Genomic DNA, 44,154 nt, shown 5'->3' with positions numbered 1-44,154 from the left:
GGCCTCCCCCGCTCCCCCTCTCCCCGATGTGGTCAAACCGGTCGCGGCGATCGTCGCACCGCGTGACGGAGCGACCGTCGCGGGCAGCGCCACGCTCGTCGCCACCGCGACGGACGCGCACGGCGTGACCAACGTGTCCTTCTGGTCGGGCACCACCCGGCTCGGCAACGCCGTCATCGGCGGAGGTGGCGAATGGACGCTGGTCACGTCGGCCACGGCCCTCGCCCCCGGTCGCCATGTCCTCGTGGCCAAGGCGAGGGACGCCGCGGGCAACATCGGGAGCAGTCGCAGCATCACGATCGACGCGGTCGCCGTCGCAGCGACGCCCTCCCCGGCCCCCGGTCCCGAGGCCACCCCGACACCGACCACGTCGACTCCGACGCCCGACGCGACTCCGACTCCCACCACGAACCCCGACGCGACCCCGACTCCCACCCCGACGAGTGACGCGACTCCGACTCCCACTCCCGCCACGACGCCTGACGCGACTCCCACTCCCACCCCGACGCCGACGGCAGCGCCGACTCCGACCGCGACCGTGGCACCGAGCGAGACGCCTGCTCCGACCGCGACTCCGAGCGCCGCACCCACGCCCACCATCACACCGAGCGCCACACCCACGCCCACCATCACGTCGACCGCGACACCGACGCCGACCGCGACACCCGAGCCGACCGCGACACCGACGCCCGCCCCGACCCCCGCCGCTCCCGGCTCGCCTCCCCTCGCCACCTGGGACTTCACCGAGCCCTTCGCGCCGTACTACTCGACGAGCGGAGACCTGCCGCTCCTGCAGGCGGGGCGCACGTCGGCGACCCGGACCAGCACGCCCTGGGGCACCGGAGTGACGATGACAGGGACGAGCTACCTCCGCATCCCGGCCGCCCAGACCGGTCGGCTCACCATCGGAGCGACCGGGAACGCGGTCACGGTCGCGAGCTGGGTGCGGATGACGGACCTCGACACGGGCTTCATCGCCGGCGCATGGAAGGAGAACTCGGCCGGGCCGACGCGGTCCTACGGGCTCTTCTACGATCTGGGCACCTACGGCGGCAACGAGCGCGCCGCGTTCCACGTGTCGCGCACCGGTGGACCGACGCCCGGCTACCCGTACTCGCGCGACTACGCCGCGTCGGGGGACACCTTCAGCCGGGGTGTGTGGCAGTTGCACGTGGGCACCTACGACGGGGCCGCAGCCGTCTCCTACCTGAACGGCCGGGCGGTGGCCTACCCCGTGTTCACCGACGACAAGGGCGCCACCTACGCGAAGAACCCCTATCTGTTCGCGGACGGGCTGAATCCGCTGCCGGGCGACTTCACCGTCGGCGGTGTCGAGCTCACCAAGGGCCCCGGCAACTACGCGATCGGCAGCTTCGCGAAAGTCCGGGTCTGGGACCGCGCGCTCAGCGCGGACGAGGTGAGCGCGCTCTACACGGCGGAGCGGCCCACGAGCTTCCTCGGCTGACGCCGGGGAGTCAGCGACCGGCGCGCAGCCAGGCCAGCACGGCAAGGACCCGCCGGTGGTCCGACCCGGAGTCCTCCAGGCCGAGCTTCTGGAAGATCGCCGTGACGTTCTTCTCCACCGCGCCCACTCCGATGAAGAGCGAGGCGGCGATGCCCGCGTTCGTGCGGCCCTGGGCCATCGCCTCGAGCACCTCGCGCTCGCGCGGGGTCAGCGAGGCGAGGGGATCGCGCTGGCGCTGCAGGAGGGACGCGACGACGTGCGGGTCCAGGACCGTCCCTCCCGCCGCCACGCGCTCGACGGCGTCGCGCAGCTCGTCGACCGACGCGACCCTGTCCTTGAGGAGGTAGCCCAGGCCGCCCTCGCCGGATCCGAGCAGCTCGTGCGCGTAGGTCACCTCGACGTACTGGCTCAGGAGCAGGACGGCGACCGACGGATGAGCGCTTCGGATCCCGATCGCGGCGCGCACGCCCTCGTCGCGGAAGGCCGGCGGCATCCGCACGTCGAGGACCGCGACATCGATGGACGCGGGGTCCTCCGCGAGCCGGGCGACGAGGCCCTCCGCATCCCCGAACGAGCCGACGACGGAGAGCCCTGCGTCCTCGAAGAGGCGGACGAGCCCTTCGCGCAGGAGGACGGAGTCCTCGGCGACGGCGACGCGGATCACGGAGGAGGAGGGCACTCCCTCAGCCTAGAGCGGCGGATCCGTCAGCCCGGGTCGGCGACCTCGCGCGCTCGGAAGGGCACGTGGACGCCGACGGTCGTCCCTCCGCCGATCGGCGAGTCCACGCGCAGCACGCCGCGCAGTCCGCGCAGCCGCCCCTCGACGCCCTCGAGACCATGCCCCGGCACGGCACCCGCGCCTCCGACTCCGTCGTCGATCACCCACGCGTCGAGCCACCGCTCCCCGGTCGCGCCGGCCTCGCGCACGTCGAGGTGGACGCGCAACCGCTGAGCGGAGGAGTGCTTGGTCGCGTTGGCGAGCAGCTCGGCGACGACGAAGTAGACGCTGCGCTCGACCTCCGGCGGCACTCCCTCGACGGGGCGGTCGACGAGGACGTCCACCGGCACGGGGCTGAGCGCGGCGAGGGAGTGCACGGCGGCCTCGAAGCCTCGGTCCTGCAGGATCGGCGGCGCCACTCCCCGGGACAGAGCGCGCAGCTCGTCGAGCGCGGTGCGCACGTGCTCGCGGGCCTGCGCGAGGAGTGCGACCGCCGCCTCCGGGTCGGACACGACGCGCCGCTCGGCCGACGCCAGATCCATCTGCACCCGGATGAGGCGCTGCTGAGGCCCGTCGTGGATGTCGCGCTCGAGCCGCCGCAGCTCGCGGTCCTCCGCGGCGACCGCGGCGCCGCGCGAGGCGCTCAGCTCCTCGACCTCGCGCTGGAGCGCCTCCGATCCCCAGGGGCCGAGCAGGAGCCGGTCGACGAGGTACCGCGCGAGGGTGAGTCCGCGGGTGGCGAAGGGGAGCGTCGACACGAAGAGCACCACCACCGCGATCGCCGCGAGGGTGACGAGGACGGTCGGAGGCTCCGGCACCCCGAGCAGCGAGGCCGCTCGCGAGGCGATCCAGCGCGCAGCGGTCGCCGCACCTGCACCCGACCCGTCCAGCGCCGACACCAGCGTGCCGAGGCCGGCCCAGGTCCAGAGGGCGAGAACGGCGCCGAACACGACGGCCAGCAGAGGAGCGACGACCAGCGTGTGCAGCAGCGCGAGCCAGTAGTGGCCGTCGATGACCGGCCCGTAGAGGGCGTGGGTCGCGGGAGCGACACCGGGCGGGGCCCGGCGCGTGCGCGGCTCGGGGATGTCGGGCCGGCCGGCGATCCGGTTGATCCACCGGGTCCCGCGCGCGAAGAAGCGGGCGACGATCAGGGCGACCGGGAGGAAGACCAGCCCGATCAGCACGCCGATCAGCCCGAGCGCCGCGACCAGGGCGAGCCCGACCGCGAACGCTCCTGCGACGGTGAACGGCACGGCGACCACGAGCGCGAGGGCCTCCCGCGGCACGTCGCGCCACAGGCGGAGGTAGGCGCGGGTCGCCTCCGCGAGCGGTGTCGTCGCCGCGCTCATCCGGCCCTCCTCCGCGCCCGGCGTCGAAGCGGAGCGCGTCTTCGAGGGTATCGGCGCGGCGCTCGGCGCACCCGGGGGCGGACCCCCGTCCCGTCCCGAGGGACCGCCCTGTACGCCCAGGCCAGCCTGTCCTTCACCCGCGTTAGCGGAGCCTCCGCTTCCTTGCGGCGGCGCGGCTGCGGCGTACAGTTGACGAAAAGTCACCCCCTCTCGAAAGGACCCGATCGATGTCCACTGCATCCGTCACGTCGCTCACCTCGTCGAATCCGGATGTCGCATCCGGAGTCGCTCAGTTCCTCAGCCCCGTCGTCGTCGAGATGACCGCGCTGGCCGTCAACGGCAAGCAGGCTCACTGGCACGTCCGCGGCGCCAACTTCATCGGAGTCCACGAGCTCCTCGACACGATCGTCGCGCACTCGATCGAGTGGGCCGACCTCGCCGCCGAGCGCGTCGTCGCCCTCGGCCTCCCGGTCGACGCCCGCATCCAGACCGTCGCCTCGGCGACGAGGACGCAGCCGCTCACCCCGGGCTTCCAGCGCTCCGAGAACGCCATCGTCGAGATCATCACCCAGATGGACGTCGCGATCGCAACGGTCAACACCGCGATCGCCGAGCTCGCCGAGATCGACGCGAGCAGCCAGGACGTCGCCATCGAGATCGGGCGCGGCCTCGAGAAGGACCGCTGGTTCCTCTTCGCCCACGTCAGCGAGAGCTGAGCCCCGCTCCCTCACGGCTCCCACGGCCCGCTCGATCCTCGGATCGGCGGGCCGTCGGCGTTCGTGCGCTCAGCTCCGGTGCGTGAAGCGCCCGGCCAGGAGGGTGGCCGCGACGGGCATGGCGCGCAGCTGCTCGGCGGTGGCCGTGAGCGGATCGCGCTCGACGACGACCAGATCCGCGACATCGCCGGTCCGCGGCTGCAGCCGGCGCACCCGGGTGGAGGCGGTGATCGCCTCCTGCACGCTCACGCGCTGCTCGGGGTGCCAGGGCTCGTCGCCGGGCCGGGCCCTGGCCACCGCAGCCGCCATCGCGACCCACGGATCCAGCGGAGCGACCGGAGCGTCCGAGCCGAGCACGACGGTCGCTCCGGAGTCGATCAGCGATCGCAGCGCGAACGCGCGCCCGGTGCGCCCCGCCCAGTAGCGGTCGGCGACGTCGCGGTCGTCGAGAGCGTGCTCGGGCTGCACTCCGGCGACGACACCGAGGCGGGCGAACCGCGGAACGTCGGCGTCCGCCAGCAGCTGCGCGTGCTCGATCCGCCCGCCGCCGACCCGGCCGAGCGCGTCGAGTGCGACCGAGGCCGCCGCATCGCCGATGGCGTGCACGGTCGGGCGGATCCCCGCGGCGACCGCGCGGTGCAGGAGGTCGTCGAGCTCGTCGGGGTCGACGGTCAGGACCCCGCGGCCGCCGTCGGCACCGGAGTAGGGATGGTCGCAGTACGCCGTGCGGGTGTTGAGGGAGCCGTCGATCAGGACCTTCAGCGGACCCATCCGGAGAAGGCCCTCTCCCCCGGCGAGCTCGTCACCGGTCCGCAGGCCCGCCTCGATCGCCCGGTCGAGGTGGTCGCGATAGACGCCCGTCTCCACGCGGAGGGAGCGGATCCCCCGAGCGACGCGGCGCGGCCAGTCGCCGACGTTCCACCGCATCTCGAGGTCGACGACACCGACGACTCCGCGCGAGGCGGCCTGCCGAGCCGCCGCGTCGACCAGGTCGTCGAGCTCCGCGTCCGTCATCGCGCCGAGCGCTGCGACGAGCTCGAAGCACGCCTCCTCGCGCAGGAGGTCGTCGGTCCACGGCACCGAGTAGCGGCGGAGGGCGGCCGAGTTCGACCAGACGGAGTGGAGGTCGCCTCCCACGAGCACCACCGCGCGGTCGGGGGCGACCAGGTCGAGCAGGGCCGTCGAGGGGACGTCGGGCCACAGTCCGTCCCGGTAGCCGTACCCCACCAGGGTGGTCGCCGCACCGGCCGGCGACACGGCGAGACGATCGCGGACTGCCGCAGCGACGTCGGCCGCGGAGCCGGCGCTCGAGACGTCCAGCCGGGGCGCCGTCATGGACCACTGGGAGAAGTGGACGTGCTCGTCCCAGAGTCCCGGCAGGAGCCACCGGCCGTCGAGCTCGTGCACCTCGGCGGCGCGGTCGTCGACGGCACCGACCGCGTCGATCCGGCCCTCTCGCACCAGGACGTCGACGGGTTCGGCCGAGCCGAGCAGTCTCGCTCCGCGCAGGAGCAGTGGTGCGCTCATCGCGTGCCCGCCTCGCTCACGACTGGCACACCGGGCACCAGTACAGCTTGCGCGCGCCGATCTCCTCGAGCAGGACGTTCGTGCCGCAGACCCGGCAGGGCAGTCCCTCGCGCTTGTAGACGTAGTTCCGCTCGGCGCGGCTGCGGACGGCCTTCGAGCGCTCGGACGCGGTGAGACCGCGCCGGGTGATCATCATCCCGGTGCGGATCCCGTCCTCGAGCAGCAGCGCCCAGTCGGCCCAGAGCTCGTTCGCGAGCTCGAGCGGCACCTGCTTGCCGGGAGTGTGGGGGTCGAGGGCCGCGCGGTAGAGCAGCTCGGCCCGGTAGATGTTGCCGATGCCGCTGACCACCGACTGGTCCATCAGCACGAGGCCGACCGGAGTCGCGGTCTTGCGCAGCCTCGTCACGAAGCGGTCGCGGGCGGCGTCGGAGTCGTCCGCCGCCGGGTCGGGGCCCAGGCGGGCCAGCAGCGTCTCGACCTGGGAGGGATCCATGATCTCGCAGGCGGTCGGTCCGCGCAGATCCGCGACGGTCTCCTCCGTCTGCAGTCGCACCCGCACCGCGCCGACGGGCGGCGGGGGGAACTCGTCCAGATCCCCGTCGGTCTCGTGCTCCGTCTCGGAGAGCCGCACCGCCCGCCGCCGACGGGGCGCCCCGATGCTGCTGCCCGCCTTCCCGTCCGGGAACAGCGGCGAGACCCGGCCGAGGAAGTCCCACGCGCCGTAGAGGCCGAGGTGCACGTGCAGGAAGAGGTCCCCGTCGAAGCGCAGCAGCAGGTGCTTGCCGACCGCCGTGGACTCCAGGACCGTCCGTCCGTCGAGAACGGCTGCGCCCTCGGCGAAGCGGCCCTGCGGACTGCTCACCGCGACGGCGTGCCCGACCACGTCGCGCTCGAACTGCAGCGCGATGCGGTGGACGGAGTGGCCCTCCGGCACCTAGAGGCTCTTCGCGCTCGAGTCGACGACTCGGCCGACGATGTCGCCGGTCGCCTCGTACTCGGCGAGCTGGGCGATGCGGCGCACGTGGCGCTCCTCGAAGGTGAAGGGCTCGGCGACGAACGCGTCGATGAAGCCCGTGGCCTCGTCGACGGTGTGCTGGCGCGCACCGATCGAGATCACGTTGGCGTCGTTGTGCTGGCGGGCGAGCACGGCGGTGCTGAGGTTCCAGACCAGGGCGGCGCGGACGCCGGCGACCTTGTTCGCGGCGATCTGCTCGCCGTTGCCCGAGCCGCCGAAGACGACTCCGAGCGCCTGCACGCCCGCCTCCTGATCGCGCACGACCGCGGCGGCGGCGTTGATGCAGAACGAGGGGTAGTCGTCGAGCGGATCGTACGACGTCGGGCCGTGGTCGACGACCTCGTGCCCGGCGGCGCCGAGGTGCTCGATCAGGTGCCGGCTGAAGTCCAGCCCGGCGTGGTCCGTTGCGATGTGGATGCGCACGCGCTCGTCCTCCGGGAGTGCCGAATCGATGCCCGCTCGAGCGGGCCGGGAGTCAGAGTACCGCCCGCGGAGGGGCGGCGGGCCTCAGTCGAACTGCGGGTCGCGCGTCCGCGAGCGCTTGAGCTCGAAGAACCCGTCGTACGAGGCGGCGGCGACGATGCCGTCCCACAGGGACAGCGCCTGCTCGCCCCGCGGGGCGGGCGAGAGGACGGGCCCGAAGAACGCGACGTCGCCGATGGCGATGACGGGGGTCCCGACGTCCTGGCCGACACGGTCGATGCCCTCGAAGTGCGAGGCGCGCATCGGAGCGTCGTACTCGTCGGAGTCGGCGTAGGCGGCCAGCTCGGCCGGCAGACCGAGCTCCTCGAGCGACTCGGCGATGACCGCGTCGACGTCGGTACGGCCTCCGACGTGGATCCGGGTGCCCAGCGCGTCGTAGAGCGGCTTGACCTTCTCGCGGCCCTCGCGCTCGCCCACGGCGGCGACGAGGCGCGTGTAGCGCAGCGCCCGCGGGAGGAAGCCGCGGTACGAGTCGTCGACGTCCTTGTCCTCGTTCAGGACCGCGAGGCTCATGATGCGCCATGTGACGTCGAGATCCCGTGCCGGGGTCACCTCGTCGACGAAGCGGGAGGTCATCCAGGCCCAGGGGCAGGAGGGGTCGAACCAGAAATCCACGGAGGTCATGCCCTCACGTTACGCCGCCGCCCGCGCACTCGGTGCGCCTGAGCGCCGGTCGGGTGCGACCGGGCGGCGCGGCCCTAGGCTGGATCGTCGGCGCCCGCACCCCGGCGCCCACCGGCCGCGCCCGAGACGAACGGATGGAGCACCCCGTGCCAGGAGACAACCTCACCCGGACCGAAGCGCAGGAGCGCGCTTCGCTGATCCAGGTCATCGACTACGACGTCACCCTCGACCTCACCCGTGGGGCGGAGACGTTCCTCAGCACGACGACCGTGCGCTTCACGGCGAGCGAGGGCGCCTCGTCCTTCATCGACGCGATCACGAGCGCGGTCCACTCGGTGGTGCTCAACGGAGTCGATCTCGACCCCGCCGACGTGGCGGACGGCGTCCGCATCCGCCTCGACTCGCTCGCGGCCGAGAACGAGCTCACCGTCGTCGCCGACGCGCTGTACACGAACACCGGCGAGGGTCTGCACCGCTTCGTCGACCCCGTCGACGGCGAGGTGTACCTCTACTCGCAGTTCGAGGTGCCGGATTCGCGGCGCATGTTCGCCGTGTTCGAGCAGCCCGACCTCAAGGCCGCGTTCCGCTTCACGGTCACCGCTCCCGCCGACTGGCAGGTCGTCTCGAACCAGCCGACCCCCGAGCCGGTTCCGGCCGGCGAGGGGACCGCGACCTGGAGCTTCGAGCCCACTCCGCGCATCTCGTCCTACATCACCGCCCTGATCGCGGGGCCCTACGTCGTGGAGCGGGACTCGCTCGTCTCCTCCGACGGCCGCACGGTGCCGCTGGGCGTGTTCGCCCGCGCCTCGCTCGCGCCCCACCTGGACGCCGACTACGTCTTCGAGAAGACCAAGCAGGGCTTCGCCTTCTACGAGGAGAAGTTCGGGGTCCCGTACCCGTTCGACAAGTACGACCAGCTCTTCGTGCCCGAGTTCAACGCCGGGGCGATGGAGAACGCGGGAGCCGTCACGTTCACCGAGACGTACGTGTTCCGCTCGAAGGTCACCGACGCGATCAAGGAGCGCCGGGTCGTCACGATCCTGCACGAGCTCGCGCACATGTGGTTCGGCGACCTCGTCACGATGAAGTGGTGGAACGACCTCTGGCTGAACGAGTCGTTCGCCGAGTACGCCTCCACTCTCGCGACCGCCGAGGCGACCGAGTGGACCGAGGCGTGGACGACGTTCGCCGCCATGGAGAAGAGCTGGGCCTACCGGCAGGACCAGCTCCCCTCCACCCACCCGATCGTCGCGACCATCAACGACCTCGAGGACGTGCAGGTCAACTTCGACGGCATCACCTACGCCAAGGGCGCCTCGGTGCTCAAGCAGCTGGTGGCCTGGGTCGGCGAGAAGGAGTTCCTCGCGGGAGTGCACGAGTACTTCGTCAAGCACGCCTTCTCGAACACCGAGCTGAGCGACCTGCTGGTCGAGCTCGAGGCCACGAGCGGCCGCGACCTGTCGGAGTGGTCGGCGCAGTGGCTCGAGACGGCAGGAGTCAACACGCTCCGCCCCGAGATCGTCGTCGACGAGTCCGGCTCCATCGCCTCCTTCGCGATCCTGCAGAGCGCTGTCGAGGAGTACCCGACGATCCGCCCGCACCGCCTCGCGATCGGCCTCTACGACTTCGAGGGCGAGCGCCTGGTGCGGGTCGACCGCCTCGAGCTCGACGTCGACGGCGAGCGGACCGAGGTCCCGGAGCTCATCGGACGCACGCGTCCCGCTCTCGTGCTGCTGAACGACGACGACCTGGCCTACGCGAAGATCCGTCTCGACGACGCCTCGCTCGCCGTCGCGATCGAGCACCTCGCGAGCATCGAGAGCCCGCTCGCGCGCTCGCTGGTCTGGGGCTCCGCCTGGGACGCGACGCGCGACGCCGAGTCCGCTCCGCGCGACTTCGTGCGCCTGGTGCTGGGCAACATCGCCACCGAGACGGAGTCGACCACGCTGCGCACCGTGCTCGGCCAGCTGGTCACGACCGCCACGCAGTACGTGGCGCCCGAGCACCGCGAGGCGACCGTCGCGGAGGTCGGCGACCGGCTCTGGAGCCTGGCGCAGAGCGCCGCGGCCGGGAGCGACGCCCAGTTCCAGTTCGTCAAGTTCTTCGCGGCCGTGGCCTCGACGCCGACGCACCTCGACGCTGTCGATTCTCTCCGCAGCGGGGCCGCCGCGCTCGAGGGCCTCGAGATCGACACGGACCTCTCGTGGGAGCTCCTGATCGCGCTCGTCGCCGGTGGTCGCGCGGGCACCGACGAGATCGACTCCGCGCTGGCCGCCGACAACACGGCGACCGGACAGCAGTCGGCGGCGCACGCCCGCGCCGCCCTGCCCACGGCCGAGGCCAAGCGCGCGGCCTGGGAGTCGGTCACGACCGACGACTCCGCGCCGAACACGATCGTCCGGTCGACCGGCCTGGGCTTCCAGCGCACGGCCGACCCGCGTCTGCTCGACGCGATGGTGCCGGTCTACTTCGGAGCCCTCCGGTCGCTGTGGGAGGCGAAGAGCTACAAGATCGCCGAGTACCTCGTCGTCGGTTTCTACCCGGCCGCGGAGCCGTCTCAGGCGATCGTCGACGCCACCCGGGAGTGGCTCGACGCCAACCCCGAGGTCCCGGCGCTGCGCCGTCTGGTGATCGAGAACCTGGCGGGAGTCGAGCGGGCGCTGCGGGCCCAGGAGCGCGACGCGCGCTGATCCCTCCTCCACCACGCGAAGGGGGCGCCGGCTCGTCCGGCGCCCCCTTCGTCGTCCCTAGCGCTCGGGTACCGCTCGCCGGGGCTCGCCGTCGTACTGCGAGAGCGGTCGGATCAGCGCGTTGGCACCGCGCTGCTCGATCACGTGGGCGGTCCAGCCCACGACGCGGGCGGCGACGAACAGCGGGGTGAAGATCGGGGTGTCGAAGCCCATCAGCCGGTACGCGGGGCCCGAGGGGTAGTCGAGATTCGGCAGGATCCCGGTCCGCTCCGCCATCGCCTCGGCGAGCGCGTCGTACAGCTCCACCAGGTCGGCCCGGCCCTCGTACTCGGCGAGTCGGCGCATCGCCGCGTCCATGGTCGGCACGCGGGAGTCCCCCGACTTGTAGACCCGATGCCCGAAGCCCATCACCTTGCCCCGCGCGGCGAGCACCGTCGAGAGCCACTCCTCGGACCGGGCGCGGGCGTCCGGTCCGACTCCGATCTCGTCGAGGACGTGCAGCACCGCCTCGTTCGCACCGCCGTGCAGCGGGCCCTTCAGCGCCCCGACCGCCGCCGTCACCGCCGAGTACACGTCGGACAGCGTCGATGTCACGACCCGAGCGGTGAAGGTCGACGCGTTGAACGAGTGCTCGGCGTAGAGGATCAGCGACACGCGGAAGGCGTCGACCACGACGTCGTCCGGGATCTCGCCGAAGGTCGTCCAGAGGAAGTTCCGGCAGTAGTCGAGGTCGTCGCGCGGAGGGACGGGCTCCTCACCGCGCCGCCGCCGCTGCGCGTACGCGACGATCGCGGGCAGAGCGGCCCAGAGCCGCACCGACCGCTCCAGGACCTCCTCCGGGGCCGAGGCGTCCGGCTCCGGATCGAGCGCGCCGAGGACGCTCACGGCGGTGCGCACGACGTCCATCGGATGAGCGCCGAGCGGCAGCAGGTCGACGACCGACCGGACGGCCGGGTCCAGGGCGCGGTGGGAGCGCTCGATCGTCGAGAGCGCCGCCGACTCGTCCGGGGTGGGCAGCTCCCCGTGCCAGAGGAGCCAGGCGACGTCCTCGAACGACCGCGAGGAGGCGAGCTCCTGCACGGGGTATCCGCGGTAGAGCAGGGAGTTCGACTCCGGGTCCACCTTCGAGACCGCCGTGGTGTCGACCACGACCCCCGCGAGCCCCTTCCTGATGTCCTGACTCGTCGTGATCATGCGTCGCTCCTTCGCGAGACGGACCCGGCGCGGCGCTGCGCCGGGGAGTGCGGGCGCTCAGGCGCCGTAGTGGTCGGCCAGGCTGAAGTCGAAGACGCCGTCGTCGAACCGGCCGTAGGCCTCGTAGTCGAGCAGCTCGTAGAGCTCGGCGCGGGTCTGCATCCGCGGCACCTCGGAGCGGAGCGATCCCTCGGCCTTCAGCGCGTCGAGCGCCCTCATCGCCGCGCCCATCGCGATGCGCAGGAGCGAGACGGGGTAGATCACGATGCTCACCCCCACGTCCGCGAGCTGCTGCGTGGTGAACAGCTCGCTCTTGCCGAACTCGGTCATGTTCGCGAGCACGGGCACGTCGACGGCGGCGCGCACGGCCTCGAACTCGCTCAGGTCGCGCATGGCCTCGGGGAAGATCGCGTCCGCGCCCGCGTCGACCAGGCGCTTCGCCCGGTCGATCGCCGACTGCAGGCCCTCGAGCGCGCGGACGTCGGTCCGCGCCATGATGACGAGGTCCGGATCGCGGCGCGCATCGACCGCGGCCGCGATGCGGCGGACGGAGGTGCTCTCGTCGACGACCGCCTTGCCGTCGAGGTGCCCGCAGCGCTTCGGGTTGACCTGGTCCTCGATGTGCAGGCCGGCGACTCCGGCGTCCTCGAGCATCTGCACGGTCCGCGCGACGTTGAGTGGCTCGCCGAAGCCCGTATCGGCGTCGACCAGGACGGGCAGGTCGGTCATCCGGGCGATCTGCTGCCCGCGACCCGCCACCTCCGACAGGGTCGTGAGCCCGATGTCCGGCAGTCCGAGCTCGGCCGACAGCACCGCCCCGGAGACGTAGACGCCGTCGAAGCCCTTCTCCTGGATCAGGCGGGCGGACAGCGGGGTGAACGCGCCGGGCAGCTGGAGCAGCTCGCCCGTGGCGAGACGCTCGCGGAAGAGCCGGCGCTTGTCGGCGGGGGTCCGGGTCGAGTGCAGCAACGGAGGTCCTTCCCTCGGCGGGCCGTGCTCCGGCCCTGTCCACGAATCTATACACCTCCTCCGATCCGGGGGCCGTGACCACGGGACCGGTCAGGAGGCGTCGCGTAGCCTGGACGGGTCATGCTGCTCTTCGAGACCTCCACCCCGAATCCCGTCTCCGCCACCATCTCGTTCTTCGACACCCCCGTCTTCTGGAAGAGCGTCGCGGTCCTCGCGATCGTGCTCGGGGCCCTGATCGCCAGGGTCATCGCGCACTTCCTCGTCGGCCGCGTCGTCGATCAGATCGTCTCGGGCGTGAAGAGGCGCCAGCGCGTCGAGGACACCCAGTCGATCGCGGCCTCGCCGCTGGCGGCCGTCCGCGTCGTGCAGCGCACGCGCACGCTCGGCTCGATCCTCAACAACATCAGCTCGATCCTGATCGTCGTCATCGCGCTCGTGATGATCGTCAACACGATCGATCCGTCGCTCATCGGCTCGTTCGCCCTGCTGACCGCCGCGCTCGGCGCGGGCCTGGGCTTCGGCGCGCAGAACATCGTCAAGGACGTGCTCAACGGCCTGTTCATGGTCGCCGAGGACCAGCTCGGCGTGGGCGACGTCGTGGACACGGGGCAGGCGACCGGAGTGGTCGAGGCCGTGGGCGTCCGCATCACGCAGATCCGGGACGTGAACGGCACGCTGTGGTTCGTCCGCAACGGCGAGATCACGCGGGTCGGCAACATGTCGCAGGGCTGGTCGCGCGTCATCATCGATCTCGCCGTGCCGTACGAGACGGACCTGGAGCAGGTGCAGAGCACCGTGCTGGCCACCGCGAGCGAGCTGGCGGCCAGCAGCCGCTGGCGCGCGCGGATCATCGACAAGCCCGAGCTGTGGGGCCTGGAGTCGATCGCCGACGACGCCCTCGTGGTGCGCCTCGTGATCAAGACGCGCACGACCGCCAAGGACGACGTCGCTCGCGAGCTGCGCCTGCGGCTGAAGCGGGCGCTCGACGCCCTCGACGTGAAGCTGCCGTCGCTCAACGCGGTCGTGCTGAGCGGCTTCGAGGGGGCGACCAGCGTCGGCGGTGCGAAGCCGCCGCGGACCACCCCGTCGCCCACCGTGACCACCGAGCACGGCAAGCCCGTCCGTCTCCCCCGCGCCCTGCGCCCGCGTCCTCGCGACGGCGACTCCACTCCCCCGACGGAAGGACCCCGCTCGTGAGCGGACTGCAGATCGGCGGCACTCCGCCGCTCCGGAGCTTCTGGGAGCACGTGGGCGGCCGTCCGACCTTCGAGCGCCTGGTGCGCCGCTTCTACGAGGGCGTGCGCGAGGACGACGTGCTCTGGCCGATGTACCCCGAGCACGACCTGGAAGGGGCGATCCAGCGCCTGACCGGCTTCCTCGAGCAGTACTGGGGCGGGCCGACGGCCTACAGCCAGGAGCGCGGGCATCCGCGGCTCCGGATGCGCCATCAGCCGTTCCGGGTGAACCCCGAGGCCCGCGACCGGTGGCTGCTGCACATGCGCGTCGCGGTCGACGAGCTCGAGCTGGCGCCGGCGGACGACGCTCTGCTGTGGGACTACCTGGAGCGCGCCGCGCACGCCATGGTCAACACCTTCGAGGAGTAGCCCGGACTACGCCGGGGTGCGCACCAGCACGTGCCCCCGGCGCGAGGTGAGCCGCCGCCACGGACCGCTCTCGAGGAGGGCGACCGGGTCGTCGGCGCCGAGGAATCCCAGGGCGAAGAGCGCGAAGGCGGCGCCGGCCGGCACATCCTCCAGCCCGTCGAGCGGTCGTCCCCAGACCGAGGAGCGCACGCGGCCGACGATCTGCTCACCGGTCGCCGAGCCGACGGCCGCTGCGATCTCGTCGATGCCGTCGCGCGCCACCTTCTCGAGGAAGACCGGATCGACCGGCTCCCGCCGCAGCCAGCCCCCGCGGGGCGGGGCGATGCCGGCCCAGGCGCCCGCGGTCGCGTCGTCGCCGTCGGGCAGCGTCACCGGCTTGCCGTCGGCACCGCCCGGCTCCCACTGCAGGCGCGCGAGGCGGTCCGAGAGGGCCCGGATCGGGATCACCCGGTCGAAGCCGGCGGGCTGGTCGAGCGCGAAGACGCGGAGCCCGAGGACCGTCGAGGAGCGGTCGAGGATCCCGCGGGGCTGCAGGATCGCGGTGTAGGCGGCCAGGACGTGATCGTCGGCGACGAGCCGCACCGCGCCGTCGTCGACGCGGGCGGATCTGCCGAGGAAGACCCGCAGATCCGAGAGGCTGGGCGGATCGGCGAGGGAGAAGGACGCAGTCATCGCATCGATAAACTTACCTCGCCGCTCGACCCACCCGCCGACATCCGGAGGCACCGTGCCCGATCCCCTGTCCTCGTTCCTCACCGCGCTCGATCTGACGGACACGGGGGCGCGGACCAGCGAGGACATCTTCACGGGTCCGTCGCAGTGGATGCCCGAGGGGCGCGTCTTCGGGGGCCAGGTCCTCGCGCAGTCGCTGATCGCGGCCGGCCGGACCGTCGAGGAGCGCAGCGTGCACTCGATGCACGGCTACTTCCTCCGTCCCGGCGATGTGAACCTCCCCATCACCTTCTCGGTGGATCGGATCCACGACGGCCGCTCGTTCTGCACGCGGCGCACGCAGGCCTACCAGAACGGTGCGCCGATCCTGTCGATGATCGCGTCCTTCCAGACGGAGGACGACGGGCTGGACCACCAGACCCCGATGCCCGAGGGCGTGCCCGATCCGGAGTCGCTCCCGAGCACGGGCGACGTCCTGGCGGGCGTCGACCACCCGGTCGGCAGCTTCTGGGCCACCCAGCGGCCGTTCGACGTGCGTCACGTCGAGCAGCCGGTCTATCTGCGCGCCGATCCGGACCGCGTCGCGCACCAGAGCGTCTGGATGCGCTCCCTCGGTGCGCTGCCGGACGACCCGATGCTGCACCGCGCGGCTCTCGCGTACGCGAGCGACTACACGATCCTCGAGTCGACCCTCCGCCGTCACGGCGCGGCATGGGTGACGCCGGGACTGCGGATCGCGAGCCTGGACCACGCGATGTGGTGGCACCGTCCGGCTCGGGTCGACGAGTGGCTGCTCTACGTCCAGGAGGCGCCGAGCGCCTCGGGCGGCCGAGGACTCTCGCTCGGCCGCATCTACTCCCGCGACGGCCTGCTTGTCGCGAGCGTCGCGCAGGAGGGCATGGTGCGCGTCCCGCTGCACTGAGCGGGACGCGCGTGCTCAGCCGCGCTTCGAGAACTGCACGGGCTCGTCGACGTACGGCGCCCACACCTCGCGCAGCTCGTCGGGGATCCGCTCCGGTCGACCGGTCGCCGCGGTCACCATCACGAGCGTGGTCGCGGCCTTGGTGAACAGCAGCCGGGGCTCGACGTCGGCGGGCGAGTACAGCTCGTAGCAGATCTCGAGGCTGGCGCCCCCCATCCGGCCGATCCACATCTCGATGTCGAGCGGGGCGCGCATGTACGGGATCGGAGCGAGGTACTCGATCTCCTGACGGGCGATCAGGCTGATCGTGCGCGCTCCGGGGCGCGCGTCGAGAACCGCCGTCGCCATCCCCGCCGTGCCCGGGGAGTCCGGCCGCCAGAAGGCCTGGATGCGCGCCTCCTCGAGCAGGCGCAGCATCTCGGCGTTGTTGACGTGCGCGTAGGCGTCGAAGTCCGACCAGCGCAGGGGGATGGCGACGTGCAGGCGCATCAGTCGCGGGTGAGCTTGCGGTACGCGGAGCGGTGCGGCTTCGCGGCGTCGGGGCCGAGGCGCTCGATCTTGTTCTCCTCGTACGCCTCGAAGTTGCCCTCGAACCAGTACCAGTTCGCCGGGTCCTCCTCGGTGCCCTCGTAGGACAGGATGTGGGTCGCGATCCGGTCGAGGAACCACCTGTCGTGGGTGATGACCACGGCGCAGCCCGGGAACTCGAGCAGAGCGTTCTCGAGGCTGCCCAGGGTCTCGACGTCGAGGTCGTTGGTGGGCTCGTCGAGCAGGAGCAGGTTGCCTCCCTGCTTCAGGGTCAGCGCGAGGTTGAGCCGGTTGCGCTCTCCACCCGAGAGGACACCGGCCTTCTTCTGCTGGTCCGGGCCCTTGAAGCCGAACTGCGAGACGTAGGCGCGCGAGGGGATCTCGGTCTTCCCGACCGTGATGTAGTCGTGGCCGTCCGAGACGACCTCCCACAGGTTCTTGTTGGGGTCGATCCCGCCGCGGCTCTGGTCGACGTAGGAGATGTCGACCGTCTCGCCGATCTTCAGGTCGCCGCCGTCGAGGGGCTCGAAGCCGACGATGGTCTTGAAGAGCGTCGTCTTGCCCACGCCGTTCGGGCCGATGACGCCGACGATGCCGTTGCGCGGGAGGGTGAAGCTGAGGTCGTCGATGAGCACGCGCTCGCCGAACGACTTGTGCAGCTTCTTCGCGTCGATGACCTGCGCTCCGAGGCGGGGCCCGACGGGGATCACGATCTCCTCGAAGTCGAGCACGCGCGTCTTCTCGGCCTCCGACGCCATCTCCTCGTAGCGGGCGAGGCGGGCCTTGGACTTGGCCTGACGGCCCTTCGCGTTGCTGCGGACCCACTCGAGCTCGGTGCTGAGCCGCTTGGCGAGCTTGGCGTCCTTCTTGCCCTGGACCTCCAGGCGCGCACGCTTCTTCTCGAGGTAGGTCGAGTAGTTGCCCTCGTAGGGGTAGAGGTGGCCGCGGTCGACCTCGGCGATCCACTCCGCGACGTTGTCGAGGAAGTACCGGTCGTGGGTCACGGCGAGGACGGCGCCGGGGTACTTCGACAGGAACTGCTCGAGCCAGAGCACGCTCTCGGCGTCGAGGTGGTTGGTGGGCTCGTCGAGCAGCAGCAGGTCGGGCTTCTGCAGGAGGAGCTTGGTCAGCGCCACGCGGCGCTTCTCTCCTCCGGAGAGGTTCGTGACGAGCGAGTCGCCCGGGGGCGTGCGCAGGGCGTCCATCGCCTGCTCGAGCTGGGAGTCGAGGTCCCACGCGTCGGCGGCGTCGATGGCCTCCTGGAGGGTCCCCATCTCGGCCAGCAGGGTGTCGAAGTCGGCGTCCGGATCGGCCATGGCCAGCGAGATCTCGTTGAACCGGTCGATCTTGCCCTTGATCTCGCCCACGCCCTCCTGGACGTTCTCGAGCACGGTCTTCGTCTCGTCGAGCTCGGGCTCCTGCATGAGGATGCCGACGGAGTAGCCCGGGCTCAGCCGCGCCTCGCCGTTGCTCGGCGTGTCGAGCCCCGCCATGATCTTCAGGATCGTCGACTTGCCCGCGCCGTTCGGACCGACCACGCCGATCTTCGCGCCCGGCAGGAACGACATCGTGACGTCGTCCAGGATCAGCTTGTCGCCGACCGCCTTGCGGGCGCGCACCATCGAGTAAATGTATTCAGCCACTTCTGTCCCTCAACCGCTCGTACGTTCTCGGAGCCCCGCGTTCCGCCGGGCCCGCCCCGTGACCGGGAGATCCTCGGCCGGACGTCGGCCTCCGTCGGTCAGCGCGCGCAGGCGTGACCGGAGGCCCGGGCCGCCTCCAGGGTACCGGCTGGGAGCGCGCGGGATCAGCCCTCGAGCGGGACCGTCCGGCCGACCAGGCAGGCGCCCGTGGCGATCGGCGCCGCGACGACGGCGTGGACCCCGTCGCTCTTGGGCCCGTACTGCCCGAGGAGGCACGACTCGCCGAGCTTGACCGAGACGACGACCGTGTCGGCGTCCAGGCCGATCGACGTCTCGTCGGCGGTGAGCTGCATCGACTCCTTCGCGAAGCCGCCGGCGACGAGAGCATCCACGACGCTCGTGCCGGGAGCCTCGGCGTCCGCCGCGACGACCGCGTCGACGACCTGCTCGAAGTAGGGGAGGTTCTCCTCCGCGGAGCCGCCGGGGACGAGCGCCGGGGCCGCGGGCGCCTGGGGGGCCCCGCTCGTCGACTGGGGCGAGGACGACGCCGAGGGCCGCTCGGGGGCGGCCGGTGCGGTGCACCCCGCCAGCAGCAGAGCAGCCGCGATGACGGCTGCACAACGTCCTGCCCGGTCGGCGACGGCGATCCGTGTGCTCACTCGGCTCCCTCCGACGGCAGCGGATCTCGCGCCGGACGCACCGATCAGAACGGGGCGTCGACCGATTCTACCGAGGGCTCGGACGGCGGGGTCGCCGCGCCCCAGTCGCCGCCGGCGGACCCTCCGGCCGCCGTCGGCGCCTCCTCGCTCCACGCCTCGGGAGCCGTGGGCGCGGCCACCGGGGCCGAGCGCCCGACCGTCTTGGTGTACCGCGTCGTCCCCCAGGCGAGGTCGTGGCCGATGCCCTCGGCCGTCAGCGCGACGTCCGTCCCCGACTTGCCTCCGCTCTCCCAGGAGCGCACGGTGAGCCGACCGGTGACGACGACGCGGTCGCCGCGCGCGAGAGAGGCGAGCGCATTGCCCGCCAGGCCGTTGAAGGCGTTGACGGTGTACCAGTTCGTCGCGCCGTCGACCCAGCGCTGCTCGGCGCGGTCGTACCGGCGCTGCGCCGAGGCGAGGCGGAAGCTCGCCATCGTCGTGCCGTTCGCGGTGTCGATGCTGCGCGGATCGGTGCCGATGACTCCGATGAGCGTGAGGGTGTCGGTCATGGTGTGTCCTCTCGTCGGTGGTCGCGGTCGCGACCGGAGCGGCACCCGGGCGGAGGGGGCTGGTACCGCCCGGGTGCCGTGAGGACAGTGTCGTGACGACGGGCCCGCCTCCGAGGTGGAGACGGGCCCGTCAGTGGAGAGGCGGCGGGATCGCCGCCTGGGGAGGACCGCTAGGAGGCGGTGATGTACTTCGAGTACGACTTGCGGATCTTGTTCACCTTGGGGAGGGCGACGGCGAGGCAGTAGCCCTGGCCCGGATTCTTGGCGAAGAAGTCCTGGTGGTAGTCCTCGGCCGGGTAGTAGACGCCGAGCGGCGAGATCTCGGTGACGATCGAGCCGTCCCACCACTCCGACGCGCGGTCGCGGGCGGCCTCGAACAGCTCCTTCTCCTCGTCGGTGGAGTAGTACATGGCCGACCGGTACTGGGTGCCGACGTCGTTGCCCTGGCGGTTGAGCTGACGCGGGTCGTGAAGGGTGAAGAAGACGTCCAGGATAACCTGCTCCGGGATGACGTCCGGGTCGAACGTGACGGCGACGGCCTCGGCGTGGCCCGTGCGGCCCGTGCAGACGTCCTCGTAGTCGGGATCGGTGGTGGATCCGCCGGTGTAGCCGGAGACGACGTCGCTCACCCCGTCGAGGACGCGGTAGACGGCGTCGAGGCACCAGAAGCATCCTCCGGCGAGTACGAATGTGCGCATGTGCGTGTGACTCACTTCCTGTCGCGGCGACGCATCCGGGGTGCCGGGCGCGTCACCTGAGTCAACACCCTGCCGCGTCGCGGCATTCCGCGGCCGGGGGCGGCTGGCATAGAGTCCAGGAGTGAGCTACGACGCCGCCCCCGACCGCTACGACGCCATGGACTACCGACGCGTGGGACGGAGCGGGCTCAAGCTGCCCGCCCTCTCCCTCGGCCTCTGGCACAACTTCGGATCCGACCGCCCCCTCGACACCCAGCGCGCGATCCTGCGCCGAGCCTTCGATCTGGGCATCACCCACTTCGATCTGGCCAACAACTACGGCCCGCCCTACGGCGCCGCCGAGACCGCTTTCGGTCGGATCTTCGCCGAGGACCTGCGCCCCTACCGCGACGAGATCGTCATCTCCTCCAAGGCCGGCTACGACATGTGGCCCGGCCCGTACGGCGACGGGGGCTCGCGCAAGTACCTCCTCTCCTCTCTCGACCAGAGCCTCGAGCGCCTCGGAGTGGACTACGTCGACGTCTTCTACTCGCACCGCCCGGATCCCGAGACGCCCATCGAGGAGACCATGGGCGCACTCGTCTCCGCCGTCCAGCAGGGCAAGGCCCTGTACGTCGGCGTCTCGAACTACGACCCGGAGCAGACCCGCGCCGCCGAGGCCGCCCTCGCGTCCAGCGGGGTGCCGCTGCTGATCCACCAGCCCCGCTACTCCATGTTCGACCGGCACATCGAGGACGGGCTCTTCCCCGTCCTCGACGAGCTCGGCACCGGGTGCATCGTGTTCTCGCCGCTGGCGCAGGGCCTCCTGACGGACCGCTACCTCGACGGCACGGTGCCCGAGGGATCGCGCGCCGCCACCTCGCGCTTCCTCTCGTCCGACCGGATCGACGAGGACTACCTCTCCCGCGCACGGGGCCTGGACGCGATCGCGAAGGGCCGCGGCCAGACCCTGGCCCAGCTCGCGCTGAGCTGGGTCCTGCGGGTGCCGACGGTGACGAGCGCGGTGATCGGCGCCTCGAGCGTCGCGCAGCTCGAGCAGAACGTCGCCGCCCTGGCGGCCGGACCGCTGACCGACGCCGAGACCGCTGCGATCGAGGAGTTCGCCGTGCACGGGACCGCTCTGCGCTGAGCCTCGGGGACCGGCGGTGATGTCGGGGGTCGCTCGTAGTCTGCGAGAGCACCTGGGCCGGCTGGTGCTCCCCGATCCGAGCAGGAGGAACCGATGTCCCTGTCCACTCTGCACGCGACCCGCACTCCCCCGACGCTGACCCGCGTGAACGGGCGGCTCTGGCGCGTGAGCACCACCTCCGGCGCGATCGTCGGCCACATCGAGCTGGTCGACGATCCGCAGGGCGAGAAGTACCGGGCGCGACTGCTGCGAGCGGGGATGCCCGCCGGCCCCCAGCTGGGCGACTTCTGGAGCGTCGACGACGCGATCGAGGTCTTCCGGGTCGCGTGATCCGGCCGATCGGCGGGCGGTCGGCGCGGCGATGGCCCGCCGATGCGGGGTCGGGCTAACGTTCGGCACATGCAGTGGTGGAACGAATTCGTGAACTGGATCCAGACGACGGACGGGCACCGGTCGGTGTTCCTCGCCGCGATCATCCTGCTCGCGGTGGTGATCGGAACGGTCATCACGGCGGCCGTCTTCCGGGCGTCCATCGCCAGGCTGATCCGGCAGCAGGAGCACGAGCGCAAGAACGCCGTCATCGCGACCCTCATCGACGCCGCCGTGGACGCCTCCGCCTGGAACGTGCTCAGCCAGTCGGAGCGCATCCTGAGCGACCGCGCGTCGGCCCAGGCCGAGACGCACCTGCGCCTGCTCCCGATCAAGGGCTCCGGAGTCGCGGCCAACTGGGCGGCGCACGAGCTCGCCGACCTCAAGCACTCCTCGGCGACGGGCGGGTACCAGACCCAGGCGAGCGTGGGCGAGTTCCGCGATCGCCTCGTGCTCTGGCGCGACAAGCCCGGGCGGGCGCGGAAGGCGTTCCTCGCCGACCTCGAGCGCTGGCGCTTCTCCGAGACCTCGAAGGGCGAGACCCCGAAGGGAGAGACCTCGAAGGGCGAGACGACCAAGGGCGGGGCCGCGGGCGCGACTTCGACGACCCGCACCGCGGCGCCGGAGCCCGAGCGGACCGCTCCTTCCACTCCGGTGGTCGTCGGATCCACGGAGGGCTCCACCGACTACCAGCGTCCGGTCACGCCGCCCACGATCGTGCTTCCGCCCGCGTCCGAGAACGCCGCGAACGACGAAACGCGCCGACTTCTGGCCGATGTCGACCGCCTCGACGTCCCGTCCCGCGAGCGCCCCGTCGAGGAGCTCCCGCCGGTCGAGCGCGAGCCGGAGTCCACCGCGCCGGCCGCCGCGGTCCCTGCCGACGACGACCGCCCGGACGAGGCCCGCAACGCCGCCGCCGCGCGTCCGGCCGACTGACCGCCCGTCCTGCAGAAAGGGCCCCGACCGCTGATGCGGTCGGGGCCCTTTCCTTGGTGCGGGTCATACGTCTTCAGCTGTGCGCGTCACGTGCACGCGCAACCCGGCCGACCAGTACGGCGAGGGGCGCCGCGATGATCGTCCACGCAACCGCGATTCCAGCGAGAATGGCGAGGAGCAGCATGGTCGTACCTCCGTTCGTTACGTCGTTGTAATTCCGGACACCCCCAGACTAGGTGTCCCCAGGCAAGCAGAACGGTCAAACCTCGAAAACACGCCGATGTTGCCCAGGAAATGGCAGTGTGTTAGGGCGCGAAGCGGACTCCACGCCACCCTTCAGGGGGCAGGAGCGGCCGTCGACGGGAGCACGGGACGCTGGACAGCGGAAGGACCGGTATCCGGCCGTCGCAAGGACGACGCGGCGGCGCGGACCACTCCGGCGATCGCCGCTCGACGGTCCTCGCACCCGGATGTCGTGCCCCCGGCAGGAATCGAACCTGCGGCCAAGAGATTAGAAGGCTCCTGCTCTATCCGCTGAGCTACGGGGGCGTCCGTCGTCCAGAGTACCCGGGGTCGCCCGCGAGGACCGCGAGCGACGCGGACCCGCTCAGCCCTGGACGAGTCCGACGACGCCGACCACCAGCGAGACCGCGGCGAGCAGCAGCGAGACGCCGATGAGGACCGTGTGGACGCGGAGGAACGTCGTCGCGCGCCCGGCGGCGTCCCGCGCCCGCGGGTCCTTCCGGACTCGACGGAGGAACGGCGGCCAGACCACCGCGTTCCACACGGCGTTGGCGATCAGGATCCAGCAGACGAGCGTCATCACGGGAGTCGATCCTACGAGGCGCTCAGGGCCGCCGCGTCGGCGCCCGCGGATAGACTTCCCCGCATGAGTAGCGCCCCCGACCGTCTTGTGTGGATCGACTGCGAGATGACGGGACTCGACCTGTCGGTCGACGAGCTCGTCGAGATCGCCGTCGTCGTCACCGACTTCGACCTCGAGCCCCTCGACGAGGGCCTCTCGATCGTGATCAAGCCCGACGCCTCCACGTTGGCGAGCATGGGCGACTTCGTCCGCACCATGCACGAGACCTCGGGCCTGCTCGAGGAGATCCCTTCCGGGGTGAGCGTGGCCGAAGCCGAGTACCAGGTGCTCGAGTACGTCCTCAAGCACGTGCCGAGCGAGCAGCACGCCCCGCTCGCCGGCAACACCATCGGCACCGACCGCGCGTTCCTCGCCAAGTTCATGCCGCGGCTCGACGGGCACCTGCACTACCGCAACGTCGACGTGTCGACGATCAAGGAGCTCGCCCGCCGCTGGTACCCGCGGATCTACTTCAACGCGCCGAAGAAGCACGGCGGCCACCGCGCGCTCGCCGACATCCTCGAGAGCATCAGGGAGCTGCGCTACTACCGCAAGGCGGCCTTCGTGGCTGAGCCCGGCCCGACCACCGCCGACGTCCAGGCCGTCTCGGCCGCCGTGGTGGACGAGTTCGCCTCTCGGATGTAGTAGTCTCGTACAGTTGCTTCGAGAGGGACACCCTCTCGGAACACCGTCCTGGTGGGTATAGCTCAGTTGGCAGAGCGCCTGGTTGTGGTCTAGGAGGTCGCGGGTTCGAGCCCCGTTACTCACCCCAGGAGGGCCCGGAGTCATCGACTCCGGGCCCTTTCTTCTTCAGCAGGAGGCGCCGATGCTCGATCTGGACGAGGACGCGTTCGAGAGCCTCGTGGTCGCCGAGCTCGACGCCCTGCCGGACGACATGGTCGACGGCCTCGAGAACGTGGTGTTCGTGGTGGAGGACCGCCCCGAGGACGGGTCCCTCGATCTCCTCGGCGTCTACGACGGAGTCGCTCTCACCGAGCGCGAGCGCTACGGCTTCGGCGAGATGCCGGACCGCATCGTGCTGTTCCGCGAGCCGCACCTCGCGGCGTGCGAGACGCTGGACGAGCTGCGCGACGAGATCCACGTGACGCTCGTCCACGAGATTGCGCACTTCTACGGCATCGACGACGACCGGCTGCACGAGCTCGGCTGGGCCTGACCGACCGGGATCAGCCGCTGCTGTCCAGGATCAGGTCGGCACCCTCACGCGGCCGCTCGCGCTCGCGGTAGCGCCGGAACTGCTCGTCCCACTCGTCCCAGTGCGCCTCGAAGAGCGCACCGTCGCGGCGGAGGGCGCGGCGTCGCCGCTCGACGTCGTCCGTCTCGATCCAGAGGGTGAGGTCGGAGACGGCCCTGCTCGCCGTGCACGCGGCGCCGCAGCCCTCCACGAGGAGGAGCCGCTCGCGCACCCGCACCGGACCGCCCGACGTCCCGCTCGCCCAGTTCCAGGGCCGCCACCGCCCTCCTCGGTGGAGCGCGTGCGGGCGGACGAGCCGGCGGGAGACGTCGCCGACGGCGCGCTCCAGCCCCGACCATCCCGGGTAGAGATCGTCCATCCGCACGAGCACGGCGTCGGGGGCTCCCGGCACCGCTCGCAGCTGACCGAGCAGGCTCTCGGCGAAGGTCGACTTGCCCGAGCCGCTCGGGCCGTCGACGAGGACGGTCCGAGCGCGCCGGTCCACGAGAGACCGCGCGAGTGCGCGCGCGGTCCTCGTCGTCAGGGGCTCAGCCACGGATCACGAAGCTCCAGGTGCCGGCGACCAGCGCCGCGGTCACGGCGAGGCCCGCGATCGCCGCTCCGCCCAGGACCAGCAGCACGTCGCCACCGCCGAAGCGGGACACCCGGGCCCAGGTCCGAGGCGTCTGCGCTCCGAAGCCCTTCGCCTCCATGGCCGTCGCCAGCCTGCTCCCCCGCCGGATGGCGAGCACCAGCAGCGAGAACGTGCGGCCGGCGAGGCTGCGCAGGGCGTGGACCGGTCCGCGTCCGTCGGCCACTCCGCGGGCGCGACGCGCCATCGACAGCGTCCTCCAGTCCTCGACGAGCAGGCCGACCAGTCGCATGCCCGCCAGACCCCCGAGCACGAAGCGCGACGGGAGGCGGAGGATCTGCGCGAGACCGTCCGCGAGGTCGGTCGGGTCGGTGGTCGCGATCAGCACCACGCTGGGCAGACCGATCGCGAGCACGCGGAGGGTGATGGCTCCTCCGAGCGCCAGCGACCCCTCGGTGACGCTCACGAACAGGAACTCGGCGAGGACGCCTCCGCTGTCGCGACCGTAGAGGACGGTGGTCATGCCCGCGAGGGGCGCGGCGATCAGCACCGGCGCGGTGCGGCGGAGGAGATCACCGAGGCGCAGCCCCGCGAAGGGCAGGACCAGCAGCTCGAGCGCCAGGGCGGTCGCCGCCGACACCGAGTCGAGGGTGAGGACGAGGACGACCGCGATCACGAGGCTCGCGAGCAGCTTCGCGACGGGATTCGCCCGGGCGATCCGCCCCCGCGCGGGGAGCGCCGTGAGGAGCGTCATCGCGGGACTCCTTCCTGTGCACCGAGCGGCACGACGGCGTCCGCGAGGGCGCCCACGAGGTGCTCGTCGTGGGTGACCGCGAGGATCGCGCGGCCCTCGGCGCGGAGCTCGGCCAGCAGGTCGATCACCACGTCCCAGGTGCGGCGGTCCTGGCCGAAGGTCGGCTCGTCGAGGACGACGACGGCGGGGCGACGAACGAGGGCGGAGGCGACGGCGAGCCGGCGCTTCTCACCTCCGGAGAGGGTGAAGGGGTTGGCGTCGGCCAGGGCCGACAGTCCGAGCCGGTCGAGCATCGCGTCGGCCCGCGCGCGCTCCGATCCGTTCCGGGTACCCAGATGCAGCTCCTGCCGCACCCGCGCCGTCAGGAACTGGTGCTCGGGTTCCTGGAAGACCATCGCGACCCGGTCGGCGAGCTCGGCCGAGCGCCAGCGGTGCGGATGCGGTGAGGCTCCGGCCCGGACCGCGTCCGAGGCGACGACCTCCCCGTCGGCGGGCGGCAGGAGCCCGGCCAGCGTGAGCGCGAGCGTCGACTTCCCCGCTCCGTTGGGGCCGAGGACGGCGGTGACCCGCCCCTCGGCGATCTCGAGATCGAGTCCGGAGGCGATCAGGGGCGGACGGCGGACGCCGAAGACCGGACGCGCCAACGCGAGGGCCGAGGTGCGCAGCGCGGCGGGTGCGGATCCTTCCGGGCCGGTCCGGCGCGCCGGGACGTCCCCCGGCAGCCAGACCCCCGCCGAGGCGAGGACCTCCCGCGCGTCGACGAGAACGGTCGCGGGGGCGCCGTCGGCGATCACGGCTCCGTCCGCACCCAGCACGACGACCCGGTCGACGAGGTCGATCCAGACGTCGACGCGGTGCTCGACGATCACGAGGGTCGCTCCCGAGCGCGCCGTGGTCCGCTCGACGGCGTCGCGCACCTCGCGGACGCCGCCCGGATCGAGATTGGCCGTCGGCTCGTCCAGCAGGAGGAGCCTCGGCCGCATGGCCAGGACGCCCGCGAGGGCGAGCCGCTGCTTCTGCCCGCCCGACAGGGCCGACGTCGACCGGTCGAGCGGCACCTCGAGCCCGACGTCCTCGAGGGCCTGCCGCACCCGCCCCGGGATCTCGGCCGCGGGGACGCCGAGGTTCTCGCACGCGAAGCCGACGTCGTCGCCCACCCGCGCCAGCACGGCCTGGGTGTCCGGATCCTGCAGCACGAGACCCGCCACCCCGCGGCGCCGCAGGGGCGACTCGCCGTCGACGGTCAGCTCACCGGTCGACGCGCCGTCCTCCTCACCGCCGAGGACTCCGGCGAGAGCGTGCAGCAGAGTGCTCTTGCCTGCGCCGGAGGGGCCGAGGAGGAGCACGCGCTCCCCCGGCCCGATCCCGAGGTCGAGCCCGGACACGGCCGACCGGGAGCGCCCGGCGTGCCGCCAGCTCCAGCCGCGGGCCGAGACGGCGGCACCGCTCATCGAGCGCCCGCGCCGGCGGTGTCGATCACCCTGCCCTCGCGCCCCGAGGCGAAGCGGTCGAGGGCTCCGGAGGCGGCCAGTCCGCGGACGGCGAGCCAGGGCAGGAGTCCCGCGAGGACGATGCCGGACACGATCGAGGAGACGATGTACACGCTGGCGAAGAGGCCGTCCACGCCCGCGTACCAGACGATCAGGTCGTTGATCGCGAGGGCGAGACCCGCACCGGCGCCGGCGAGCAGCGCCACGATCGGCCGGCCGCTGCGGTACAGGAAGAGGGCGAAGATCAGCTCGGCGCCCAGGCCCTGGACCAGTCCGGACAGCAGGACGAGATAGCCCCACTGGGTGCCGATCAGCGCGGAGACGACCGCGGCGACCAGCTCGGTGTAGAGCGCCGCTCCGGGCTTGCGGATGATCAGGCCGCCCAGGACGCCGGCGAAGAGCCAGCCGCCGCCGAGGATCCCGCCGAGTCCGGGGAGGAACTCGAAGGCGAGGCCGAGGACGTTGGTCGCGAGGCCCCAGGCCCAGAAGACGATGCCGCTCGCGACCGCGACGACGCTGGCCACGACGATGTCGACGACGCGCCAGCGGAGATCGCGGCGCGGGGTGGTGGGAAGGGTGGAGTTCTGCACTGACGTGCCCTTTCGTGGAAGCGAATGGAGGGCACGGGTAGGAAGAGGAGATCGAAACGTTCCTTCGCTGGCATGACCCAGATCAGGTTCGACGGTCGAAGGCTGCGTGCCTTCCTCTCAGTCCGGTGCACCGGACTCCCGTGTTCGTCAGCAATCATAGACAGCATGTCGTGGTCGGTGGTCGTCGTTGTCGCCGCCGTGCTGCTGGTCCTGCTCCAGGCGCTGCTGTGGCAGCGGCGTCGGCGCATCCGGAGGGAGCTGCTGGCCTTCGGGACGCGCGTGCAGGGACGGGTGCTGCCGAACGACGCATCGGTCCCGGGCACGCGAGACGAGCAGGCCGGTCGGCTGCTCGTCGCGTACCGCCTCGAGAACGGCGAGGAGCGACGCGCTCTAAAGGTCCCGCAGCGTCGGGGCGACGCCTGGATGGCCGGTGAGCCGGTCGCCGTCGTCTACGATCCGCGACGACCGGCCGACGCCGAGCGACTGATCGTCGGATTCGGCCGCACGCAGAAGAAGTGGTTCACCGCACGCCCTCAGCGCCTGGGCTGAGTTCCACGACGCAGATCAGCGCCTGGGCTGAGGACGGCGGCGGAGCCTACTTCTTGAGGGCGCGGATGAGACGGGCGAGAGCCTTGCCGGTCACCCAGACGAAGGGGATGCCCACGGCCAGGACCGACACGATGTTCGGCTGGAAGCGCAGTCCGAGGTCGTCCTTGATGTAGGCCCCGATCGGGACGACGGCTCCACCGCCACCGCCTCCGCCGCCCTCCTGGCCCTCCTCGGAGCCGCTGCCGCCGCCGAAGCCGAACCAGCGGAGTGCCACGGGGACCATCGTGGCGCCGTCGACGTCCACGGGCTCCCCGTAGATCGTCGCGGTTCCCGCGGAGGTGACTTTGTCGGCCAGGGACACGGCGATGTTGGGCATCCCCGAACGCTACTCCCGGGCTCGGCAGGGGGACAACCGCCGCGCGGGCTCGCACAGGACTCCCCCACCCCGGTCACCGGGGCAGCGGTCATACTCGACGGATGCCGCAGCGCCCCCGCCGACGCCACCCCCTCCGGGCGGCCGTCGTCGTGGGCGCGAGCGCCGTGCTCGCGGCGTTCCTCGCGGTGCATCGGATGCTGCCGGAGGCGGCGGGGTGGCTCTCCGTGCTCGAGACCGCGATCCCGTGGGCCGGCCTCCTCGTCCTCCTGCTGATCACCGCGGCCGTCGGCCTGCGCTCACGCGCCGCCGGGGCCGCGGTCACCGTGCTCGCCACCGTCTACGGCGTGCTCGTGCTGCCGGTGGCCGTGCCCGGCCCGGCCGTGCGGTCGGGCTCCTTCACCGTCGTCAGCCAGAACATCGCCGCCAGCGAGGACGCGGGCGCTCTCGCCCTCGAGCTCGCGTCGCGGGAGCCCGACGTGATCGCCCTCCAGGAGCTCGACGGCGAGGCGCGCGACGCGGTGGACGCGGAGCTGTCCGAGACCTACCCGTACTCCTTCGTCGTCGGCACCGTCGGGGTGTGGAGCCGGGAGGAGCTGTCGAACGCGGAACCGCTCGACCTCGGGCTGGGCTGGAACCGCGCCCTCGCCGTCGACATCGGGACGACGGTCGGTGCGACCCGGCTCTTCGTCGTCCACCTCGCCTCGTTCCGCCTCGGCGATCACGAGGAGCGGGACGTGATGCTCGGCCGACTCGCGGACGTCCTCGCTCAGGACGAGTCGGAGCGCACCCTGGTGATCGGCGACTTCAACACCGCTCCCGACGACCACCTGCTCGCCCCGGTCCTCGAGCAGGCGGCACTCGTGCGGACCTCGCGGATCGGCTTCCCCGCCACGTGGCCCTCGCTGCTCCCGCTCGTGAGCCTCGATCACGCCCTCGCCGACGGCGTCCCCGCCTCGACCGTGCAGGTGCTGCCGCCGAACGGGTCGGACCACCGGCCCGTCAGTCTGACGATCGGCTCCGCGTAGCGAGGGTGTCGCTGAGATCGATCCCCTTCGCCGATTCCGGCGCCGAGCGCGACAGCAGCGACGCCGGACGCACGGCCCCCGACCCGAACCTCGCCGCGACGCCGTCGACCGCGAGCTCGGCGTCGCGCCAGTCGTCGGAGTCGCTCCAGAGCGAGAAGGCGACCTCGTCGCCGTCGACGAGCTGCTCGCCGCGCACGCCGATCAGACGGACCGGTCGGCGCAGGGGATTCGCGGCCTCGAGCAGTGCGGACGAGGCCTCGTAGAGCACTCGCGCCACGTCGGTGGCCTCGGGCAGGGTGCGAGAGCGGGTGAGCGTGCTGAAGTCGCCGAAGCGGACCTTGACGGCGACGGTGCGGCACCGCACGCCCGAGCGGCGCAGGCGCACCGCCACCTTGTCGCACAGCCGCAGCAGCTCCCTCCGCACCAGTTCCGGATCGGCGACGTCGTCGGCGAAGGTGATCTCGTGACCCGCGCTCTTCTCGACCTGGCGGGTGTCGACCGGCCGGGGGTCGACTCCGTTCGAGAGGGCGTGCAGCCGACGCCCGGTCGCGTCGCCGAGGGAGCCGATGAGCACGGGCAGCGGGGTCGAGGCGACGTCGGCGACCGTCCGCAGTCCGCGCTTGAGCAGCGCCTCCTCGGTGCTCGCTCCGACGCCCCAGAGCGCGCTCACGGGCAGCGGATCGAGGAACTCGCGCACGCCGTCGGACGGGACGACCAGGAGGCCGTCGGGCTTGGAGCGGCCGGAGGCGAGCTTGGCGACGAACTTGGTGCTCGCGATGCCGACGGAGCAGGTGAGCCCGAGCTCGGACTGCACCCGCTCGCGGATCGCGGTGCCGATCGCGAAGGGCGAGCCGGAGATCCGGCGCGCACCGGCCACGTCGAGGAACGCCTCGTCGATGCTCAGGCGCTCGACCAGCGGGGTGAAGGAGTCGAAGATCGCCATCACGCGCCGCGACGCCTCGCGGTAGCGGTTCATGTGCGGTTCGAGGACCACGGCATGGGGGCACTTGCGGAGGGCGACGGCCATCGGCATGGCGGAGTTGACCCCGAACCGCCGCGCCTCGTAGGTGGCGGCGGTCACGACCGACCGCGAGCCGATGTGCCCGACGATCACCGGGCGGCCCCGCAGATCGGGACGCTCGAGGAGCTCGACCGAGGCGAAGAACGCGTCCATGTCGATGTGCATGATGCTGGCGCGCAAATCGTCGACGGGCTCGACCGTCACCTGCCGCCCGCTGCCGTCCTGCTTGCTCACGTACCGTCCTGCCCGCTGCGCCGTTCCCTCCCGCCATGCTCGCACGCACCTCCGACATCGCCGACCCGGGCAGTCGGCGACCGCTCCCCGGGAATGGCGCGGGGCTTCCGCCGGTTGTCCCGAGCACCGACGACGACGCTCCGGAGAAGACATGACGCACGAGCCCGCCTCCCCCACCGCCACCGAGATGAGCCGCTGGCTCGACCTCCAGCAGCGCGCCCACGCCGCCTTCGAGAGCCGCCTGGCCGCGGTCGAGGACTGGTCCGCTCCGACTCCCGACACCGAGTGGGACACCCGCGCACTGGTGCTGCACGTGGTGCGCGAGCAGCAGCGGGCGCACACCCTCCTGTCCGGCGGCGACGAGTCGCCCATCCGCCTCGAGCCCGTCGCCAGCGACCTCCGCAGCGAGTGGACCCGCGTCACCGCCGACGCGCGCGCCTCCGCCGCGTCCGCGCACCCCGACGCGGTCCTGCGCCTCGGACGCGACTCGGTCACGGCGCTCGAGCTGGTCCGCGAGCAGGTCTCGGACGTCACGATCCACACCTGGGACCTGGCGCGCGCGACCGGGGCCGACGAGACGCTCGACGAGGAGCTCGTCGCGGCCGTCTGGGAGCTCTTCGCCCCGCAGGAGGACACCCTGCGGGCCAGTGGGCTGTTCGCCGCACCCGTTCCCGTCGGCGAGGACGCGCCGCTGCAGCGCCGCCTCCTCGCGATCACCGGGCGCGACGACCGCCTCGCAGCCTGAACGCCGCTCCCATCCGCCGCGGGCAGGATGAGGGGACCACCGCTCACGCGGACGAGAGGGGCCCAGCGCCCCGACGAGGAGAGGAACGACCATGACACGCGTCGCCGTCATCGGAGCCCACGGCAAGGTCGGGCAGCAGATCCTGCACCTGCTGTACGACGCCGGGCACGAGTCCGTCGGAGTGATCCGCAATCCCGAGCACGCCGAGGACATCGTGCGCCTGGGCGGCGAGCCGCTCGTGCACGACCTCGAGGGCTCGACGGCCGAGGAGTTCGCCGCACTGCTCGAGGGCGTCGACGCCCTCGTCTTCTCGGCCGGCGCCGGCCCGGACTCGGGCATCGAGCGAAAGCGCACCGTCGACTTCGGCGCCTCGGTCCTCAGCCAGGAGGCCGCCGCCTCCGCCGGGATCCGCCGTTTCGTGCAGATCAGCGCCATCGGCGTCGACGAGCCGCTCGCGGACGACACCGAGGAGGTCTGGCGCGCCTACGTCGAGGCCAAGCGCGACGCCGACATGGCGCTGAAGGCCACCGACCTCGACTGGACGATCCTCCGGCCCGGCGGACTCACGACCGACGAGGGCACGGGCCGCATCGCGCTCGGCGAGACGGTCGAGCGCGGCAGCATCCCCCGCGAGGACGTCGCCGCCGTCGTGGTCGCCGTTCTCGAGCAGCCGTCCTCGATCGGGCGGACCTGGGAGCTGGTCTCGGGCGACGTGCCCATCGAGGACGCCGTCGCGCAGACCGCGTGACCCTTCCGGGCCGGCGTCCGCCTCGGGGCGGCGTCGGCCCGTGCACCTAGAGTGGTGCGGGTGAGCAGCCACGCGCCCCGTCCCTGGATCCGGAGCTACGCACCCGGCGTGCCGACCGAGCTGGAGCCCCCCGAGGGCTCGCTCCTCGACATCGTCACGGAGTCGGCCGAGCGCTATCCCGAGAAGGTGGCGCTCGAGTTCTTCGGCCGGTCCACGAGCTACGCGCAGCTGGCGGACGACGTGGAGCGCGTCGCGGAGGGTCTGCGCCGGCTGGGCGTGCGCGAGGGCGACCCGGTCGCGCTCATCCTCCCGAACTGCCCCCAGCACGTGATCGCCTTCTACGCGGTCCTCCGGCTGGGCGCCGTCGTCGTGGAGCACAACCCGCTCTACACGCCGCGGGAGCTGCGCCACCAGTTCGAGGACCACGGCGCCCGTGTCGCCATCGCCTGGGACCGCGTGGCGCCCCTGGTGCAGGAGCTACCCGCCGACCTCGGGGTCGAGACCGTGGTCGCCGTGGACCTCACGCGCGCCATGCCTGCTCCGATGCGCGCGGCCCTCCGCCTGCCGATCCGCAAGGCGCGGGAGTCGCGGGCCGCTCTGACCGGGCGCGTGCGCGGCGCGGTGGAGTGGTACTCCCTGCTCCGCCGCAGGATCGATCCCGCCCACCCCCGGCCGACGGCCGACGACCTCGCGGTGATCCAGTACACGAGCGGCACCACCGGAACACCGAAGGGCGCCGAGCTCACCCACCGCAACCTGACCGCCAATGCCGCGCAGTCGCGCGCATGGGTGCCGCAGGTGCGGCGGGGCGACTGCGTCGTCTACGCGGTCCTGCCCATGTTCCACGCGTACGGGCTCACCCTCTGCCTCACCTTCGCGATGAGCATGGGGGCGCGCCTCGTGCTGTTCCCGAAGTTCGACCCGGACCTCGTGCTGAAGGTCGTGCGGAAGCACCCGGCGACGTTCCTCCCCGCCGTCCCCCCGATCGCCGAGCGCCTCGCCGCACGGGCCCGCGAGAAGGGCGTCTCGCTGCAGGGCATCGAGATCGCGATCTCGGGCGCGATGCCGCTCGATCCGTCGCTGGTCGCCCGCTTCGAGGAGCAGACCGGCGGCACGCTCGTCGAGGGCTACGGACTGTCGGAGACCTCTCCGGTGCTCATGGCCAATCCCGTCAGCACCGCGCGCCGCGCAGGCACCGTGGGTCTCCCGCTGCCCGGGACGGACGTCCGCATCGTCGACCCCGAGGACCCGACGGTCGACGTCGCCCCCGGAGAGCAGGGCGAGCTGATCGTGCGCGGCCCTCAGGTGTTCCGCGGCTACCACCGCAAGCCCGAGGAGACCGCCGATGCGTTCACGAGCGAAGGCTGGTTCCGCACCGGCGACATCGCGACGATCGACGAGGACGGCTTCGTCAGCCTCGTCGACCGCATCAAGGAGCTGATCATCACCGGCGGCTTCAACGTCTCGCCGTCCGAGGTGGAGGAGGTGCTGCGCCGCCTCCCGGCCGTGCGAGACGCGGCCGTCGTGGGACTGCCCGATGCGCGCAGCGGCGAGATCGTCGCGGCGGCCGTCGTCCTCGAGCCGGGCGCGGACTTCGACGAGGCGCACGCCCGGGCCGTGGTCCGGGAGGCTCTGACCCCCTACAAGGTGCCGAAGCGGATCGTCGTGATCGACGAACTGCCGACGAACATGATCGGCAAGGTGCTGCGCCGCGAGGTGAAGGCCCGCCTCGTCGACGAGAGCTGAAGCCCCCGGACGGCACGAGGCCCCCGGTTCCGCTCGCGCGGGCCGGGGGCCTCGTCGTGCGCCCCGGGGCGCCGCCGGGTCAGATGTCGAAGCCGCCGAAGTCGCCGCCTCCACCGAAGTCGCCGCCTCCACCGAAGTCGCCGCCTCCACCGAAGTCTCCGCCGTAGTCGCCACCGCCGTCGGCTCCCGCTCCAGTGTCTCCGCCGTCGGCTCCGGCGTCGCCGCCCTCACCGCCGTCGCCTCCTTCACCGTCCGCGTAGTCGCCGCCGGCGTCCGGGAGGAATGCGCCGGCGATCGCGGATCCGATCGCGAAGCCCGCGATGGTGCCGAGCATCGACGAGGCGAGGACTCCGCCGAAGCCCATGCCTCCGGCACCCATCGCGCCGCCCTGGCCGCCGGCGAAGCGGCGCTCCATGAAGCCGGGCTGGCGCAGCTCGCTCCGGGTGGCCGACTGGGCGAGGGCCTGGGGGTCGTCGCTGCGCGGCGCGTCGCCGACCGGAGCGCCCTCGCTCAGCTCGCGGAAGACCTGCTTGCGCTGCTCGGGGGTCAGCTGCTCGAAGGCCTCGCGGTGCACCTGCTCGAGCGCTTCGGGCGGGGCGGTGCGGAGCAGGTAGCGGTAGCGCTCGATCGCGATGTCGTCCTCGCTGCGGGCTGGACGGCCGGGCGGGGTGCCGTACGCGGGCTGCCGCCCGTTCGCCGCCGCGCCGTGGCCGGAGTCGCGTCGCGCGTCCTCGGGGCGCTCCTCGCGCCCCAGCAGTCGGTCCAGGAATCCCATGATCTCCTCCTCGGCGCCGCCGGGAGGCGGTCGCTCACCGCCACGGTAGGCCCCGCGCTCCCACGTGTCCTGAGGATCCGCTCAGTGCGCGCTCCACGCGGGGCCGCCGTCCGTCACTTCTTGGGGATGACGACCCACATGATGAGGTACGCGATGATCTGCGGGCCGGGGAGCAGGCACGAGAGCACGAAGAGGAGCCGGACGAGGAACGGGCTCCAGCCGAAGCGGTTCGCGAGTCCGACGCAGACGCCGGCGATGATCTTTCCCTGACGAGGGCGAACGAGAGTGGACATGACTCCACTCTGGCGCAGTGCCGCTGGGAGCGGCATCCGGGGAACCCCCGAGAGACGGGTGCGCCACCCCGAGATCAGCGCGGCGGGCGTCAGTGGGGCGGGGTCGCTGCCGGGCTGCGGAGGAAGGCGGCGGCACGGTCCGCCTCGCCCCGGGGCCAGACCACGCGGAAGCGCTCGAAGACGACGCGATCGAGCGGCGACTCCGGGTCCTCGCGGGTGAAGTACCGGCGGTGCCCGCGCAGCCAGGACTCCCGCGAGCGGTCGCCCTCCCCCTCGGCCCAGGCGAACGCGTCGTCGACCGAGTCGAGCGGAGCGATCCGCACCTCGTCGGTGCGCAGTACGAGACGAGGGACGCCCGCGCCGTCGCAGACGATCCAGTGGTCGCCCGCCGCGGGAACCGGCTCGTCGCCGACCAGCGACGCGGTCGCCGTCTTGACCCCGCGCCGAACGAGCTCGAGCAGTTCGTCCGCGAGCTCGACGGAGTCGCCGAACGACTCGACAGGTGGCAGCGGCGAGGGTCCGGAGCCGGGGTACTCGGCCCACAGTCGCCGGGCCGCCTCGAGATCGGGCTCGGGCAGCGGTGTGCGCTCGGGCTCGTCCGGCAGGACGGCGAGGAGGTTGGCGCCGGCCAGCGCGGCCGGATCCTCCGGATGGTTGTCGGGCGTCTCGACCTCGTCGAACGGCCAGCGGGTGAGGAGCCAGCGCCGCGTGAAGGCGTCGAGCTCCTCCTCGATCCGGGAGCCGCGCAGCTCGGGCACGACCCACCACGAGGTCGAGGCGGTCCGCCCCTGCCCGGGGACGATGCTCAGAGCGCCGATCGCGGTGCTCCAGGTCTCATCCACCAGGAGGAAGGCGTGCACGCGTCCGTCCCGGGCGGCGGATTCGAGAGCGCGGAGCGCACGCACGTCGTCCTCGGGCTCGGCGGCCTCGGCGCCCTCGGGGAGGAGCGCCGCGAGCCAGGCCCGACGCTCCCCGATCACTCCGCGGAGCAGCTCGGCATCGCTGGACACGAGCGGACGCAGGAACCCGCCGCTCGGCAGATCGAGTCGCGCGGGAACGGAGGAGACCTCGGGCTCGTCGCTCATCGTCTCCTCCGCTCCCCGCGCACCGGCTCAGCCGGCGGCGCGCTCCAGTACCAGCTCGCGCACGCGAGCGGCGTCGGCCTGGCCCTTCATGGCCTTCATCACGGCGCCGATCACCGCACCGGCGGCCTGCACCTTGCCGTCGCGGATCTTGGCGAGCACGTCGGGCTGCGAGGCCAGAGCCGTGTCGATCGCCGCGATGAGCGCTCCGTCGTCCGAGACGACGGCGAGCCCACGGGCGTCGACGACCTCCTGGGGCGTGCCCTCGCCGGCGACGACGCCCTGCAGCACCTCGCGGGCGAGGCGGTCGGTGAGCGTGCCGCTCTCGACGAGTCCGGCCAGCTCGGCCACCTGCGTCGGCGTGACGAGCGCGGAAGGGTCCTGGCCCGCCGCGTTGGCGAGCCGTGCGATCTCACCGGTCCACCACTTGCGGGCGGCCTGCGGAGTCGATCCGGCCGTGACCGTCTCGGTGATCTCGACCAGCAGACCGCTGTTCGCGACGTCCTGGAACTCGAGGTCGGTGAAGCCCCAGTCGGCCTTCAGACGGCGACGGCGGGCGGCCGGCTTCTCGGGGAGGGCGGCGCGCAGCTCCTCGATCAGCTCGGGCGAGGGCACGACCGGCAGCAGGTCGGGCTCGGGGAAGTAGCGGTAGTCGTCGGCGTCGCTCTTGGGGCGACCGGCGGAGGTGCGGCCGGTGTCCTCGTGCCAGTGGCGCGTCTCCTGCGTGATCGTGCCGCCGGCGGCGAGGATCGCGGCCTGCCGCTGGATCTCGTAGCGGACTGCGCGCTCGACGGAGCGGAGCGAGTTGACGTTCTTCGTCTCGGTGCGGGTGCCGAGCTTCTCCTGGCCCCAGGGGCGGAGCGAGACGTTGGCGTCGCAGCGAAGGTTGCCGCGCTCCATCTTCGCGTCGGAGATCCCGAGGGCGAGGACGATGTCCCGGATGGTCGCCACGTAGGCCTTGGCGAACTCCGGTGCGTTCTTCCCGGCGCCGAAGATCGGCTTGGTGACGATCTCGACGAGGGGCACGCCCGCGCGGTTGTAGTCGACGAGCGAGTACTCGGCACCCTGGATGCGGCCGGTGGACCCGCCGACGTGCGTGAGCTTGCCGGCGTCCTCCTCCATGTGGGCGCGCTCGATCGGGATGTCGACGAGCGTGCCGTCGGCCAGCTCGACCTCGACCGAGCCCTCGAACGCGATCGGCTCGTCGAACTGCGAGATCTGGTAGTTCTTCGCGAGGTCCGGGTAGAAGTAGTTCTTCCGGGCGAAGCGGCTCGACGGGGCGATCGAGCAGCCGAGGGCCAGCCCCAGGCTGATCGAGTACCGGACGGCCTGCTCGTTGACGACCGGGAGCGAGCCCGGGAGTCCGAGGTCGACCGGGGTGACGTTCGTGTTGGGCTCGGAGCCGAACTCGTTCGGCGCGTCCGAGAACATCTTGGTCTTCGTGTTGAGCTCGATGTGCACCTCGAAGCCGAGGACCGGCTCGAAGCGCTCGAAGACCTCGTCGTAGTCCATGAGCTCGGGGACGGACGTGTGCGCGGAGGCCATCAGACGGCACCTTCCTCGGAGGCGAACTGCTCGGCAGGAGCGAGATCGGGGGCCTTCGCGAGGAGCGGGTGACCCCAGTGCTCCTCGAGCAGGGCCTCGAGCGCTCCGCCGACGGTGTAGAGACGCACGTCCTCGCGGGCGGGGGCGAGGAACTGGATGCCGACCGGCAGTCCGTCCTCGTCGGCGAGCCCCGCGGGGACGGAGATGCCGGGGATGCCGGCGAGGTTGGCGGGGATGGTCGCGATGTCGCCGCGGTACATCGCCAGCGGATCGTCGAGCTTCTCGCCGAGGCGGTAGGCGGTGGTCGGCGCGGTCGGCGACGCGATGACGTCGACGGAGGCGAACGCCGCGTCGAAGTCGCGCTGGACGAGCGTGCGCACCTTCTGCGCGCTGCCGTAGTAGGCGTCGTAGTAGCCGGCCGAGAGCGCGTAGGTGCCCAGGATGATGCGGCGCTTGACCTCGGGCCCGAAGCCCTGCTCACGGGTGGCCGCCATGACCTGCTCGACCGTGCCGCCGCCCTGGGGCGTGACCCGCAGACCGAAGCGGACGGAGTCGAACTTCGCGAGGTTGCTGGAGGCCTCCGCAGGCAGGATCAGGTAGTAGGCGGCGACCGCGTGCTCGATGCTCGGGGCGCTCACCTCGACGATCTCGGCTCCGGCCTTCTCGAGCACCGCGAGGGCCTCGTGGAAGCGCGCGAGGACGCCGGGCTGGAAGCCCTCGCCGCCGTCGAGCTCCTTGAGGACTCCGATGCGCATCCCCGTCACGTCGGCGCGGCGGACGGCGTCGGCGAAGGAGGGCCAGGTGTCGCGGAGGGACGTGGAGTCCCGCGGGTCGTGCCCGGCGATCACGTCGTGCAGCAGGGCGGAGTCGAGGACGGTCCGCGAGACGGGGCCGATCTGGTCGAGGCTGGAGGCGAGGGCGATCGCTCCGTAGCGCGAGACGCCGCCGTAGGTCGGCTTGACGCCGACGGTGCCGGTGACGTGAGCGGGCTGGCGGATCGAGCCGCCGGTGTCGGAGCCGAGGGCCAGCGGCGCCTCGTAGCTCGCGACGGCCGCCGCCGAGCCTCCGCCGGAGCCGCCGGGGATGCGGTCGAGATCCCACGGGTTGTGGGTGGGTCCGTACGCGGAGCGCTCGGTGGTCGAGCCCATCGCGAACTCGTCCATGTTGGTCTTGCCGATCGGCACGAGCCCGGCGGCGCGGACCTTCGTCATGACCGTCGCGTCGTACGGGGGGCGCCAGCCCTCGAGGATCCGCGAGCCGCTGGTGGTCGGCATGTCGTTCGTGACGATGACGTCCTTGACGGCCAGCGGGATCCCGGCGAGCGGATGGAGGGACTCCCCCGCCGCGCGGCGGCGGTCGATGTCGGCGGCGGTGCCGACCGCTGCCTCCTCGGCCACGTGCAGGAACGCGTGCACCGCGGAGTCGACCGACGCGATCCGGTCGAGGTGCGCGCGGGTGGCCTCCGTGGACGAGATCGACCCGTCGACGAGCCTCTCGGAGAGCGCGGAGGCGCTCAGGCGGATGATCTCCTCGCCGTGCGCGCTCACTGCTCCTCCCCCAGGATCGCGGACACCTGGAAGCGGCTGCCGTCGTGCTCGGGGGCGCCCGAGAGGGCCTGCTCACGGGTGAGCGTCTCGCCGACCACGTCGGGGCGGAAGACGTTCTCGAGCGGGATCGGGTGGCTGGTCGCCGGCACGTCGGGGGTGGCGACGGCCTGGACCGCGGCCACGGAGTCGACGATCTGGCCGAGCTCCCGCGTCATGTTCTGGATCTCCTCGGGTGTGAGGTCGATCCTGGCCAGCTGGGCCAGATGGGCGACCGTCTCGGCCGTGATCTCGGACATACGTCTCCATCGGTGGTTCGTGAGGATGCGGCGACCAGTCTACCGAGCGGCTCCGCGCCGCCCGGCCAGGGCGCACGGCCACGACCACGCGGCCGCAGCAGCGAGCGGGCCGTCCGCCCGGTGCTCAGGTGTTCTCGGCGGGGGGCTCCTCTGCGGCGGGCTCCGACCCTCCGGCGACGGGCTCCCGAGCGGCGGGGTCCTCGGCGGCCGCCGCCTCGGCAACCGACGCCTCGGGCTTTTCCGCCTTGGGCTCCTCCGCCTCGGGCTCCTCCGCCTCGGGGAGGGCGATCGCGGCGGGCCCCTCGGTCACGAGCAGGTGGAACTGCGCCGCGTCGATGATCCGCACGCCGAGCTGCTCCGCCTTGCCGAGCTTGCTCCCGGCTCCCGGGCCGGCCGCGACGTAGTCGGTCTTCTTGGACACGCTCGAGCCGGCCTTGCCGCCCGCCTGCATGATCGCCTCGAGAGCGCCCTCGCGCGAGTAGCCCTCGAGAGACCCGGTCGCGACGACGGTGAGCCCGGCGAGGACGCCGCCCGCCGCCTCCGCAGCTCCGGGACCGGGGTGGCCCGGCGTGGAGAAGCGCACTCCCGCGGCCGCCCAGCGGTCGACGATCTCGCGGTGCCAGTCGACGTCGAACCAGTCGAGGAGGGCGTCGGCGATGATCCCGCCCACTCCGTCGACGGCGGCGAGCTCCTCGCGGCCGGCCGCGCGGATCGCGTCGAGCGAGCCGAAGTAGCCCGCGAGCGCCCGAGCGGCCACGGGGCCGACGTGCCGGATGCTCAGCGAGACGAGCAGGCGCCACAACTCCTTCGTCTTCGCCCTGTCGATGTTCTCGATCAGGCGCGTCGCGTTCGTGGACGGGACTGCGGCCTCGTCTCCGGCGAAGACGGACGCGCCGGGATCGAACGGACCGTCCTTCGCGACCTGGCGCTTGCGCTGGAAGGGCCGGACGACCTTGGGCCGCCCGGCGGCGTCGAGCTTCTCGAGACCCGTCTCGGAGTCGCGGACGACGACCTCGATCGGGAAGAGGTCGGCGAGGGTGAGCTCGAACAGGCCCGCCTCGGTGCGCAGCGGAGGCTCCGCCGGGACGAGCGGCTGCGTCAGCGCGGCGGCGCTGACCTCGCCGAGCGCCTCGATGTCGAGGGCCCCGCGACCGCCGATGTGCTCGACGCGCCCGCGCACCTGGGCGGGGCAGGACTCGGCGTTCGGGCAGCGCAGATCGACGTCGCCCTCCTTGGAGGGGGCGAGGGTCGTGCCGCACTCGGGACAGGCCGTCGGCATCACGAACTCGCGCTCGGAGCCGTCGCGCAGCTCGACGACGGGCCCGAGCACCTCGGGGATCACGTCACCGGCCTTGCGCAGCACCACGGTGTCGCCGATCAGCACGCCCTTGACCTTCACGACATCGGCGTTGTGCAGCGTGGCCTGGCGCACCTCGGATCCCGCCACCTTGACCTTCTGCATGACCGCGAAGGGAGTGGCGCGACCCGTGCGGCCGACGCTCACCACGATGTCGAGCAGCTTGGTGTGCACCTCCTCGGGCGGGTACTTGTAGGCGATGGCCCAGCGAGGGGCACGACTCGTGGCGCCGAGCTCGTCGTGCAGGGCGAGCTCGTCGACCTTGACGACCACTCCGTCGATCTCGTGCTCGACCGAGTGCCGCTCGCGACCGTACTTCTCGACGAAGGCGAGGACGTCGTCGACCGACTCGGAGACGCGGTTGTGCGCACTGACCGGGAGGCCCCACGAGGCGAGGAGGCCGTACACCTCGGACTGCGCCGCGACCGGCGGATCGGGCCAGGCGCCGAGGCCGTGCACGTAGAGCGCGAGGGACTGCACCCGCGCCTCGCCGGCCCGCAGGTCGAGCCCCGACTTCTTGTCGAGCTGCTGGCGCAGGCCGCCGCTCGCCGCGTTGCGCGGGTTGGCGAAGGTCGGGAAGCGGCGCAGTGCGCTGTCGCGGGCCCCCTCCTCCTCGAACGGCTTGCGGGTCGCCTCCGGGCGCGCCGCCCAGCGGGCGCGCGACTCCTCGACGGCCTCCTCGCGCAGCCGCTCCTGCAGGGCGTTGAGCTCGGCGAAGGCCTTCACCGGGATGAAGACCTCGCCGCGCACCTCGACGAGGGTCGGGTGGCCCTCCCCCGAGAGCTGCTCCGGGATGCCGGCCAGCCGGACCGCGTTCACGGTGACGTCCTCGCCGGTGCGGCCGTCGCCGCGGGTGGCGGCGGTGACGAGGCGCCCGTGCTCGTAGCGGAGCGAGATGGCGAGACCGTCGATCTTCAGCTCGGTGAGCCACGAGATCGCGCGACCCGAGGACGCGACCGTCTTCTCGCACCACTCGCGCAGCTCGTCGGCCGAGAACACGTTGTCGAGCGACAGCATCCGCTCGGCGTGGTCGATCGGAGCGAGGCCCGCGGCCACGATCCCGCCGACGATCACGGTCGGCGAGTCCTCGGTGGCGAGCTCGGGGTGCTCGGCCTCGAGTGCGGCCAGCTCGCGGACCAGGGCGTCGTACTCGGCGTCGGAGAGGACCGAGGCGTCGGCCGCGTAGTAGTTCTCGCTCGCGGTTCGGATCCGCTCGCGCAGCTCGTCGACCCGCGGACCGACGGGGACGTCGGCGGCCATCAGAGCGCGCCCACGAGGTCGGCGGCGACGGTGCGGTCGATCGTGCACTGGCCGAGGACTCGCGTGCCGAGGTAGACGACGGCGGTCTGCCCAGGAGCGACGCCGTCGAGAGGGGAGTCGGGGGTGATCACGAGCTCGACACTGCCATCGACCTCCGACACCACCGCGGTGGCCGGCACCGGGTCGGCGTGCGCGCGGATCTGGACGTCGCAGCGGAAGGGAGTCGCGGCGTCCTCGGGCGCGGCGCCGGCCCAGGTGAACCGGGATCCCGCGATCCGTCCGATGCGCAGCGCCTCCCGCGGACCCACGACCACCTCGTTGGTCTTCGGCCGCACCTCGAGCACGAAGCGGGGACGTCCGTCGGCGGCCGGCACTCCGAGGTGGAGGCCCCGCCGCTGGCCCACCGTGTACCCGTGCGCACCCTCGTGCGCGCCGACGACCGCTCCGTCGCGGTCGACGATCGCGCCCGACTCCGGAGCGACGCGCTCGGAGAGCCAGCCGCGGGTGTCGCCGTCGGGGATGAAGCAGATGTCGTAGCTGTCGGGCTTGTTCGCGACGCTCAGACCCCGAGCGGCGGCCTCGGCGCGGACGACCGCCTTCGACGGCGTCGTCCCCAGCGGGAACATCGAGTGGGCGAGCTGCTCGGCGGTCAGCACGCCCAGCACGTAGGACTGGTCCTTCGCCTCGTCGCTGGCACGGTGCAGCTCGCGCCCGCCATCGGGCAGGGTGACGAGGGAGGCGTAGTGGCCGGTGCACACGGCGTCGAAGCCGAGGTCGAGCGCCTTCTCGAGCAGGGCGGCGAACTTGATCCGCTCGTTGCAGCGCATGCACGGGTTGGGCGTGCGGCCCGCGGAGTACTCGGCCACGAAGTCGTCCACGACGTCGAGTTTGAAGCGCTCCGAGAAGTCCCAGACGTAGTACGGGATGCCGAGGACGTTCGCGGCGCGCTGCGCGTCCATCGAGTCCTCGATCGTGCAGCAGCCGCGGCTGCCCGTCCGGAGCGTGCCCGGCATGCGGCTGAGCGCGAGATGGACGCCGACCACGTCGTGCCCCGCCTCCACTGCCCGGGCCGCGGCCACCGCCGAGTCCACTCCACCACTCATCGCCGCGAGAACCTTCACCGTCCGAGTCTACGAGCGGGCGGGCGGCGCGCGCAGTCCGGGCTCAGGTCGCGGGCAGGACCGCCCGGTTCGACAGACCGGCGCGGGCCGCCCGGGTGTAGGCCGCGGGCAGAGCCGCGAGCACCGCGTCGATGTCGGCGTCGGTCGTGGTGCGGCCGAGGGTCAGGCGCAGGACGCCCCTGGCCTCGTCCTCGCTCCGGCCGAGGGCCATGACGACGTGGGAGGGCTCGGGGATCCCGGCGGTGCAGGCCGACCCCGTCGACACCGAGACGCCGGCCATGTCGAGCAGCAGCAGGAGGGAGTCGCCCTGGGCGCCCGGGAACGCGAAGTGCGCGTTGTTCGCCGCACGACGCCCGGAGTCGACGGCGGGGCCGGTGAGGGTCGCACCCGGCACCGCTGCGAGCACACCGGCGACGAGGCGGTCGCGCAGGGCGACTCCCTCCTGCTGCTGCTCGACATGGCCGGCGTCTCGGTGTCGACGGGGTCGGCC

The 44,154-nt window shown here is 72.2% G+C and carries 46 protein-coding genes, 2 tRNA genes and 1 riboswitch; of the genes, 17 read left to right on the top strand and 31 right to left on the bottom strand.

Features of this window, described 5'->3' with window-relative positions:
* The coding region (locus NB037_RS07240) for a LamG-like jellyroll fold domain-containing protein (RefSeq protein ID WP_251944643.1) at window positions 1–1,465 on the top strand (1,465 nt) is incomplete at its 5' end.
* A 10-nt stretch (window positions 1,466–1,475) separates the two neighbouring features.
* Here the strand turns inward: NB037_RS07240 and NB037_RS07235 are convergent.
* Together NB037_RS07235 and NB037_RS07230 are read right to left on the bottom strand one after the other, a co-directional pair.
* On the bottom strand, window positions 1,476–2,144 hold the full coding sequence (locus NB037_RS07235) for a response regulator transcription factor (RefSeq protein ID WP_251944641.1): 669 nt from the start codon (window positions 2,142–2,144) through the stop codon (window positions 1,476–1,478).
* A 26-nt stretch (window positions 2,145–2,170) separates the two neighbouring features.
* Window positions 2,171–3,532 carry a sensor histidine kinase gene (locus NB037_RS07230; protein ID WP_251944639.1) on the bottom strand — a complete coding sequence of 454 codons (1,362 nt, stop codon included), beginning with the start codon at window positions 3,530–3,532 and terminating at the stop codon, window positions 2,171–2,173.
* A 227-nt stretch (window positions 3,533–3,759) separates the two neighbouring features.
* Here NB037_RS07230 and NB037_RS07225 point away from each other — a divergent pair, with 227 nt between their 5' ends.
* Window positions 3,760–4,248, top strand: coding sequence for a Dps family protein (locus NB037_RS07225; protein ID WP_055792411.1), 489 nt, complete (start codon window positions 3,760–3,762; stop codon window positions 4,246–4,248).
* 69 nt (window positions 4,249–4,317) lie between these two features.
* On the opposite strand, the gene NB037_RS07220 is transcribed toward NB037_RS07225, so the two are convergent.
* From NB037_RS07220 to NB037_RS07205, 4 genes are all read right to left on the bottom strand, one after another.
* Window positions 4,318–5,775: an amidohydrolase gene (locus NB037_RS07220; protein ID WP_251944637.1), complete on the bottom strand. Its 1,458-nt coding sequence runs from the start codon at window positions 5,773–5,775 to the stop codon at window positions 4,318–4,320.
* Between the two features lie 16 nt (window positions 5,776–5,791).
* Complete coding sequence (locus tag NB037_RS07215; protein WP_251944635.1) at window positions 5,792–6,709, bottom strand: Fpg/Nei family DNA glycosylase; 918 nt, start codon at window positions 6,707–6,709, stop codon at window positions 5,792–5,794.
* Window positions 6,710–7,213: a ribose-5-phosphate isomerase gene (locus tag NB037_RS07210; RefSeq protein WP_207405608.1), complete on the bottom strand. Its 504-nt coding sequence runs from the start codon at window positions 7,211–7,213 to the stop codon at window positions 6,710–6,712.
* A gap of 84 nt (window positions 7,214–7,297) precedes the next feature.
* A complete protein-coding gene (locus tag NB037_RS07205; protein ID WP_251944633.1) occupies window positions 7,298–7,897 on the bottom strand; it encodes a mycothiol-dependent nitroreductase Rv2466c family protein in 600 nt (199 codons plus the stop codon).
* Window positions 7,898–8,043: 146 nt separating this feature from the next.
* Here NB037_RS07205 and pepN point away from each other — a divergent pair, with 146 nt between their 5' ends.
* On the top strand, window positions 8,044–10,587 hold the full coding sequence (gene pepN, locus NB037_RS07200; RefSeq protein WP_251944631.1) for an aminopeptidase N: 2,544 nt from the start codon (window positions 8,044–8,046) through the stop codon (window positions 10,585–10,587).
* A 57-nt stretch (window positions 10,588–10,644) separates the two neighbouring features.
* Here pepN and NB037_RS07195 read toward each other — a convergent pair whose 3' ends face one another.
* A complete protein-coding gene (locus NB037_RS07195; RefSeq protein WP_251944629.1) occupies window positions 10,645–11,781 on the bottom strand; it encodes a bifunctional 2-methylcitrate synthase/citrate synthase in 1,137 nt (378 codons plus the stop codon).
* A 57-nt stretch (window positions 11,782–11,838) separates the two neighbouring features.
* Window positions 11,839–12,750, bottom strand: a complete 912-nt coding sequence (prpB, locus tag NB037_RS07190) for a methylisocitrate lyase (RefSeq protein ID WP_251944627.1) — start codon at window positions 12,748–12,750, stop codon at window positions 11,839–11,841.
* 120 nt (window positions 12,751–12,870) lie between these two features.
* Between prpB and NB037_RS07185 the strand changes: the two genes are divergently transcribed.
* The gene (locus NB037_RS07185; RefSeq protein WP_251944625.1) at window positions 12,871–13,947 is read left to right on the top strand and encodes a mechanosensitive ion channel family protein; all 1,077 of its coding nucleotides are present in this window, start codon (window positions 12,871–12,873) and stop codon (window positions 13,945–13,947) included.
* Window positions 13,944–14,354, top strand: coding sequence for a globin (locus tag NB037_RS07180; protein ID WP_307786158.1), 411 nt, complete (start codon window positions 13,944–13,946; stop codon window positions 14,352–14,354). The genes NB037_RS07185 and NB037_RS07180 overlap by 4 nt, the downstream gene beginning before the upstream one ends.
* 6 nt (window positions 14,355–14,360) lie before the next feature.
* Here NB037_RS07180 and NB037_RS07175 read toward each other — a convergent pair whose 3' ends face one another.
* Window positions 14,361–15,026, bottom strand: a complete 666-nt coding sequence (locus tag NB037_RS07175) for a DUF8185 domain-containing protein (RefSeq protein ID WP_251944623.1) — start codon at window positions 15,024–15,026, stop codon at window positions 14,361–14,363.
* Window positions 15,027–15,081: 55 nt separating this feature from the next.
* Here NB037_RS07175 and NB037_RS07170 point away from each other — a divergent pair, with 55 nt between their 5' ends.
* On the top strand, window positions 15,082–15,948 hold the full coding sequence (locus tag NB037_RS07170; protein ID WP_251944622.1) for an acyl-CoA thioesterase: 867 nt from the start codon (window positions 15,082–15,084) through the stop codon (window positions 15,946–15,948).
* 15 nt (window positions 15,949–15,963) lie between these two features.
* On the opposite strand, the gene NB037_RS07165 is transcribed toward NB037_RS07170, so the two are convergent.
* The 5 genes from NB037_RS07165 to msrA form a co-directional block, all read right to left on the bottom strand.
* Window positions 15,964–16,437 carry an acyl-CoA thioesterase gene (locus tag NB037_RS07165; RefSeq protein WP_251944621.1) on the bottom strand — a complete coding sequence of 158 codons (474 nt, stop codon included), beginning with the start codon at window positions 16,435–16,437 and terminating at the stop codon, window positions 15,964–15,966.
* Entirely contained in the window at window positions 16,437–18,119 is a 1,683-nt protein-coding gene (ettA, locus tag NB037_RS07160) for an energy-dependent translational throttle protein EttA (protein ID WP_251944620.1), read from the bottom strand. Before ettA ends, NB037_RS07165 begins: the two co-directional genes overlap by 1 nt.
* Window positions 18,120–18,283: 164 nt before the next feature.
* The gene (locus NB037_RS07155) at window positions 18,284–18,778 is read right to left on the bottom strand and encodes a DUF6993 domain-containing protein (protein WP_251944619.1); all 495 of its coding nucleotides are present in this window, start codon (window positions 18,776–18,778) and stop codon (window positions 18,284–18,286) included.
* 44 nt (window positions 18,779–18,822) lie between these two features.
* Window positions 18,823–19,326, bottom strand: coding sequence for a single-stranded DNA-binding protein (locus NB037_RS07150; RefSeq protein ID WP_251944618.1), 504 nt, complete (start codon window positions 19,324–19,326; stop codon window positions 18,823–18,825).
* Between the two features lie 170 nt (window positions 19,327–19,496).
* A complete protein-coding gene (gene msrA, locus NB037_RS07145) occupies window positions 19,497–20,024 on the bottom strand; it encodes a peptide-methionine (S)-S-oxide reductase MsrA (protein WP_251944617.1) in 528 nt (175 codons plus the stop codon).
* Between the two features lie 121 nt (window positions 20,025–20,145).
* On the opposite strand from msrA, the gene NB037_RS07140 reads away from it, so the two are divergent.
* From NB037_RS07140 to NB037_RS07130, 3 genes are all read left to right on the top strand, one after another.
* Window positions 20,146–21,153 (top strand): aldo/keto reductase, encoded by a 1,008-nt coding sequence (locus NB037_RS07140; RefSeq protein WP_251944616.1) that lies wholly within the window; start codon window positions 20,146–20,148, stop codon window positions 21,151–21,153.
* Between the two features lie 93 nt (window positions 21,154–21,246).
* Window positions 21,247–21,483: a hypothetical protein gene (locus tag NB037_RS07135; RefSeq protein ID WP_251944615.1), complete on the top strand. Its 237-nt coding sequence runs from the start codon at window positions 21,247–21,249 to the stop codon at window positions 21,481–21,483.
* Window positions 21,484–21,552: 69 nt separating this feature from the next.
* On the top strand, window positions 21,553–22,458 hold the full coding sequence (locus NB037_RS07130; RefSeq protein WP_251944612.1) for a hypothetical protein: 906 nt from the start codon (window positions 21,553–21,555) through the stop codon (window positions 22,456–22,458).
* Window positions 22,459–22,934: 476 nt separating this feature from the next.
* On the opposite strand, the gene NB037_RS07125 is transcribed toward NB037_RS07130, so the two are convergent.
* Window positions 22,935–23,007: transfer RNA gene (locus tag NB037_RS07125), tRNA-Arg, on the bottom strand.
* A gap of 58 nt (window positions 23,008–23,065) precedes the next feature.
* Window positions 23,066–23,281, bottom strand: coding sequence for an SCO4848 family membrane protein (locus tag NB037_RS07120; protein WP_372490714.1), 216 nt, complete (start codon window positions 23,279–23,281; stop codon window positions 23,066–23,068).
* Window positions 23,282–23,347: 66 nt separating this feature from the next.
* On the opposite strand from NB037_RS07120, the gene orn reads away from it, so the two are divergent.
* The 3 genes from orn to NB037_RS07105 all read left to right on the top strand — a co-directional run bounded on the left by orn (window position 23,348) and on the right by NB037_RS07105 (window position 24,500).
* Window positions 23,348–23,968, top strand: coding sequence for an oligoribonuclease (orn, locus tag NB037_RS07115; protein WP_251944608.1), 621 nt, complete (start codon window positions 23,348–23,350; stop codon window positions 23,966–23,968).
* Window positions 23,969–24,019: 51 nt separating this feature from the next.
* Window positions 24,020–24,095: transfer RNA gene (locus NB037_RS07110), tRNA-His, on the top strand.
* Between the two features lie 54 nt (window positions 24,096–24,149).
* A complete protein-coding gene (locus NB037_RS07105) occupies window positions 24,150–24,500 on the top strand; it encodes a metallopeptidase family protein (protein ID WP_251944607.1) in 351 nt (116 codons plus the stop codon).
* Between the two features lie 10 nt (window positions 24,501–24,510).
* Here the strand turns inward: NB037_RS07105 and NB037_RS07100 are convergent, their stop codons facing one another.
* From NB037_RS07100 to NB037_RS07085, 4 genes are read right to left on the bottom strand one after another with little or no spacing between them, the layout of a single operon-like run.
* Window positions 24,511–25,074 (bottom strand): nucleoside/nucleotide kinase family protein, encoded by a 564-nt coding sequence (locus NB037_RS07100; protein ID WP_251944606.1) that lies wholly within the window; start codon window positions 25,072–25,074, stop codon window positions 24,511–24,513.
* Entirely contained in the window at window positions 25,067–25,864 is a 798-nt protein-coding gene (locus NB037_RS07095) for an energy-coupling factor transporter transmembrane component T family protein (RefSeq protein ID WP_251944605.1), read from the bottom strand. The genes NB037_RS07100 and NB037_RS07095 overlap by 8 nt, the downstream gene beginning before the upstream one ends.
* A complete protein-coding gene (locus NB037_RS07090) occupies window positions 25,861–27,315 on the bottom strand; it encodes an ABC transporter ATP-binding protein (protein ID WP_251944604.1) in 1,455 nt (484 codons plus the stop codon). The genes NB037_RS07095 and NB037_RS07090 overlap by 4 nt, the downstream gene beginning before the upstream one ends.
* Entirely contained in the window at window positions 27,312–27,944 is a 633-nt protein-coding gene (locus NB037_RS07085) for an ECF transporter S component (protein ID WP_251944603.1), read from the bottom strand. Before NB037_RS07085 ends, NB037_RS07090 begins: the two co-directional genes overlap by 4 nt.
* Window positions 27,945–27,986: 42 nt before the next feature.
* A riboswitch (TPP riboswitch) is annotated at window positions 27,987–28,095 on the bottom strand.
* Window positions 28,096–28,109: 14 nt separating this feature from the next.
* On the opposite strand from NB037_RS07085, the gene NB037_RS07080 reads away from it, so the two are divergent.
* Window positions 28,110–28,493, top strand: a complete 384-nt coding sequence (locus NB037_RS07080; protein WP_251944602.1) for a DUF3592 domain-containing protein — start codon at window positions 28,110–28,112, stop codon at window positions 28,491–28,493.
* Window positions 28,494–28,539: 46 nt separating this feature from the next.
* Here NB037_RS07080 and NB037_RS07075 read toward each other — a convergent pair whose 3' ends face one another.
* Window positions 28,540–28,869, bottom strand: coding sequence for a hypothetical protein (locus NB037_RS07075; RefSeq protein ID WP_251944601.1), 330 nt, complete (start codon window positions 28,867–28,869; stop codon window positions 28,540–28,542).
* Window positions 28,870–28,970: 101 nt separating this feature from the next.
* On the opposite strand from NB037_RS07075, the gene NB037_RS07070 reads away from it, so the two are divergent.
* On the top strand, window positions 28,971–29,894 hold the full coding sequence (locus NB037_RS07070; RefSeq protein WP_251944600.1) for an endonuclease/exonuclease/phosphatase family protein: 924 nt from the start codon (window positions 28,971–28,973) through the stop codon (window positions 29,892–29,894).
* Here the strand turns inward: NB037_RS07070 and dinB are convergent.
* Entirely contained in the window at window positions 29,869–31,149 is a 1,281-nt protein-coding gene (dinB, locus tag NB037_RS07065; protein ID WP_251944598.1) for a DNA polymerase IV, read from the bottom strand. The two genes, NB037_RS07070 and dinB, sit on opposite strands and share 26 nt — an antisense overlap.
* A gap of 151 nt (window positions 31,150–31,300) precedes the next feature.
* Between dinB and NB037_RS07060 the strand changes: the two genes are divergently transcribed.
* From NB037_RS07060 to NB037_RS07050, 3 genes are all read left to right on the top strand, one after another.
* Window positions 31,301–31,894: a TIGR03086 family metal-binding protein gene (locus tag NB037_RS07060; RefSeq protein WP_207405556.1), complete on the top strand. Its 594-nt coding sequence runs from the start codon at window positions 31,301–31,303 to the stop codon at window positions 31,892–31,894.
* Between the two features lie 91 nt (window positions 31,895–31,985).
* Window positions 31,986–32,642: an SDR family oxidoreductase gene (locus NB037_RS07055; protein ID WP_251944596.1), complete on the top strand. Its 657-nt coding sequence runs from the start codon at window positions 31,986–31,988 to the stop codon at window positions 32,640–32,642.
* Between the two features lie 60 nt (window positions 32,643–32,702).
* Window positions 32,703–34,388 carry a long-chain-fatty-acid--CoA ligase gene (locus NB037_RS07050; protein ID WP_251944594.1) on the top strand — a complete coding sequence of 562 codons (1,686 nt, stop codon included), beginning with the start codon at window positions 32,703–32,705 and terminating at the stop codon, window positions 34,386–34,388.
* A gap of 79 nt (window positions 34,389–34,467) precedes the next feature.
* Here the strand turns inward: NB037_RS07050 and NB037_RS07045 are convergent, their stop codons facing one another.
* The 9 genes from NB037_RS07045 to NB037_RS07005 all read right to left on the bottom strand — a co-directional run.
* Window positions 34,468–35,163 carry a hypothetical protein gene (locus NB037_RS07045; protein WP_251944592.1) on the bottom strand — a complete coding sequence of 232 codons (696 nt, stop codon included), beginning with the start codon at window positions 35,161–35,163 and terminating at the stop codon, window positions 34,468–34,470.
* Between the two features lie 113 nt (window positions 35,164–35,276).
* Entirely contained in the window at window positions 35,277–35,456 is a 180-nt protein-coding gene (locus NB037_RS07040; protein ID WP_251944590.1) for a PspC domain-containing protein, read from the bottom strand.
* An 89-nt stretch (window positions 35,457–35,545) separates the two neighbouring features.
* Window positions 35,546–36,541, bottom strand: coding sequence for an ASCH domain-containing protein (locus NB037_RS07035; protein WP_251944588.1), 996 nt, complete (start codon window positions 36,539–36,541; stop codon window positions 35,546–35,548).
* A 27-nt stretch (window positions 36,542–36,568) separates the two neighbouring features.
* On the bottom strand, window positions 36,569–38,083 hold the full coding sequence (gene gatB, locus NB037_RS07030; RefSeq protein ID WP_251944586.1) for an Asp-tRNA(Asn)/Glu-tRNA(Gln) amidotransferase subunit GatB: 1,515 nt from the start codon (window positions 38,081–38,083) through the stop codon (window positions 36,569–36,571).
* Window positions 38,083–39,630, bottom strand: coding sequence for an Asp-tRNA(Asn)/Glu-tRNA(Gln) amidotransferase subunit GatA (gatA, locus tag NB037_RS07025; RefSeq protein WP_251944584.1), 1,548 nt, complete (start codon window positions 39,628–39,630; stop codon window positions 38,083–38,085). The genes gatB and gatA overlap by 1 nt, the downstream gene beginning before the upstream one ends.
* The gene (gene gatC / locus NB037_RS07020; RefSeq protein ID WP_173892315.1) at window positions 39,627–39,926 is read right to left on the bottom strand and encodes an Asp-tRNA(Asn)/Glu-tRNA(Gln) amidotransferase subunit GatC; all 300 of its coding nucleotides are present in this window, start codon (window positions 39,924–39,926) and stop codon (window positions 39,627–39,629) included. The genes gatA and gatC overlap by 4 nt, the downstream gene beginning before the upstream one ends.
* A gap of 124 nt (window positions 39,927–40,050) precedes the next feature.
* Window positions 40,051–42,543: an NAD-dependent DNA ligase LigA gene (gene ligA, locus NB037_RS07015; RefSeq protein ID WP_251944582.1), complete on the bottom strand. Its 2,493-nt coding sequence runs from the start codon at window positions 42,541–42,543 to the stop codon at window positions 40,051–40,053.
* A complete protein-coding gene (mnmA, locus tag NB037_RS07010) occupies window positions 42,543–43,664 on the bottom strand; it encodes a tRNA 2-thiouridine(34) synthase MnmA (protein WP_308202060.1) in 1,122 nt (373 codons plus the stop codon). Before mnmA ends, ligA begins: the two co-directional genes overlap by 1 nt.
* Window positions 43,665–43,707: 43 nt before the next feature.
* Window positions 43,708–44,154: aminotransferase class V-fold PLP-dependent enzyme (locus NB037_RS07005; RefSeq protein WP_251944580.1), on the bottom strand; the 447-nt coding region annotated here is incomplete at its 5' end.

It is taken from the genome of Rathayibacter rubneri, from assembly GCF_023743255.1.
Taxonomy (GTDB): Bacteria; Actinomycetota; Actinomycetes; order Actinomycetales; family Microbacteriaceae; genus Rathayibacter; species Rathayibacter rubneri.
The sequence above is the reverse complement of the archived record's forward strand: the minus strand, read 5'-3'. Positions and strand labels throughout refer to the sequence as shown.

Coding starts and splice junctions, on each gene's coding strand:
- NB037_RS07070 (WP_251944600.1), top strand. CDS start 28,971: ATGCCGCAGCGCCCCCGCCGACGCCACCCCCTCCGGGCGGCCGTCGTC.
- NB037_RS07075 (WP_251944601.1), bottom strand. CDS start 28,869: ATGCCCAACATCGCCGTGTCCCTGGCCGACAAAGTCACCTCCGCGGGA.
- NB037_RS07055 (WP_251944596.1), top strand. CDS start 31,986: ATGACACGCGTCGCCGTCATCGGAGCCCACGGCAAGGTCGGGCAGCAG.
- NB037_RS07135 (WP_251944615.1), top strand. CDS start 21,247: ATGTCCCTGTCCACTCTGCACGCGACCCGCACTCCCCCGACGCTGACC.
- NB037_RS07230 (WP_251944639.1), bottom strand. CDS start 3,532: ATGAGCGCGGCGACGACACCGCTCGCGGAGGCGACCCGCGCCTACCTC.
- NB037_RS07225 (WP_055792411.1), top strand. CDS start 3,760: ATGTCCACTGCATCCGTCACGTCGCTCACCTCGTCGAATCCGGATGTC.
- NB037_RS07045 (WP_251944592.1), bottom strand. CDS start 35,163: ATGGGATTCCTGGACCGACTGCTGGGGCGCGAGGAGCGCCCCGAGGAC.
- NB037_RS07205 (WP_251944633.1), bottom strand. CDS start 7,897: ATGACCTCCGTGGATTTCTGGTTCGACCCCTCCTGCCCCTGGGCCTGG.
- NB037_RS07040 (WP_251944590.1), bottom strand. CDS start 35,456: ATGTCCACTCTCGTTCGCCCTCGTCAGGGAAAGATCATCGCCGGCGTC.
- NB037_RS07080 (WP_251944602.1), top strand. CDS start 28,110: ATGTCGTGGTCGGTGGTCGTCGTTGTCGCCGCCGTGCTGCTGGTCCTG.
- NB037_RS07095 (WP_251944605.1), bottom strand. CDS start 25,864: ATGACGCTCCTCACGGCGCTCCCCGCGCGGGGGCGGATCGCCCGGGCG.
- NB037_RS07150 (WP_251944618.1), bottom strand. CDS start 19,326: ATGACCGACACCCTCACGCTCATCGGAGTCATCGGCACCGATCCGCGC.
- gatC (WP_173892315.1), bottom strand. CDS start 39,926: ATGTCCGAGATCACGGCCGAGACGGTCGCCCATCTGGCCCAGCTGGCC.
- gatB (WP_251944586.1), bottom strand. CDS start 38,083: ATGGCCTCCGCGCACACGTCCGTCCCCGAGCTCATGGACTACGACGAG.
- NB037_RS07130 (WP_251944612.1), top strand. CDS start 21,553: ATGCAGTGGTGGAACGAATTCGTGAACTGGATCCAGACGACGGACGGG.
- NB037_RS07220 (WP_251944637.1), bottom strand. CDS start 5,775: ATGAGCGCACCACTGCTCCTGCGCGGAGCGAGACTGCTCGGCTCGGCC.
- NB037_RS07120 (WP_372490714.1), bottom strand. CDS start 23,281: ATGACGCTCGTCTGCTGGATCCTGATCGCCAACGCCGTGTGGAACGCG.
- NB037_RS07185 (WP_251944625.1), top strand. CDS start 12,871: ATGCTGCTCTTCGAGACCTCCACCCCGAATCCCGTCTCCGCCACCATC.
- NB037_RS07060 (WP_207405556.1), top strand. CDS start 31,301: ATGACGCACGAGCCCGCCTCCCCCACCGCCACCGAGATGAGCCGCTGG.
- NB037_RS07105 (WP_251944607.1), top strand. CDS start 24,150: ATGCTCGATCTGGACGAGGACGCGTTCGAGAGCCTCGTGGTCGCCGAG.
- NB037_RS07195 (WP_251944629.1), bottom strand. CDS start 11,781: ATGATCACGACGAGTCAGGACATCAGGAAGGGGCTCGCGGGGGTCGTG.
- ligA (WP_251944582.1), bottom strand. CDS start 42,543: ATGGCCGCCGACGTCCCCGTCGGTCCGCGGGTCGACGAGCTGCGCGAG.
- orn (WP_251944608.1), top strand. CDS start 23,348: ATGAGTAGCGCCCCCGACCGTCTTGTGTGGATCGACTGCGAGATGACG.
- NB037_RS07165 (WP_251944621.1), bottom strand. CDS start 16,437: ATGCGCCTGCACGTCGCCATCCCCCTGCGCTGGTCGGACTTCGACGCC.
- NB037_RS07175 (WP_251944623.1), bottom strand. CDS start 15,026: ATGACTGCGTCCTTCTCCCTCGCCGATCCGCCCAGCCTCTCGGATCTG.
- NB037_RS07090 (WP_251944604.1), bottom strand. CDS start 27,315: ATGAGCGGTGCCGCCGTCTCGGCCCGCGGCTGGAGCTGGCGGCACGCC.
- NB037_RS07035 (WP_251944588.1), bottom strand. CDS start 36,541: ATGAGCGACGAGCCCGAGGTCTCCTCCGTTCCCGCGCGACTCGATCTG.
- msrA (WP_251944617.1), bottom strand. CDS start 20,024: ATGCGCACATTCGTACTCGCCGGAGGATGCTTCTGGTGCCTCGACGCC.